This is a genomic window from Brevundimonas sp. (assembly GCF_036676055.1).
In the GTDB taxonomy this organism is placed as follows: Bacteria; Pseudomonadota; Alphaproteobacteria; order Caulobacterales; family Caulobacteraceae; genus Brevundimonas.
The window spans coordinates 1-45,504 of the sequence record NZ_JAKFDS010000031.1 but is presented as its reverse complement, the minus strand read 5'-3'; the positions used below and the strand labels follow the sequence as shown (position 1 = coordinate 45,504).

General features: G+C 69.3%; 47 protein-coding genes, 1 tRNA gene, 1 pseudogene and 1 riboswitch. Of the genes and pseudogenes, 22 read left to right on the top strand and 27 right to left on the bottom strand.

Going from position 1 to position 45,504, the window contains the following annotated elements:
- Positions 1-366, bottom strand: a pseudogene (locus V6M45_RS05860) (alpha-ketoacid dehydrogenase subunit beta); the annotation flags it as partial.
- 2 nt (positions 367-368) lie between these two features.
- A complete protein-coding gene (locus V6M45_RS05855; RefSeq protein ID WP_332654696.1) occupies positions 369-1,604 on the bottom strand; it encodes a 3-methyl-2-oxobutanoate dehydrogenase (2-methylpropanoyl-transferring) subunit alpha in 1,236 nt (411 codons plus the stop codon).
- Positions 1,605-1,748: 144 nt separating this feature from the next.
- Between V6M45_RS05855 and V6M45_RS05850 the strand changes: the two genes are divergently transcribed.
- The 4 genes from V6M45_RS05850 to V6M45_RS05835 all read left to right on the top strand — a co-directional run bounded on the left by V6M45_RS05850 (position 1,749) and on the right by V6M45_RS05835 (position 5,805).
- Positions 1,749-2,237 (top strand): Lrp/AsnC family transcriptional regulator, encoded by a 489-nt coding sequence (locus V6M45_RS05850; protein ID WP_332654695.1) that lies wholly within the window; start codon positions 1,749-1,751, stop codon positions 2,235-2,237.
- A 36-nt stretch (positions 2,238-2,273) separates the two neighbouring features.
- A complete protein-coding gene (locus V6M45_RS05845; protein ID WP_332654694.1) occupies positions 2,274-3,212 on the top strand; it encodes a pirin family protein in 939 nt (312 codons plus the stop codon).
- 48 nt (positions 3,213-3,260) lie between these two features.
- Positions 3,261-4,256 (top strand): LLM class flavin-dependent oxidoreductase, encoded by a 996-nt coding sequence (locus tag V6M45_RS05840; RefSeq protein WP_332654693.1) that lies wholly within the window; start codon positions 3,261-3,263, stop codon positions 4,254-4,256.
- 76 nt (positions 4,257-4,332) lie between these two features.
- The gene (locus V6M45_RS05835; RefSeq protein ID WP_332654692.1) at positions 4,333-5,805 is read left to right on the top strand and encodes a S41 family peptidase; all 1,473 of its coding nucleotides are present in this window, start codon (positions 4,333-4,335) and stop codon (positions 5,803-5,805) included.
- On the opposite strand, the gene V6M45_RS05830 is transcribed toward V6M45_RS05835, so the two are convergent.
- The 5 genes from V6M45_RS05830 to rpmH form a co-directional block, all read right to left on the bottom strand.
- A complete protein-coding gene (locus V6M45_RS05830; protein WP_332654691.1) occupies positions 5,802-6,761 on the bottom strand; it encodes an alpha/beta fold hydrolase in 960 nt (319 codons plus the stop codon). The genes V6M45_RS05835 and V6M45_RS05830 overlap by 4 nt on opposite strands.
- Before the next feature lie 155 nt (positions 6,762-6,916).
- Positions 6,917-7,558, bottom strand: coding sequence for a ribosome biogenesis GTP-binding protein YihA/YsxC (yihA, locus tag V6M45_RS05825; RefSeq protein WP_332654690.1), 642 nt, complete (start codon positions 7,556-7,558; stop codon positions 6,917-6,919).
- Position 7,559: 1 nt separating this feature from the next.
- Entirely contained in the window at positions 7,560-9,350 is a 1,791-nt protein-coding gene (yidC, locus tag V6M45_RS05820; protein WP_332654689.1) for a membrane protein insertase YidC, read from the bottom strand.
- A 5-nt stretch (positions 9,351-9,355) separates the two neighbouring features.
- The gene (rnpA, locus tag V6M45_RS05815) at positions 9,356-9,760 is read right to left on the bottom strand and encodes a ribonuclease P protein component (protein ID WP_332654688.1); all 405 of its coding nucleotides are present in this window, start codon (positions 9,758-9,760) and stop codon (positions 9,356-9,358) included.
- Between the two features lie 25 nt (positions 9,761-9,785).
- Positions 9,786-9,920: a 50S ribosomal protein L34 gene (gene rpmH / locus V6M45_RS05810; RefSeq protein WP_123288089.1), complete on the bottom strand. Its 135-nt coding sequence runs from the start codon at positions 9,918-9,920 to the stop codon at positions 9,786-9,788.
- 119 nt (positions 9,921-10,039) lie between these two features.
- Between rpmH and V6M45_RS05805 the strand changes: the two genes are divergently transcribed.
- The 5 genes from V6M45_RS05805 to V6M45_RS05785 all read left to right on the top strand — a co-directional run bounded on the left by V6M45_RS05805 (position 10,040) and on the right by V6M45_RS05785 (position 14,486).
- Positions 10,040-10,762 (top strand): TVP38/TMEM64 family protein, encoded by a 723-nt coding sequence (locus tag V6M45_RS05805; RefSeq protein ID WP_332654685.1) that lies wholly within the window; start codon positions 10,040-10,042, stop codon positions 10,760-10,762.
- Between the two features lie 40 nt (positions 10,763-10,802).
- Complete coding sequence (locus tag V6M45_RS05800) at positions 10,803-12,263, top strand: sensor histidine kinase (RefSeq protein WP_332654684.1); 1,461 nt, start codon at positions 10,803-10,805, stop codon at positions 12,261-12,263.
- A gap of 100 nt (positions 12,264-12,363) precedes the next feature.
- Positions 12,364-12,828 carry a cell wall hydrolase gene (locus V6M45_RS05795; RefSeq protein ID WP_332654683.1) on the top strand — a complete coding sequence of 155 codons (465 nt, stop codon included), beginning with the start codon at positions 12,364-12,366 and terminating at the stop codon, positions 12,826-12,828.
- Between the two features lie 84 nt (positions 12,829-12,912).
- Positions 12,913-13,731, top strand: a complete 819-nt coding sequence (locus tag V6M45_RS05790; protein ID WP_332654682.1) for a cytochrome b/b6 domain-containing protein — start codon at positions 12,913-12,915, stop codon at positions 13,729-13,731.
- Positions 13,728-14,486: a molybdopterin-dependent oxidoreductase gene (locus V6M45_RS05785; RefSeq protein WP_332654681.1), complete on the top strand. Its 759-nt coding sequence runs from the start codon at positions 13,728-13,730 to the stop codon at positions 14,484-14,486. Before V6M45_RS05790 ends, V6M45_RS05785 begins: the two co-directional genes overlap by 4 nt.
- A 29-nt stretch (positions 14,487-14,515) precedes the next feature.
- On the opposite strand, the gene V6M45_RS05780 is transcribed toward V6M45_RS05785, so the two are convergent.
- Positions 14,516-15,562, bottom strand: a complete 1,047-nt coding sequence (locus V6M45_RS05780) for a ribonucleotide-diphosphate reductase subunit beta (protein ID WP_332654680.1) — start codon at positions 15,560-15,562, stop codon at positions 14,516-14,518.
- 257 nt (positions 15,563-15,819) lie between these two features.
- Here V6M45_RS05780 and V6M45_RS05775 point away from each other — a divergent pair, with 257 nt between their 5' ends.
- Positions 15,820-16,470, top strand: coding sequence for a glutathione S-transferase family protein (locus tag V6M45_RS05775; protein ID WP_442880549.1), 651 nt, complete (start codon positions 15,820-15,822; stop codon positions 16,468-16,470).
- Here V6M45_RS05775 and V6M45_RS05770 read toward each other — a convergent pair.
- The gene (locus V6M45_RS05770) at positions 16,467-18,572 is read right to left on the bottom strand and encodes a response regulator (RefSeq protein WP_332654679.1); all 2,106 of its coding nucleotides are present in this window, start codon (positions 18,570-18,572) and stop codon (positions 16,467-16,469) included. The genes V6M45_RS05775 and V6M45_RS05770 overlap by 4 nt on opposite strands.
- A gap of 220 nt (positions 18,573-18,792) precedes the next feature.
- Between V6M45_RS05770 and V6M45_RS05765 the strand changes: the two genes are divergently transcribed.
- Both V6M45_RS05765 and V6M45_RS05760 read left to right on the top strand, forming a co-directional pair.
- The gene (locus V6M45_RS05765; protein WP_332654678.1) at positions 18,793-19,569 is read left to right on the top strand and encodes a hypothetical protein; all 777 of its coding nucleotides are present in this window, start codon (positions 18,793-18,795) and stop codon (positions 19,567-19,569) included.
- Positions 19,553-20,353, top strand: coding sequence for a metallophosphoesterase family protein (locus tag V6M45_RS05760; RefSeq protein WP_332654677.1), 801 nt, complete (start codon positions 19,553-19,555; stop codon positions 20,351-20,353). The genes V6M45_RS05765 and V6M45_RS05760 overlap by 17 nt, the downstream gene beginning before the upstream one ends.
- Here V6M45_RS05760 and V6M45_RS05755 read toward each other — a convergent pair.
- The 5 genes from V6M45_RS05755 to trhA all read right to left on the bottom strand — a co-directional run bounded on the left by V6M45_RS05755 (position 20,332) and on the right by trhA (position 23,362).
- Entirely contained in the window at positions 20,332-20,697 is a 366-nt protein-coding gene (locus tag V6M45_RS05755) for a hypothetical protein (RefSeq protein WP_332654676.1), read from the bottom strand. The two genes, V6M45_RS05760 and V6M45_RS05755, sit on opposite strands and share 22 nt — an antisense overlap.
- 36 nt (positions 20,698-20,733) lie before the next feature.
- Positions 20,734-21,297 (bottom strand): TMEM165/GDT1 family protein, encoded by a 564-nt coding sequence (locus V6M45_RS05750; protein WP_332654674.1) that lies wholly within the window; start codon positions 21,295-21,297, stop codon positions 20,734-20,736.
- A 31-nt stretch (positions 21,298-21,328) separates the two neighbouring features.
- Positions 21,329-21,496: riboswitch (yybP-ykoY riboswitch) on the bottom strand.
- Between the two features lie 160 nt (positions 21,497-21,656).
- Positions 21,657-22,007: a hypothetical protein gene (locus V6M45_RS05745; RefSeq protein ID WP_332654672.1), complete on the bottom strand. Its 351-nt coding sequence runs from the start codon at positions 22,005-22,007 to the stop codon at positions 21,657-21,659.
- Between the two features lie 2 nt (positions 22,008-22,009).
- The gene (gene phaR / locus V6M45_RS05740) at positions 22,010-22,603 is read right to left on the bottom strand and encodes a polyhydroxyalkanoate synthesis repressor PhaR (RefSeq protein WP_332654671.1); all 594 of its coding nucleotides are present in this window, start codon (positions 22,601-22,603) and stop codon (positions 22,010-22,012) included.
- A 57-nt stretch (positions 22,604-22,660) separates the two neighbouring features.
- Complete coding sequence (gene trhA / locus V6M45_RS05735) at positions 22,661-23,362, bottom strand: PAQR family membrane homeostasis protein TrhA (RefSeq protein ID WP_442880548.1); 702 nt, start codon at positions 23,360-23,362, stop codon at positions 22,661-22,663.
- Between the two features lie 195 nt (positions 23,363-23,557).
- On the opposite strand from trhA, the gene V6M45_RS05730 reads away from it, so the two are divergent.
- Positions 23,558-24,736: an acetyl-CoA C-acetyltransferase gene (locus tag V6M45_RS05730; protein WP_332654669.1), complete on the top strand. Its 1,179-nt coding sequence runs from the start codon at positions 23,558-23,560 to the stop codon at positions 24,734-24,736.
- A 21-nt stretch (positions 24,737-24,757) separates the two neighbouring features.
- On the opposite strand, the gene ppa is transcribed toward V6M45_RS05730, so the two are convergent.
- Entirely contained in the window at positions 24,758-25,315 is a 558-nt protein-coding gene (gene ppa / locus V6M45_RS05725) for an inorganic diphosphatase (RefSeq protein ID WP_332654668.1), read from the bottom strand.
- A gap of 136 nt (positions 25,316-25,451) precedes the next feature.
- Between ppa and V6M45_RS05720 the strand changes: the two genes are divergently transcribed.
- Complete coding sequence (locus V6M45_RS05720) at positions 25,452-26,150, top strand: DUF599 domain-containing protein (RefSeq protein ID WP_332654667.1); 699 nt, start codon at positions 25,452-25,454, stop codon at positions 26,148-26,150.
- Between the two features lie 233 nt (positions 26,151-26,383).
- Here the strand turns inward: V6M45_RS05720 and V6M45_RS05715 are convergent, their stop codons facing one another.
- Entirely contained in the window at positions 26,384-27,259 is an 876-nt protein-coding gene (locus V6M45_RS05715) for an N-formylglutamate amidohydrolase (protein WP_332654666.1), read from the bottom strand.
- Positions 27,260-27,396: 137 nt separating this feature from the next.
- On the opposite strand from V6M45_RS05715, the gene cpdR reads away from it, so the two are divergent.
- The 3 genes from cpdR (at position 27,397) to V6M45_RS05700 (ending at position 29,166) form a co-directional block, all read left to right on the top strand.
- The gene (gene cpdR, locus V6M45_RS05710; RefSeq protein WP_055826880.1) at positions 27,397-27,756 is read left to right on the top strand and encodes a cell cycle two-component system response regulator CpdR; all 360 of its coding nucleotides are present in this window, start codon (positions 27,397-27,399) and stop codon (positions 27,754-27,756) included.
- Between the two features lie 137 nt (positions 27,757-27,893).
- Positions 27,894-27,968, top strand: a tRNA-Val gene (locus V6M45_RS05705).
- A 55-nt stretch (positions 27,969-28,023) separates the two neighbouring features.
- Complete coding sequence (locus V6M45_RS05700) at positions 28,024-29,166, top strand: DNA cytosine methyltransferase (RefSeq protein ID WP_332654664.1); 1,143 nt, start codon at positions 28,024-28,026, stop codon at positions 29,164-29,166.
- Positions 29,167-29,170: 4 nt separating this feature from the next.
- On the opposite strand, the gene V6M45_RS05695 is transcribed toward V6M45_RS05700, so the two are convergent.
- Both V6M45_RS05695 and V6M45_RS05690 read right to left on the bottom strand, forming a co-directional pair.
- Positions 29,171-29,362, bottom strand: coding sequence for a hypothetical protein (locus V6M45_RS05695; RefSeq protein WP_332654663.1), 192 nt, complete (start codon positions 29,360-29,362; stop codon positions 29,171-29,173).
- Positions 29,363-29,425: 63 nt separating this feature from the next.
- Positions 29,426-30,127 carry a glutathione S-transferase N-terminal domain-containing protein gene (locus V6M45_RS05690; protein WP_332654662.1) on the bottom strand — a complete coding sequence of 234 codons (702 nt, stop codon included), beginning with the start codon at positions 30,125-30,127 and terminating at the stop codon, positions 29,426-29,428.
- A 150-nt stretch (positions 30,128-30,277) separates the two neighbouring features.
- Here V6M45_RS05690 and V6M45_RS05685 point away from each other — a divergent pair, with 150 nt between their 5' ends.
- Entirely contained in the window at positions 30,278-31,666 is a 1,389-nt protein-coding gene (locus V6M45_RS05685; protein WP_332654661.1) for a methylmalonyl-CoA mutase family protein, read from the top strand.
- Positions 31,663-33,804, top strand: coding sequence for a methylmalonyl-CoA mutase (gene scpA, locus V6M45_RS05680; RefSeq protein ID WP_332654659.1), 2,142 nt, complete (start codon positions 31,663-31,665; stop codon positions 33,802-33,804). Before V6M45_RS05685 ends, scpA begins: the two co-directional genes overlap by 4 nt.
- Before the next feature lie 3 nt (positions 33,805-33,807).
- Here the strand turns inward: scpA and V6M45_RS05675 are convergent, their stop codons facing one another.
- The 7 genes from V6M45_RS05675 to V6M45_RS05645 form a co-directional block, all read right to left on the bottom strand.
- On the bottom strand, positions 33,808-34,227 hold the full coding sequence (locus tag V6M45_RS05675) for a DUF6491 family protein (protein ID WP_332654658.1): 420 nt from the start codon (positions 34,225-34,227) through the stop codon (positions 33,808-33,810).
- A 41-nt stretch (positions 34,228-34,268) separates the two neighbouring features.
- Positions 34,269-36,077, bottom strand: a complete 1,809-nt coding sequence (gene mnmC, locus V6M45_RS05670) for an FAD-dependent 5-carboxymethylaminomethyl-2-thiouridine(34) oxidoreductase MnmC (protein WP_332654657.1) — start codon at positions 36,075-36,077, stop codon at positions 34,269-34,271.
- 89 nt (positions 36,078-36,166) lie between these two features.
- Entirely contained in the window at positions 36,167-36,424 is a 258-nt protein-coding gene (locus V6M45_RS05665; RefSeq protein ID WP_332654656.1) for a hypothetical protein, read from the bottom strand.
- Between the two features lie 180 nt (positions 36,425-36,604).
- Positions 36,605-36,838, bottom strand: coding sequence for a hypothetical protein (locus V6M45_RS05660; RefSeq protein ID WP_332654655.1), 234 nt, complete (start codon positions 36,836-36,838; stop codon positions 36,605-36,607).
- A gap of 175 nt (positions 36,839-37,013) precedes the next feature.
- Positions 37,014-37,307, bottom strand: a complete 294-nt coding sequence (locus tag V6M45_RS05655) for a hypothetical protein (protein WP_332654654.1) — start codon at positions 37,305-37,307, stop codon at positions 37,014-37,016.
- A 148-nt stretch (positions 37,308-37,455) separates the two neighbouring features.
- A complete protein-coding gene (motA, locus tag V6M45_RS05650) occupies positions 37,456-38,325 on the bottom strand; it encodes a flagellar motor stator protein MotA (protein ID WP_332654653.1) in 870 nt (289 codons plus the stop codon).
- A 74-nt stretch (positions 38,326-38,399) separates the two neighbouring features.
- Complete coding sequence (locus tag V6M45_RS05645; protein ID WP_332654652.1) at positions 38,400-40,199, bottom strand: long-chain-acyl-CoA synthetase; 1,800 nt, start codon at positions 40,197-40,199, stop codon at positions 38,400-38,402.
- A gap of 435 nt (positions 40,200-40,634) precedes the next feature.
- Here V6M45_RS05645 and V6M45_RS05640 point away from each other — a divergent pair, with 435 nt between their 5' ends.
- Positions 40,635-41,120: a hypothetical protein gene (locus tag V6M45_RS05640; protein ID WP_332654651.1), complete on the top strand. Its 486-nt coding sequence runs from the start codon at positions 40,635-40,637 to the stop codon at positions 41,118-41,120.
- A 53-nt stretch (positions 41,121-41,173) separates the two neighbouring features.
- Here the strand turns inward: V6M45_RS05640 and V6M45_RS05635 are convergent, their stop codons facing one another.
- On the bottom strand, positions 41,174-42,502 hold the full coding sequence (locus V6M45_RS05635; RefSeq protein WP_332654649.1) for a PQQ-dependent sugar dehydrogenase: 1,329 nt from the start codon (positions 42,500-42,502) through the stop codon (positions 41,174-41,176).
- 97 nt (positions 42,503-42,599) lie between these two features.
- Complete coding sequence (locus tag V6M45_RS05630) at positions 42,600-43,505, bottom strand: DUF1206 domain-containing protein (protein ID WP_332654648.1); 906 nt, start codon at positions 43,503-43,505, stop codon at positions 42,600-42,602.
- 103 nt (positions 43,506-43,608) lie between these two features.
- On the opposite strand from V6M45_RS05630, the gene V6M45_RS05625 reads away from it, so the two are divergent.
- Both V6M45_RS05625 and V6M45_RS05620 read left to right on the top strand, forming a co-directional pair.
- Entirely contained in the window at positions 43,609-44,547 is a 939-nt protein-coding gene (locus V6M45_RS05625) for an ABC transporter ATP-binding protein (protein WP_332654647.1), read from the top strand.
- Between the two features lie 2 nt (positions 44,548-44,549).
- Positions 44,550-45,317: an ABC transporter permease gene (locus tag V6M45_RS05620; protein WP_332654697.1), complete on the top strand. Its 768-nt coding sequence runs from the start codon at positions 44,550-44,552 to the stop codon at positions 45,315-45,317.
- Positions 45,318-45,504: the final 187 nt, after the last annotated feature.

Here is a 45,504-nt window from a genome sequence, read left to right as displayed (position 1 = left end):
GATGTAGTCGGCGAACTGGATCTCGACGACGGGGCGCAGGCCGTAGGCGCCCATGCCGATGGCGGCGGCGACGATGCCGCATTCGCTGATCGGGGCGTCGAAGCTGCGGGTCAGGCCGTGCTTTTGCTGCAGCTGGTCGGTGACGCGGAAGACGCCGCCGAAATAGCCGGCGTCCTCGCCGAAGCTGAGGACATTGGGGTCCTCGGCCATCTTGACGTGCAGGGCCGAGTTCAGCGCCTGGATCATATTCATCGGCATGACGCCGTTGGCCGGCGCCTCTGACTTCGGCGCGTGATTCTGGTCGACCATGTCGGGCTCGATCCCGTCGGTGCGATCGGATTCGGTGAAGGTGGTTTGCTCAGCCATGATCAGACCCCAACCTCGCGGCGCTGTTCGGTGATGCGCCAGTCCTCGGTCGCATAGACCTCCTCGAACATGGTCTTCACCGAGGGGCGCGACTGGCCCAGCGTGCCGATGGCCTCGGACTCCTTGCCGGCGGCGCGGACCTGTTCGACGGCGTCGGCCTCGGCGGCCGTCTGCTGCTCGTCGGACCATTCTCCGAGCGCGATCAGGTGCTGCTTGAGGCGCATGACCGGGTCGCCCAGCGGCCATTTCTCGTGCTCGTCGCCGGGCCGGTAGCGGCTGGGGTCGTCCGAGGTCGAGTGCGGGGCGCCGCGGTAGGTGAACAGCTCGATGACCGTCGCGCCCTGATTGGTGCGGGCGCGCTCCTCGGCCCACTGGGTCGCGGCCCAGACGGCGAGGAAGTCGTTGCCGTCGACACGCAGGGCTGGGAGGCCGTAGCCGATGGCCTTGGAGGCGAAGGTGGTCTCAAGCCCGCCGGCGATGCCCTGGAAGGAGCTGATGGCCCACTGGTTGTTGACGATGTTGAGGATCACCGGGGCGCGATAGACGGCGGCGAAGGTCAGGGCGTTGTGGAAGTCGCCCTCGGCGGTGGCGCCGTCGCCGATCCAGCTGATGGCGATCTTGTTGTCGCCCTTGTAGGCGCTGGCCATGGCCCAGCCGACAGCCTGCGGCACCTGGGTGCCCAGATTGCCGCTGATGGTGAAGAAGCCGAAGTCTTTGGCCGAATACATGATCGGCAGCTGGCGGCCTTTGATCGGATCCGAGGCGTTGGAATAGATCTGGTTCATCATGGTCGCGAGCGGATAGCCGCGCGCGATCAGCAGGCCCTGCTGGCGGTAGGTGGGGAAGCCCATGTCCTCGCGGCTGAGGATCATGCCCTGGGCGACGGCGATGGCCTCTTCCCCCGTGCACTTCATGTAGAAGCTGGTCTTGCCCTGGCGGTGGGCGCGATGCATCCGGTCGTCGAAGGCGCGGGTCAGGATCATGGCCTTGAGGCCCTTGCGCAGGGTCTCGGCGTCCAGCTTCGGATTCCACGGGCCGACGGCCTTGCCCTCGTCATCGAGCACGCGGATCAGCCGGAAGGCGTGGTCGCGCATGTCGAAGGGGGCGGTCGAGACCTCGGGGCGGTCGACGGCGCCGGGCGCGTCGAGCTTGAGGTGGCTGAAGTCCGGCTTGTCGCCCGGGCGGCCCGAAGGCTCGGGCACGCGCAGCGACAAGGGCTGTGTGTTGGGCTTGTTCATTCCGTCCTGCCGTCCGGTTGATCCGACCGCGTTTCCTGGGCGCCCTGTAGCATGGTCCGCAAGCCAAGGCTCGCTCGATTTTGACCTTGCATATGCCGGTTCGCGGGTATTTTATTGCGCCATAACAAGAACCGGAGAAACGCCTTGGCCGACGATCTGGATCCCGTGGACGCGAGAATTCTGGACATCCTGCAACAGGACGCCGGACTGTCCGTGGCCGAGGTGGCCGAACGGGTGGGTCTGTCGGCGTCGCCGTGCTGGCGCCGGATCAAGAGACTGGAGGATACGGGCTTCATCCGCAAGCGGGTGACCTTGCTGGACGCCACCAAGCTGGGTCTCGACTTCGAGGTCTACGCCATCGTCAAGCTGAACCTGCCCTCGACCGAGAACCTCGACATCTTCGAGGCCGCCGTGGCCGGCTGGCCGGAGGTGGTGCAGTGCGCCACCATCACCGGCCGCGAGGACTATGTGCTGCGCATCATCACCTCGGACATGCATGCCTTCGACCGTTTCCTGCGCGAGAAGCTGCTGAGCCTCGGCATCGTCTCCGACTGCGAAAGCCACATCGTCACGCGCGGGGTGAAGAATGTGACCGCCCTGCCTCTTGGCATCGTCACCCCGCACGTCGGATAATCCGGTTCGGCGCGGGCTGCGCCGGGAGGATCCGCAATGATCGAGATGGTGATCGAGGCCCGACGCAAGGATCTGGGCGGGTTCGAGGTTGGACGGGTGCTGCCGTTCCACGCCCGGCGTATGGTCGGGCCGTTCATCTTCCTGGACCAGATGGGGCCGGCCGAGTTCGCGCCCGGGGCCGAGGCGATCAATGTGCGGCCGCATCCGCATATCGGTCTGTCGACCCTGAGCTATCTGTTCGAGGGCGAGATCATGCACCGGGACAACACCGGCGCGACCCAGGCCATCCGCCCCGGCGAGGTCAACTGGATGACGGCCGGCAAGGGCATCGTCCATTCAGAGCGCACCGATCCGCTGAAGAAGAGCCAGGGCGGGCCGATGCACGGCATGCAGGCGTGGATCGCCCTGCCCGAGGAGTCCGAAGAGGTCGATCCGTCCTTCCATCACCACGGCGAGGAGGGCCAGCCGGCCTATGAGAACGGCGGCCTGTTCGCGCGGCTGGTGGCGGGCGAAGCCTATGGGGCGAAGGCGGCGGCGCCGGTGTCGTCGCCGCTGTTCTATGTGCACTGGGAGCTGGCCGAGGGCGTGCGCACCACGCCGCCCCCAGGCCGGGGTGTCGCCGGCGGCTATTCGGAGCGGGCGCTGTATGTGGCCAAGGGGGAGATCGAGGTCGGCGGCCGGACCTTCCACGAGGGCCAGATGATCGTGCTGGAGCCGACGGCCGCGCCGACGGTGCGGGCGGTCAGGCCGTCGACGGTTATGGTGCTGGGCGGCGAGCCGGTCGGGCCGCGGCTGATCTGGTGGAATTTCGTCCACTCGAAACAGGAGCGGATCGACCAGGCCAAGGCGGACTGGAAGGCGGGCCGCATGGCCCTGCCGACCGAGGACGATCTGGAATTCATTCCGCTGCCGGACGTGCCGTCGACGCCGGAGCCGGCGCCGCCTCCCAAACCGGAGCCGACGCATCCGGTCTGAGCCGTGAGCGGGTCTTGAATCGCAACGGCCTGACCCGATCTAGGGGCCATGACCGCATTCTCCGTTCTCGACCTGTCGCCGATCGTGGAGGGCGGGGACGCCCGGCGCGCCCTTCAGGAAACCACCGAACTGGCCCGGGCGGCGGAGCGGCTGGGCTACACCCGGTTCTGGCTGGCCGAACACCACAACATGCCGGGCATCGCCAGCGCCGCCACGGCGGTGGTTCTGGCTCATGTGGCCGCAGCGACCCGGACCATCCGCGTCGGCTCCGGCGGGGTCATGCTGCCCAACCACGCCCCCATGGTGGTCGCCGAGCAGTTCGGCACCCTTGAGGCGCTGCATCCCGGCCGGATCGACCTCGGTCTCGGCCGGGCCCCCGGTACGGACGGCGAGACGGCGCGGGCGCTGCGACGCTATTTCGAGGCCGCCGACCAGTTTCCGCGCGACGTGATGGAGCTGCAGGGCTTCCTCGACGATCCGGTGGAGGGTCAGCGGGTGACGGCCTGGCCGGGGGCGGGAGCGAAGGTTCCGATCTGGCTGCTGGGCTCCAGCCTGTTCAGCGCCGAACTGGCGGCGCAGCTGGGCCTGCCCTTCGCCTTCGCCAGCCATTTCGCGCCGGAGCTGCTGCTGCAGGCCCTGCATGTCTATCGCACGGGATTCCGGCCGTCGAACCAGCTGGAGCGCCCCTACGCCATGGCCGCCTTCAATGTGTTCGCAGCCGACACGGATGTGGAAGCGGCGCGACTGTCGACCTCGATGCAGCAGGCCTTCGCGGCGGTGGTGACGGGCAAGCCCGGCCGGCTGAAGCCGCCGGTGGACGACATCACCGCGGTGCTCGACGCGCGGCAGATCGCGGCGGTCGGGAGCCGTCTGACCTATGCGGCGATCGGCGGGCGCGAGACGGTGCGGGCGAAGCTTGAGGAGTTCATCGCCCTGACCGGGGTGGACGAGGTCATGACCACGGGCATGATCCACGACCTCGACGCGCGCATCCGCAGTCTCGAGATCACGGCCGAGGCGGTGGCTGGCCTTGCAGCGGCCTGAGGCGGCCCCATTACGATTCCTTAAATGGTGAAGCTCGCCGGGCCGCGGCATAGAACGCGGAATTCGGGAGCCCGCCATGCGCCTTGCCGCTGTCATCCTGGGGGCCGCGCTGCTCGCCGCGCCCCCCGCCTTCGCCCAGTCCGAGGCTCGGGAAACCCCGGCCTTCGACGCCGCCGGATGGGTCGCTGACCTTGAACAGGTGCGGCACGAAATGGCCTCGCACTACGCCAATCTGGAATGGGCCGCGACAGAGCGGGAGGCGCCGCTGGGCGCCCTGTTCGCCATGGGCGGCCAGCGGCTGGCGGCGGCCCGCAGCGAGGCCGAGGCGCGCGAGGTGTTCGAGCGGCTGGAGCGCTATCTGGGCGACGGCCATGTGAACTTTGTCTGGCCGCGCGCGGGCGGGCCGGGAACGTCGGCGGCGGCCGACCGGGCTGACGATCGGCCCCCGTGTGAACGGCTCGGCTTCAAGCCCGACGGTCGCGACGGCGGCGCGGTGGCGACCCGCCTTCCCGGATATCGCCCGCTGGACGGGGACAGCGGCTTTCCCGCCGGGATCGTCGAGGTCGAGGGTCAGACGGTCGGGGTGGTCCGCATCGCCCTGTTTTCGCCGCAGGCCCATCCGGCGGCTTGCGCAACCGCCCTGGCCGAGCTGAGGCCGACGGGCGAGCCGTGCGACGACGCCTGCATGGACCGGCTGTGGAGCCTGGCCGCCGATCGGGTGACGGGGGATTTTTCGGATCGCTTGCGCGCGCTGGAGGCGGCGGGGGCGGCGACCCTGCTGGTTGATATCGCCGGCAACGGCGGCGGCGCCGAATGGGTCGAGGCGGTGGCGCGGACGGTGACCCCTGTGCGGCTGCGCTCGGCGCGGGTCGGCTTCGTCCGTCACCCTCACTGGGTCGAGGCCCTGGCCGACGGCGAGCGGCGCATGCGCGAGGCGGCGGTCGGCCAGCCGGCTGAAGACCGTGCGCGGCTGGAGCAGTATGCGGCCGCCTACGCCGCGGCCCGGGCGCAGGCGGAGCAGCCGTGCGATCCGGCGCCGCTGTTCGAGGGGAGGACCCCCGACTGCGAGTGGCTGGGCGGCGGCGAGATCTACAGCACGGGGCCGGCGCCCGCGCTTGACCCGGAACTCATCGGCAAGCCGTGGGCGGCCGAGGTTTTCACCCCGCTGGCCTTCGCCTTCGAGCCGGGCGTCTGGAGCGGGCCGCTGGTCGTGCTGGTGGACGGCGCGACGGCCTCGGCCAGCGAGGAGTTCGCAGCGATGCTGCAGGACAATGATGCGGCGGTCATTCTAGGCGCGCCGACCCGGGGCGCGGGATGCGGCCATACCCGCGGCGGCATCGACGTGGTCCTGCGGCACAGCGGGGCTACCCTGCGCCTGCCCGACTGCGCCCGCTTCCGGGCCGACGGGAGCAATGAGGTGTCGGGGATCGATCCCGATGTGCTGATCGGTTTCCGCGAGAACGACGGCCCGACGCGGCGGGTCAAGCGATTGGCGGCGGCCCTTCCGGCGGCGATCGAGCGAGCGCAGCGGCAGGCGGCGGAACGCTAGAGGCCGCGGAGGAACTCCAGGAGCAGGCGGTTGACCTCCTCGGGCCGCTCCTGCTGGATCCAGTGGCCGGCCCCGGGGATGACGGCCTGCATCCGCAGGTCGGGGGCCCAGTCCTTCAGCCCGGCCTCATGGGCGCCGGCGTAGTGGCGCACCGGATCGCGCTCGCCGACCACGAAGGCGGCGGGGACGCGGATGCGGGCATCCTGCAGGAAGGCGGTCGCGGCCCAGTTGGCGTCGAGGCAGCGGTACCAGTCGAGCGGCCCCTTGAAGCCGCCCGCCGAGAAGGCGGCGACATATTCCCGGAAATGCGTCTCGCTCATCCACGGCGGCAGGCTCGCGTCGTCGTCGATGGTGGACAGGAAGCTCTCGCCCTCGGGGAGGAAGCCGGTCGACTGGCGGCCGTCAGGCGTGGCCCCGTCGTAGGCGTGGAAGGCCTTGCGCAAGGCCGTCGCCGGATCGGCGTCGAACGCCTCGTGGGCGTCGGGCGACTGGAACTGGCTGATGTAGAGCTGGCCGAGGCCGGCCCGTTTGGCCAGGGCGGCCATGGCGGCGGTGGGCGGCCCCTTGGGCCGGCGCGGCTGGAACGGCACCGACAGGCCGAAGACGGCGCGGAACAGGTCGGGGCGCAGCAGGGCGCAGTGCCAGGCCACCGGCGCGCCCCAGTCGTGGCCGACCGCGACGCACGAGGTCTCGCCCAGCGCCCGGACCAGATCGACCATGTCGCCGACGAGATCGAGGATGCCGTAGGCCGACGTGTCCGAGGGTTTGTCGGTCCCGCCATAGCCGCGCATGTCCGGGGCGACGGCGCGGAAGCCGGCGTCGGCGAGGGCCTGAACCTGGGCCCGCCAGCTGACGGACAGCTCCGGAAAGCCATGGATCAGCAGGACCAGCGGGCCGGAGCCGGCCTCCAGGATCTGCTGGGTCAGGCGATCAGTCTGGAGGCGGCGGGTGTGCATGAAGAGAGCGGACCAGCCTTTTCCTCCCCATGCAATGGGGAGGGGGACCCCGAAGGGGTGGAGGGGCTTGAGGAGGCGGAACAGGCGTTCGTGAGGCGGAACCGAGCCCCTCCACCGCTTCGCGGTCCCCCTCCCCGCTCTGCGGGGAGGAAAGGTTAGAGACTCACGCCCGTCGTGCGCATGATCTCGGCGCGGAGTTCGGGCATGCCGTCGCCCTTTTCGGCCGAGGTGACGATGACCGAGGGATAGGCGGCGCCGCGCTTGGAGACGCCTTTCAGGGTGGCGGCCTGGACCTTCTCCGCCTCGCCCTTCTTCAGCTTGTCGGCCTTGGTCAGGACGATCTGGTAGCTGACGGCGGCGAGATCGAGGGCGTCCAGCGCCTCGTCGTCGACCTTCTTCAGGCCATGGCGGGCGTCGATCAGCAGATAGACCCGCTTCAGGGTGACCCGCCCCCGCAGATAGTCGCGGCCGAGGTCCTGGAATTTCTTGACCGTCGACTTCGAGGCCTTGGCCCAACCGTAGCCGGGCAGGTCGACCAGCCGCATCTTGCCGTCGAGGTCGAAGAAATTGACCTCGCGCGTACGGCCCGGCTCGTTCGAGGCCCGGGCCAGCTTGTGCATGCCGACGAGGCCGTTGATCAGGCTGGACTTGCCGACGTTCGAGCGACCCGCGAAGGCGATCTCGGGCAGATCGGGATCGGGCAGCTGCTCGATCTTGGCGCACCCCATGACGAAGGTGGCGGGACGCGCGAACAGGATGCGCGCCTGCTCCAGTTCCTCGGGGGTGAAGTCGTCCAATTCAGGCCTTCTTCATGCGGGCGAGGAAGGCGTCGATCGGATTGTCGGCCTTCAGGCGGTGCATGATGATGTACTGCTGGAAGATGGTCAGGATGTTCGACCACGCCCAGTAGATCAGCAGGCCGGCCGGGAAGGTGGCCATGATGAAGGTGAAGATGATCGGCATGAACTGGAAGATGCGGCGCTGCATCGGATCGGGCGCCTGCGGGCTCATGGCCATCTGCAGCCACATGGTCAGGCCGTAGAAGATGGCCAGGACGCTGAGCGCGAAGGTGCCGCCCAGCATGCCGCCGATCAGCGGGGCCGAGGACGGATCCCACGGGATCAGGCCGAACAGGTTCCAGATGGTGGTCGGGTCCGGGGCCGAGAGGTCCTGGATCCAGCCGAAGAAGGGCTGGTGGCGCATCTCGATGGTCACGAACAGCATCTTGTAGACGGCGTAGAAGACCGGGATCTGGAGCAGCAGCGGCAGGCAGCCGGCCAGAGGGTTGATCTTCTCCTTCTGGTACAGGGCCATCAGCTCCTGCTGCTGCTTCTGCGGCTCGTCGGGGTGCTTCTTCTTGATCTCCTCCATCTTGGGCTGGAGGTTGCGCATCTTCGACATGCTCTCGTAGCTCTTGTTGGCGAGCGGGAACATGACGAGGCGGACGGTCAGGGTCAGGGCCAGGATGGCGAGGCCGAAATTGCCCAGGAAGCCGTAGAAGAATTCGACCAGCCAGAAGATCGGGCGGGTCAGGAAGAACAGGAAGCCCCAGTCGATGGCGTAGACGAAGCGCGGCAGGTCGAGGGACTTCTCGTAGTCCGAGAGGATTTCGTTGCGCTTGGCGCCGGCGAACAGGCGCTGGGTCTCGGTGATCTGGGTGTTGGGCTGGATGGTGCGGGCCTGGCCCAGCAAGCCGGCGGCGTGGACCTTGTAGGCGCCGGCGTCGGTGACGCGGAACTCGGCGTTGATCTTCTCGTCCTGCGGAGGAACGAGGGCGGCCAGCCAGTATTTGTCAGTGATGCCGAGCCAGCCGCCGGTCGACTCGTGCTCGACCGAGGGCTTCTTGGCCCAGCCGCTGTATTTGATCTGCTCGGTCGAATAGGCCTCGCCGTCGCCGAAGGTGCCGATGGCGCCCTCGTGCAGCACCTGGTTCTTGCCGAGATTGGCCGGGACGCCCTGGCGCTGGACGCTGGCGGCCGGGGTCAGGGTCACCGGCTGGGCGCTGAAGTTGGCGACGGTGTCGGCCACGGTGAACATATACTGGTTGTCGACGCTGATCCGGCGCGTGAAGCGCAGGCCGGCGCCGTTGTCCCAGGTGAGAACCACCGGGGTCGTCGGCGTCAGGGCCGAGCCTTGGGTCAGCCGCCACGGCGTGGTCGGGCCGGGGACGCCGCCGGGGATATTCGGACCGCTCCAGCCGAACTGGGCGAAGAAGGCGTGCTTCATGCCCTCGGGGCGGAACAGTTCGACGGCCGGCGCGTCGGCGTCGATGGTCTCGCGGTAGCGGGTCAGGAACAGGTCGTCGATGCGGCCGCCGGTCAGCGACAGCGAGCCGGTCAGGGTGCCGGTGCGGATCGGCACGCGGGCGCCGTTGCGGCCGAGGGCGGCGGTGCGGTCCTCGGTGAAGACGGCGGCGCTGGCGGGCGGGGCGGTCGACGGCCCGGTCGTCGATTCCGCCGTGGCGGCCTGCTGGGCGGCGCGACGCTTCTGCGTCTGCGGCTCCATCACGAAGACGCTGTAGGCCAGCAGCATGATCGACGCGATCACGATGAAGATGATCGTGTTGCGGCTGTTATTCTGGGGGGGCATGGAGATCAGCAGTCCTGGCCGGCGGGCGATGTCGGTGCGTGGCGCGCGACAGGAGGCGCCGACCGCGGGGTCGCGAGCCTTGTAAGCGCCGATTTCACATCGTCAAGCAAACGGTCCCACGGACGGTCTGCCGTGCCCATCCGGGCGATGAAGACATAGTCGCTGCCCGGAAGCGCCAGCTGCGGCGCCAGGGCCCGCGCCGCCTCGCGCAGCCGCCGCTTGGCGCGGTTGCGGATGACGGCGTTGCCGACCTTGCGGGTGGCGGTGAAACCCAGGCGGACTGTCGGGTCGCCGTCGCCGCGGTCCAGCCGCTGCACGACCACGGCGCCGCGGGCCTCTGAAACGCCTTTCGCGGCCGCCAGAAACTGGGGCCGCGACTTCAGGCGTTCGATTTTGAACGGTTCGGCCATGCGCCCAGCACAGGCGCCGGACGACTTAGGCCGTCAGGCGCTTGCGGCCCTTGGCGCGGCGGCGCTGAACAATCTTCTGTCCGTTCTTGGTGGCCATCCGCGAACGGAAGCCGTGACGGCGCTTGCGCACGAGTCGCGACGGCTGATAGGTCCGCTTCACGGTCGGCTCCTGGGACTGAAAACAAGGTGGGCGGCGGAAAGTGGTCCGTCGCGGGAAGGGCGGGCGTATAAGCGGGGAAGGCCGAGGTGTCAACGCCGCGGGCGGCCAGCGGAGAGACGATGGACCGGGTCAAACGCTTCCTGCCCCTGATCGCGCTGGGATGCGTGATCATCTTCATATTCGCCATGGGCTGGAATCGCTACCTGTCGCTGGACACCCTGCGCGACCACGGCCAGACCTTCCGGGATTTCACCGCCGACAACTATCTGCTCAGCCTGCTGGCCCTGATGCTGCTGTTCGCGGTGCTGACCGCCAGCGTCGTCCCGGGCGTCTTCTTCGTCACCATCACCGCCGGCTATCTGTTCGGACCGTGGGTCGGCGGGGTCTCGACCTCGATCGCGGCCACGGCGGGGGCGCTGGCGGTCTACGCCGTGACCCGCAGCGCCCTGGGCGAATCCCTGCGTCGCAAGGCCGAGCGCGACGCCGGCCTGATGCAGGCCGTGTGCACGGCGATCGACCGCGACACCTTCTGGTATGTGCTGGGGGCCCGTCTGGCCGTTGTGGTGCCGTTCCACATGATCAACATCGCCGCGGGAATGGTGGCGGTGCGGCTGGGGCCCTATTCGCTCGCCACCGTCATCGGTCTGCTGCCGGCCCACATCATCTATTGCTGGATCGGGGGGCGGCTGAACGCCCTTCTGGCCGCCGATCCGGATCCGGACTTCCAGGCCCTGTTCGGCCAGTTCTGGGCCCCGATGGCGGGCGTTTTCGTTCTCGCCGTGGTCCTGCCGTTCGCCATGAAGGCCGCCCAGGCGGCGCTGCACCGGCGGCGCCGTTCATGATGGACGCAGCGATTGGCCCAAGCTTTGCGTTAGGGGAGGCATGAGCGAGGCGCGGCCCCTGCTGAACGACGCCGGACGGCGCCTGCGCCTGCCCGCCGAGTGGCGGGAGCGGCTGCGTTTCCATGCGCCCGACGCCCTGGCCTGGCGACTGCTGCTGCTGACCTTCGTTTTCACCGCGGTCGTGGAGATTCTGATCGTCGCGCCCAGCGCCGCCAGCTTCCACGAGCGCTGGCTGCTGGACCGGCTGCAGTCGGCCGAGCTGGCTTCGGTCGGGGTCGAGGCCTTGCCCTATTCGGCGGTCGAGGACGACGTGGCCGAGCAGCTGCTGGCCATCGGCGGGGTCCAGGCGGTGGTGGTCGGCGACCAGGGCGTGCGCCGCCTGCTGCTGCAGGCCCCCAATCTGCCGCGCACGCCGGACCTGATCGACCTGCGCGAGGACCGGCCGGTCACCCGGCTTGTGGACCCGTGGCGGACGCTGTTCGGCCACCCGGACCGATCCATCCGGGTGCAGGCGCGGCCCCGCTACCGCTCCGGCGACTTCATCGAGATCCTCGCCCCGGCAGAGCCGCTGAAGGCGGAACTGCGGACCTTCCTGCTCAACAGCCTGCTGATGTCGGTGCTGCTGTCGCTGGTGGCGGGCGGGCTGCTGTATGGCGGCCTGGCCTTCCTGGTGCTGCAGCCCCTGCGGCGGGTGACCCGCTCGATCGAACGGTTCGCAGTCGATCCGGAGGCGGAAGGCGATCCGCCCAGCGACCGGCACGATGAGATCGGCCGGGTCGAGCGCGAACTGGCGCGGATGCAGGGCGAGGTGCGCCAGTCGCTGCGCTCGCGAGCGCGGCTGGTGGCGCTGGGGGAGGCCGTGGCCAAGATCAACCACGACCTGCGCAACATGCTGACCTCGGCCCAGATCGCCTCAGAGCGGCTGGCCGACTCGCCCGACCCGCTGGTGGCCAAGGCCCTGCCGCGGCTGGAACGGGCGCTGGGCCGGGCCGCGGCCCTGTCGCGCAATGTCCTTGAATACGGCCGCAGTGAAGAGCCGGAGCCGCAGAGATCCCGTTTCGCCCTCGGGCCGGCCATCGCCATGGCTGCGGAGGATGCGGGCCTGTCGGACGAGGGCGTGCGGCTGAACCGGGCCATTCCTGCGCGCTTCACCGTCCATGCCGATCCCGACCAGTTGCACCGCATCCTGGTCAATCTGATGCGCAACGCCCGCCAGGCCATCGAGGGCGACGCCGCCCGGGTCGGCCGCAAGGGCGTGGTCAAGGTCAGCGCCGCCCATGAGGGCGGCGCCACCGTCATCCGCATCGCCGACAACGGGCCGGGCATTCCGCCGCGCCTGTCGGACCAGTTGTTCGATCCGTTCGTCAGCGGACGGAGCTCGGACGGCACCGGTCTCGGCCTGACCATCTCGCGCGAGCTGGCGGTCAGCCACGGCGGCGAACTGCGCCTCGTCGACACCGGCCCTGACGGGACGACCTTTGAACTTAAGCTGCCGGACTGAGCCGCGGACGGCTCCAAATCGCCCGATCGGCGTTATTTGTCGCAGATCGCCGCGAAACGGCCCAGCTTGATCGCCAGGCCTGTGCACGAAGGAGCCCGAGATGATCCGACTGACCCTGACCGCCGCCGCCGCCCTGGCGCTCGTCGCCGTCCCCGTCTTCGCCCAGACCGCGCCGCCGTCGAAGCCGCAAACCGCCAACGTGCAACCGGGCTCGGAGGAATGGCTGCGCCAGCGCGGCGAGAGCTACGACCGCGCGCCGGATTCCGAGCAGGATCCCGCCGAGGTCGCCGCCACCATCCGGCTGAACGCAGAGATCGCCGCCCGCAACGCCGCGGCCGCGGAAGCCGAAGCCAACGCCACAGCCGCCTGGGAAGAGCAGAACTTCCGCTGGCGCGAGGAAACGGCCCGGCTGGAAACCGAGCGGGCCCAATGGGAAGCGAACGCCGCCGCCGCCAAGGCTGCTCAAGCCCGGTGGGAACGCGACAACGCCGCCTGGGAGGCCGAGATGGAAGCCTGTCGCCGGTCCGGCCGGGTCTGCCTGAGCTCGCCGCCGACGCGCGACTGACGACAGGCTCAGGCCGCGCCGGCGTTGCGGGCCGCCGGCGCTCGTGACACCGTCGGCAGACCGCCGCTCCGGGGGACCGCCGCCATGACCGACGCCGCCGCCGATCCGCCCGTGGAAACCCCGGCCGGGACCGCCCCGCGGCGCGGGGACCGGCCGTTGCCGGGCGGTCGCACCGACACCTGGCGGCATCCGCTGCCGGTGCGGATCACCCACTGGATCAACGTCGCCGCCGTCGTGGTTCTGCTGATGAGCGGGCTGAACATCCTCGCCGCCCATCCGCACCTTTACTGGGGTCTGCGCTCGACTTTCGCCGATCCCTGGCTGAGCACGCCGACGGTCCCGGACTGGCTGCTGATCCCGCAGGGCCGCAATCTGGCGGAGGCGCGCAACTGGCATTTCCTGTTCGCCTGGGTCTTCGTCATCAACGGCCTGATCTATCTGCTGTTCGGCCTCGTCACCCGCCGCTTCGGCCGCCGGCTGTGGCCGAGCCGCGCCGATCTCCGAGGCCTCGGCGCCTCGGTGGCCGAGCACGCCCGTTTCCGCTTCCCGACCGACGATCACGCCCGCGCCTACAATGTGATCCAGAAGCTGACCTATCTGGCCATGGTGCTGGGGGTCCTGCCGTTGATGCTGGTCACCGGCCTGTCGATGTCGCCCGGTTTCAACGCCGTCGGCGGGGTGCTGCTGGAGATCATGGGCGGGCGGCAGTCGGCCCGGACGCTGCATTTCATCGCGGCGGGGCTGATCGTCGGCTTCATCGTCGTCCATGTCGGGCTGGTGATCTGGACCGGCTTCTTCAACAACATGCGATCGATGGTCACCGGCTGGTTCGTGATCCAGCCGCCGGGCTCGACCGCCGGGCCGCGGCGGCGCCCGCCGAATGACGAGGGAGAGGCGCCATGAACCGCCGCCGCTGGCTGACCGGCGCATTGGCCACTGTCGCCGCGGCCTTCGTCTCTGCTTGCGGCGAGGCGAGCTGGCGGCTGTCGGAGCAGGCGCGGCGCATGGGCGAGGGGCTGACCCGGCGGGCGCAGCGGCTGCTGATCCCACGCGACGCCCTGGCGCCGACCTACAGCCGCGCCGAGATCTCGCCGGACTTCCGGGCCAACGGCTCGATCGATCCGGCGGCGGCGGACTACAAGGCGCTGAGCGCGGACGGCTTCGCCGGTTACCGGCTGGTCCTCGACGGCCTGGTGGAGCGGCCGCTGTCGCTGAGCCTCGCCGAGCTGCGGGCGCGACCGGCGCAGACCCAGATCACCAAGCACGACTGCGTCGAGGGCTGGACCTCGATCGGCGAGTGGACCGGGGTGCGGCTGGAGACCCTGCTGGATGAGGCCGGGCTGAAGCCCGGGGCCCGCTACATCGTCTTCCACTGTTTCGACGCCCTGGATCAGCGCGAGGACGGCGAGCGCTATTACGAGAGCATCGACCTGGTCGACGCCCGGCATCCCCAGACCATCCTGGCCTGGGCGATGAACGGAGAGGTCCTGCCGGTCCCGCACGGGGCGCCGCTGCGGCTCAGGGTGGAGCGTCAGCTGGGCTATAAACACGCCAAATACATCCGCCGCATCGAGGCGGTGGAGAGCTTCGCCGATATCGGCGGGGGCAAGGGCGGCTATTGGGAAGACCGGGGCTACGAATGGTACGCGGGCATCTGACCCGGCCCATTTGACGCCCCGGCGGGGGCTCAGGCCTCCGCCGTCTCTTCCTTGCGCTTCTGCATCATGGCGTCGAAGCTGTCCCAGACGCCGGCGGCGCCGTGCCACGAGCCCCGGGTGGCGGCCTTGGAGTATTCGGTGGCGCGGGCTTCGAAGAAATTGGCGTGCTCGACGCCCGACAGCATCGACTGCAGCCACGGCAGCGGGTTTTCCTTCGCCCCGTAAAGCTCGGGCAGGTGCAGCTGACGCAGGCGCCAGTCGGCGATGAAGCGGATATAGGCCTTGATGTCCGAGGGGGTCATGCCGTTGACCGGCCCCATCTCGAAGGCCAGGTCGATGAAGCGGTCCTCCATGTCGACCACGGTGCGGCAGCATTCGACGATGTCGTCGGCCACGGCCTTGGTCACCGCCCCCGTCTCCTTATTGAAGGCGTGGTACAGCTTGATGATGCCCTCGCAGTGCAGGCTCTCGTCACGCACCGACCAGCTGACGATCTGGCCCATGCCCTTCATCTTGTTCTGGCGGGGGAAATTCATCAGCATGGCGAAGCTGGCGAACAGCTGCAGCCCCTCCGAGAAGCCGCCGAACATGGCCAGGGTGCGGGCGATGTCGCCGTCGGTGTCGACGCCGAACTTGCCCATGAAGTCATGCTTGTCGCGCATGGCCTCGTATTCCATGAAGGCCCCGAACTCGCTCTCGGGCATGCCGATGGTCTCGAGCAGCAGGGCGTAGGCGGCGATGTGGATGGTCTCCATGTTGGCGAAGGACGCCAGCATCATCTTGACCTCGGTCGGTTTGAACACCCGACCGTAGCGCTCCATGTAGTTGTCCTGGACCTCGATGTCGGCCTGGGTGAAGAAGCGGAAGATCTGCGTCAGCAGGTTGCGCTCGCTGTCGGTCAGATTGGCCGCCCAGTCCTTGCAGTCCTCGCCCAGCGGCACCTCCTCGGGCATCCAGTGGACCTGCTGCTGCTTCTTCCACATGTCGAACGCCCACGGATAGCGGAACGGCTTGTAGGCGGCCGAGGCGGTCAGGAGACCGGGGGTCGAGGGCAGGATGGGGGCGTGCGCGTTCATCGAAGCAACTCTGTCGGCGAATCCGGAAGGTGGGGTTCACCATGCGACTCCGGGGTCCGGGCGCCAAGCCGAATTACGGCTATATTGCGATCACTTTTTCCGCGACCGCTAGATGTGGTAGGCTGGCCGAGGCTTCTGGGGAGGAAGCTGGGGACCGATCGGCGCCTTCGAACCGCAAGGGCCGCTTATGGCCGCGGCGGAAAATCTCGCGGGCGGTCGCGCGCGTTCCGCGTCACACAGGCGTGGAGGAGATCGACATGACCTACACAGTCTATGGCGCGGCCGGTTCGGGCTCGATCCCGGTCGAGGCGGCGCTGACCCTGATCGGGGCGCCGTTCGAGGTGGTCGAGGCGGTCACCTGGGAGGGCGAGGCCGAGCGCGACAAGGTCGCCGGGGTCAATCCCATGCGGCAGATTCCGGCGCTGGTGACGCCCGAGGGCGAGACCCTGACGGAGAGCGCGGCCATCCTGATCTGGCTGGCCGAACGACATCCCGAGGCGGCGCTGGGGCCGGAGCCGTGCGATCCCCGGCGGGGCCAGTTCCTGCGCTGGATGACCTTCATCCCCGCCTCGATCTATTCGATGTACTGGGTCCGGGACGACCCGTCCCGGCTGGGCGGCGACGATCAGGGCGCGCAGACGATGATCCGGGCGCGGACGGCGGAACGGATCGCCGAATGCTGGGAGCGGATGGAGCGCCAGATCACGCCGGATCGCTTCCTGCTGGGACCGGAGCTGACGGTGCTGGACCTGTATGTCGCCGTGGCCAGCCGCTGGACGCCGCACCGGGCGCGGTTCCACCAGGTCGCCCCGCGCATGGGCGAAGTCATGCGACGGGTCGACGCCCTGCCCGAGCTGCAGTCGTTCTGGGCGCGGCGGTTTCCGTTCGAGGGGAACTACGCCGGCTAGGCGGCCGCCGCTTCCGCGCGGGCGGCGGGTTTCGGCAGGTCGCCGGCGAGGGCGCGCGAGACGATGGCGAACAGGGCGGCCTGGCTGACCGGCTTGGCAAGGTGGGCGTTCATCCCGGCCGCGAGGCAACGGGCGACGTCCTCGGGCATGGCGTCGGCGGTCATGGCGACAATGGGGACGTGACCCCAGGCGTCGGGCAGGGCGCGGATGCGGCGGGTCGCCTCCAGCCCGTCCATGCGCGGCATACGCACGTCCATCAGCACCAGGTCGTGGAGATGGGCGGCGGCGGCCTGCACCGCCTCGTGGCCGTCGCAGGCCTCACGCACTTCGCAGCCGAAGGCCTGCAGCATGATGCGGGCGACCTCGCGGTTGACCGGATGATCGTCGACCACGAGCACCCGGGGAATGCGGACGACGGCGGCTTCCGCGGCCTCGCCCGTCGCCGCGTCCACGACGGGTTCCTCGACCGGAACGCGGGCAGGGGCCGGACTTTCCGCCGCGGCGTCGGGCACCCGGGTCAGCGGCAGGTGGAGGGTGAAGGTCGAGCCCTCGCCCGGGCGGCTGTCGACCTCGACGCGCCCGCCGAGCCGCCGGACGTGCCGCGCCACCAGGGCGAGACCCAGGCCCGCGCCCTCATGCAGGCGGCTGGTCGAGGCGTCGGCCTGGGAGAAGGCTTCGAACAGCTCGGCGTGATGGTCGGGCGCGATGCCGCAGCCGGTGTCGGAGACGCGGATGACGACGCCGTCGCCGGCGCGGTCGAGGCGCAGGGAGACGCCTCCCTCGCTGGTGAATTTGACGGCGTTGGCGATCAGCGGATGCAGCGCCTGGCGCAACGCCCGGCGGTCGCAGTTGAAGCGGGACCGAAGCGGCAGCCGGTCGTCGATCGTCAGGGTCAGTCCAAGGGCGTCCGCGGCCGCGCGGCTGGGCGTCATGGCCTCGCGGGCGACGGCGGCGAGATCGAGCGGCTCGGGCGAGACCGCGTCGTCGCCGCGGGCGAAATCGAGGATGTCTTCGACCAGCATCAGCAGGCCGTCGCTGGATTCACGAATCTGGCGCGCCTGACGCACCGCTTCGCGATCGAGATCCGAACGGCCCGCGAGCAGGTCGGCGAAACCGGCGACGCCGTTCAGGGGCGTGCGCATCTCGTGGCTCATCATGGCCAGGAAGCGTGAGCGGGCCGCGGCGGCGTTCTCGGCCACGCGGCGGGCCTCCTGGGCGGCGGTGGTGCGGGCGCGCAGACGGGCCTCGAGCCGGCGCCGCTCGGTCATCACCGTGCTGATCGGCAGGATGGTGACCACCATGGCCAGCAGGAACAGGTTGAAGATTCCGAGACGGCGGACCATCGGCGGCACCCCCTCCAGCCCCGCGACCTCGGGCAGGCGGTACAGGTGAACCGGACCGTGGCCGAGCAGGCTGGCGGCGCCGCTGACCACGGCGAGGGCGATCAGCGAGCCCGCGGTCCAGGTGGGCGACAGCCGCAGGCCGATCAGCACCATCGGCGGGAAGATCAGGAACAGCAGTGGCGCGTCGCCCTGCCAGAACACCAGAGTGGTCACGGCCAACATCAGGCCGACAAGGGCGAAGCTCACCTTTCGCTGCGCCGGACCGGACGAGGGGAACCGGTGGCGGCGCGCGAGGAGCAGAAGCACGGGCGTGACCAGCAGCAGGCCCAGCATCTCGATGGCGATATAGTTCCGGAGGTGGAAGGCCCAGCTCGTCCACGGCTGCGGCGCGATGAGCGCAAGCGCGCCCATGCCAAGCAGAACCGAAACCGCGGAAGCGGGAACGGCCGCCAGGAGGGCGAAGCGGGCCAGCCGGCCCGGCCGACGCAGATCGAGGGCCGCGCCGCAGACGCGCCGGGTCAGCACCGCCGCGCCCATGGCCATGCCGGTGTTGGTCGCGGCGTTGACGACCAGCGAGGTCCACGGGCTGCCGCGCAGGATGTTGAACAGCATGTCCAGCACCAGGGCGGCGATCAGCACCATCAGGGCGGGACGGCGTTTCAGCTGCAGCAGGGCCGCGACGACGACGCCGTTGGCCAGCCAGACGGTCGCGGTTCCGAACCGCGCCAGGGTCCAGTAGCCGATCGCGAGCGCAGCCACGTAAAGCAGCACATAGGCCCAGGGGGGCGGACCGGCGCTCCGACCCGCGTCGTGCCTGAACAGACGCCAACGACCTTGCAAGCAGACCCCTCCGGTCACCCCTGAACGTCCACAGGTAAAGCCAACCCGTAAACAAATCAGATGCATGGCGCGGAAGCCCCAAGGAACCGCGGCCCAACCGAGACCGTTTCCAATCCCTCGCCACCCAAGGGGCCGGACCATGTCAGACACCGTCGCCGACCCGTCATTCCATCCGCCGGAGGCGGCCGTCGCCTTCTATGAGGAGGCGCTGCGCCTGCTGAAGGAAAGCGGCATCCCCTTCCTGCTGTCCGGCACCTATGCGGTGACGGCCTATACGGGCATCCGCCGGCCGACCAAGGATCTGGACGTGTTCTGCAAGCCCGGGGACTATCCGCGCATCCTCGCCTTCTTCCAGGCCCGCGGCTATCGCACCGACGTCGAGGACGAGCGCTGGATCGCCAAGGTGTGGAAGGAGGAGCATTTCTTCGACGTCATCTTCGCCATGTCCAACGGCACGATCGCGGTGAGCGACAGCTGGTTCGGCGAGGATACGATCCATGTCTATGGCCACGAGGTCGGCATCACGCCGCCGACAGCCCTGATCCTGTCGAAGGTCTTCATCCAGGACCGCTATCGCTTCGACGGGGCCGATGTGAACCACGTGATCCTGAAGCAGTCCGACGCCATCGACTGGAAATTCCTGCTCGACCAGATGGACCTCTATTGGGAGGTGCTGATGGCCCATTTGCTCAATTTCCGCTTCGCCTATCCGACCGAGCGGGGGCGGGTGCCGAGCTGGCTGATGACCGAACTGACGGAGCGGCTGCACGCCCAGGTCGACCTGCCGGCCCCGCGGGTGAAGGTGTGCCGCGGGCGGCTGTTCAGCCCGCGCGACTACATCGCCGACATCACCGAATGGGGCTTTGGGGATGTCGTCGGCAAGGGACTGGAGGAGCGGCATGAATCCACCCACTGACGCCCCGAACGGCGCGGGGGGCCACCCCGATCCGCAGACGCCCCAGCCGGGGATGGAGCCAGGACCGCTGAAGAAGCTTCGGGTGGCCGCGGTCGGCGATCTGCATGTCGGCGAGACCCACGACCGGCCGCACCGCGAACTGTTCGACCGCGTGCACGAGGACGCCGACGTCCTGTGCCTGTGCGGCGACCTGACGAATTTCGGCAAGACCCGCGAGGTCGAGATTCTGCTGGAGGACCTGCGCGGCTGCCAGATTCCGATGGTCGGGGTGCTGGGCAATCACGAGCACGAATGCGGTCGGCCCGACGAGGTCACGGAAATGCTGTGCGAGGCCGGGGTGAAGATGCTGACCGGTCAGGCCTATGAGATCGACGGCGTCGGCTTCGCCGGCGGCAAGGGCTTCATCGGCGGCTTCGGACGCTACATGCTGAGCCCGTTCGGCGAGGCCTCGATCAAGGCCTTCGTCCAGGAGGCGGTCGACGACGCCAACCACATCGAGAACTCGATCCGCATGCTCAGGACCGAACGGTCGGTGGTGCTGCTGCACTATTCGCCGGTGGTCGATACCGTGATGGGCGAGCCGCCGGAAATCCACGCCTTCCTCGGGTCGTCGAGGCTGGGCGAGACCATCGACCGCTATGACAATATCAGTCTGGTGGTGCACGGCCATGCCCACCGCGGCGCGCCGGAGGGCCGGACCAACAAGGGGACGCCAGTCTACAACGTGGCCCTGCCGGTGCTGAAGACGCTCGGGGAAACGCCCTACCGGGTGTTCGAGGTCTGAAAGGCCGTCCGGGGTTCGAACCGGCGCCAGATCGCCCAGAGCAGCAGGGCGGCGGCGATCCCCAGGCCATCGGCCAGCAGGTCGCCCCAGCTGGCGTCGCGGCCCACCATGCCCTGAACGATCTCGACCGCGCCGCCCAGGGCGAGCGCGAGGGCGGCCGCAAGCAGCCGCGGGAGGCGCCGGAACAGCACGCCGAAGCTCCACAGGATCAGGCCGAAGACGATGAAGTGGGCGCCCTTGTCCCAGACCCCGCTCGCGGCCTCGGCCCCTCCGAAGGGGCCGATCATCAGGGTCAACGACACGGACAGGATGGCGACCGCCGTCAGGCGGAGAAACAGGGTCATGAGCGCCGCGTCTGGAGGGGGTAGGGGCGGTCTATATCAGCCCGCCAGCAGAACCCACAGACCTGTCGCCGCAAAACCGGCGGCGGCCGCGACCCGGATCCAATTCAGCGGCAGCTTCCGCGCCGCCGCCTCGCCCAGAATCACGGCCGGGCCGTTGACCAGCATCATGCCCAGGGTCGAGCCGGCCACGACCAGCGGCAGGGACTGGAACTGGGCCGCGAGGACGGCCGTGGCGACCTGGGTCTTGTCTCCCATCTCGATCACAAAGAAGGCGGCGGCGGTGGTCCAGAACACGCCGGAGAAGGTCTTCTCGGTGGTGTCGGGACGCTCGTCGAAGCGGTCGGGGATCAGGGCCCAGACGGCGAAACCGAGGAAGGCCGCGCCGACCGCCCAGCGCACCCAGTCGCCCTCCATGAAATGACCCAGCACCGTTCCGGCGAGGGCGGCGAAAGCGTGGTTGGCCAGGGTGGCGACCAGAATGCCGAGCAGGATCGGCAGGGGGCGGCGCCAGGCCGCAGCCAGCATGATGGCCAGCAGCATGGTCTTGTCCCCGATCTCCGCGATGGAGACGAGGCCGGCCGAAATCAGGAAGGCGTCCAATTCGTCATCGTGCGCGGGGGCGTCGGCGGACAGACCTGTGGCGTTCGCAGCCGGGCCCCCGCGTGGAAGCTACCCTGCGAAGCCAGCGGTCTTGCCAGAACCCAAAGGTCCGATCGCGCCATTCCCTCCGGGCGAGGGAAAGTATGTTGACGCGAACCCCGCTGAGAGATGCGGGCGGCTACTCCCCGATGACGGCGGCGTGCTTAGCGGGGCCGGGGCGGCCGTGCAAGGTCAGCTGAAGGCGACGAAGATCAGGGCGACGACGGTGACGTCGACGGTGCGGGCGAGGAAGGTGAGCATGGCGGTGGTCCCGGACGGAGGCGTTCAGGCCTGCCGTCAGCAAGGACCGTGCCGGACGCTCAGACGTCGGTGTCGGTGGCCTTGCCCGGTTTGGGACGGCGTTCGGCGGCGCCGGCGTAGGCCGTGCCGAGATAGGTGGAGCGGGCCGCGTCCAGCACCGGCGGACCGCCCTTGAGCCCGCGCCGCTGCCCGTTCTGGCCCATCACCTGGGCCGCGAAGGCCGCCGGCGAGGCGTCGGCGGGGGGCGTGGGGGCAGGTCTTGCCGGGGCCCCGGCAGGCTCGGCGGGGAAGTCGGTCGGGACAAGGGCGCGCGAGGCGGACGCGGCCCGGCGCTCGGCGGCCCGACGGTCCCTCTCGCGGCGCTCGTCGCGGGGTTGCACGGGGCCGACGCCACGGACCTCATCGGTCACGCTCAGCCGCCCTTGCTGGACAGCTTGTCCAGCTGGGCCCGCATCTCGTCCATCTGGCGGCGCATCTCATCCAGGGGATCGGGGGCGGGTTGTTCAGGCGGCGCGGCGGCGGCGGGACGCCCGGCGCCGGCGGCGTTGAAGCCGGGCCACAGCTTCATCGCCTCGGCGAACATGGCCATGTTGCGCTTGACCGCCTCGTCCAGCAGCCCCGCGCCGGGGGCGGCGCCGAAGGCCTTGGAGAACTGGCCGCGCATCTGCTCCTGCTGGCGGGCGAAGCTGTCGAGCGACATCTCGAGATAGCTGGGCAGCACGCCCTGCATCTGGCCGCCGTAGAAGCCGATCAGCTGACGCAGGAACTGGACCGGCAGCAGCGCCTCGCCGCGGCTCTCTTCCTCGAAGATGATCTGGGTCAGAATCTGGCGGGTCAGGTCGTCGTTGGTCTTGGCGTCATAGACGACGAACTCGACGCCCTCGCGCACCATCCGGGCCAGATCCTCGAGCGTGACATAGGCGGAGGTGGCGGTGTTGTAGAGCCGACGGTTGGCGTATTTCTTGATGACGACGGTCTCGCCGGCTCCAGACTTCTTGTCGGCCACGCGCGGTCCCCGTTCCTGTTGCAACGCCGCACTATGGTGCGCTGCGGACCGGAATGTCTAGCCGAGCGCGGCGGGTGCCAGGACGACGCCGACCAGCACCGCCGCCCAGTGGGTCATCGCGCCGGTGACGACGAAGCCATGCCAGATGGCGCGGCGGAACTTCACCTGCGGGCTGATGAAGACGAAGACGCCGGCGGTGTAGATCAGGCCGCCTATGACCAGCAGGGCCAGGGCGATGGGATGGACGGTCTCCATCATCGGCTTGAGCGCCAGCACCGCCAGCCAGCCGAAACCGATGTAGACCGCGCTCCAGAAGGCGTCCGAAATGCGGGGCGCGATCAGTTTGACGAACACCCCGCCCAGGGCCACCGTCCAGACCAGCAGGGTGAAGCCGATCGACCAGGCGCCCTCGAAGCGCTGGGTGGTGAAGGGGGTGTAGCTGCCGGCGATCATCAGAAAGATCGCGGCCTCGTCCATGCGGCGCAGGATGGGCCGGGCGGCGCAGGGTCGGGTCTGGTTGTAGATGGTCGAGACCGTCAGCATGACGATCAGGCACAGGGCGTAGGCGGCGGTGGCCAGCACCGCGCCGACGCCGGAATAGAGCGCCGCCAGAACCGCCAGAACGATCCCGCCGACCGCGGCCAGGGTCAGGCCGACGACGTGGACGACCAGGTCGGCCGTCTTCTCCGCCGGCGTGCGATAATGCTCGATCATGTCCAGCTCGTCGGGGACACAGACCTGGCCGAGTATCTTTTTCATCCGCATGAGCATGGCCCCATCAAGCCCTTCGCTCCGTTTTTCGTTCCCGCCACTCTGCGCCAGGGGCGATGACCATCCGCTGAACGGCGGCCTGTGAGGGTGACGAAAGCTTCGCGATGCGGCAGAAACGGCACGAATTCTTTCCCGCGGCCTAACCTCCCCCCTTCGTAGGGCCGCTTCCCCGAGGTCAGTCAAATGTCTGTCGAAGTGGTCATCGTCTCCGCGGCGCGCACGCCGGTCGGATCCTTTCTTGGCGCGCTGTCCGGCCTGCCGGCGTCGAAGCTGGGAGAGATCGCCATCCGGGCCGCGCTGGGCCGGGCCGATGTCGCCGCCCATGAGGTCGACGAGGTGATCCTGGGCCATGTTCTGCAGGCGGCCGCGGGGCAGGGACCGGCACGCCAGGCGGCCATGGGCGCGGGCATTCCGAAGGAGGTTCCGGCCTGGAGCCTGAACCAGATCTGCGGCTCGGGCCTGCGTGCGGTCGCCGTCGCGGCCCAGCAGATCGCCCTGGGCGACGCCCGCATCGTCGTCGCCGGCGGTCAGGAGAGCATGAGCCAGGCGCCGCACGCCCAGCAGCTGCGGAACGGCCAGAAGATGGGCGACCTCGCCTTCATCGACACGATGATCCGCGACGGCCTGTGGGACGCGTTCAACGGCTATCACATGGGCCAGACGGCCGAGAACGTCGCCGAACAGTTTCAGATCAGCCGGGCCGACCAGGACGCCTTCGCCCTCGCCAGCCAGCACAAGGCCGAGGCGGCCCAGAAGGCGGGCCGTTTCGACGCCGAGATCGCGCCGGTGACCATCGCCTCGAAGAAGGGCGACGTCGTCGTCGACAAGGATGAGTACATCCGCCACGGCGCGACCCTCGACGCCATGGAGAAGCTGCGCCCGGCCTTTTCGAAAGAGGGCTCGGTCACGGCGGCCAACGCCTCGGGCCTGAACGACGGCGCCGCGGCCCTGGTGCTGATGAGCGCCGATGAGGCGAAGGCCCGCGGGCTGGAGCCGCTGGCCCGGATCGTCTCTTCGGCCACGGCCGGGGTCGACCCGGCGCTGATGGGCACAGGCCCGATCCCGGCCTCGCGCAAGGCGCTGGAAAAGGCCGGGTGGACCGTCGCCGACCTCGATCTGGTGGAGTCGAACGAGGCCTTCGCGGCCCAGTCCCTGTGCGTGCTGAGAGAGCTCGGGCTCGATCCGGCCAAGGTCAACGTCAACGGCGGGGCCATCGCCATCGGTCACCCGATCGGGGCCTCGGGGGCCCGCATCCTGACCACCCTGCTGTACGAGATGAAGCGATCGGGCGCGAAGAAGGGCCTCGCCACCCTGTGCATCGGCGGCGGCATGGGCGTGGCCATGTGCGTGGAGCGGCCCTGACGCAGGCTGCCCCCGCCGGGGTCAGGCCGCGTTGGCGGCCTTGGCCTTCAGCTTCTCCTGATGCGCCCGCATGCCGGTCGCGATCAGTTCGGCCGCCTCGCCGGCGTCGCCCCAGCCCTTGACCGTGACCGACTTGCCCTTCTCCAGATCCTTGTAGCGGGTGAAGAAGTGCTCGATCTGCTCGACCAGGATGGCCGGCAGCTGCCGGTAGCTGGCGATGTCGGTGTAGTAGGGGTTCAGCTTGTCGACCGGCACGGCCAGGATCTTCTCGTCGCCGCCGGCCTCGTCTTCCATCTTAAGCACGCCGATCGGGCGCGAGCGGATGATGCCGCCCGGGACCACCGGCGTCGGGTTCAGCACGATGACGTCGCAGGGATCGCCGTCATCCGACAGGGTGTGCGGGATGAAGCCGTAATTGCCCGGATAGTACATGGCGGTGTGCAGGAAGCGGTCGACGAACAGGGCGCCGGAGGCCTTGTCCATCTCATACTTCACCGGCAGGCCGCCCTGCGGGATCTCGATGACCACGTTGACGTCCCAGGGCGGGTTGGGGCCGGCGGGAATGGCGTCGATGTTCATGACGGGTCTCGTCTATGGTGCACTGCGATAACGGGGAGGCGGGCGTGATAGGCGCGCAACTTGCCGGAAGCAAGGCGGACTTGCCCCGACGGGTTCCACGCGGCACGACGGGGCGGGCGGTTGAAATGGAGCGGTCATGACGATCCTGGACGGTCTGGCTCTGGCCCTCTTCTTCCTGTGCTGGCTGGGCTACGGGCCGCTGCTGGCCGTGCTGGCGCGGCGCAGCGGCTCGCTGAACGACGACATGAAGGTGGTCCGGCGGGCGTGGATGATGGCCATGACCCACCGCGAGGTGCGGATCGTCGACAGCCAGCTGATGGGCCACACCATCAACTCCGGCGGCTTTTTCGCCTCGACCAATCTGCTGCTGATCGCGGCCGTGGCCAGCGTGCTGTTCGGCGGCGAACAGGCGCTGGAGGGATTCGCCGCGGTCGGGGCCGAGCCGGCGCCGACCCGGCTGCTGGAGGCCAAGCTCGCTCTGGTGCTGATCTGCCTGGCGCGCGGCCTGCTCGATTTCATCTGGTCGATCCGCCAGCTGAACTACGCCCTGGCGCTGATCGGGGCGGCCCCCGAACTGCATACCGAGGCCGACCGGGTGGCGCTGGGCGAGGCCGCGGGAAGTCTGCTGAACCCGGCCCTGAGCGCCTTCAGCCAGGGCGTGCGGGGTTATTATTTCGCCCTCGCGGCGGCAGCCTGGCTGTTCGGTCCCTTGTGGCTGGGGCTCGGGGTGGCGGCGGTGTTCTGCCTGCTGGTGTGGCGCCAGGCCGGATCGCCGGCGGCCCGGGCGGTGCGCAGCGCGCGCCGGCTGCTGGAGCCGCACCTGCCCCCGCGCTGAGGCTTTTTCGCACGCGCCCACGCTCGACGGTGAATTTCACCGATGAAAGCGGTTACGAAGGCCATTTCAGGACGAAGCTTGCCGTTACACGCCGTGAACGCGGGTGCGAAATATCCAGTTGACGCTTTGTGCACTGCACACTAACTTGATCTTCGACGCCTCGCGGCGTCATGCCCTTCCTGGGCGTTTCCTCCCTAAAGACTTTAATGCCGCGCCTTCGGGCGCGGCTTTTTTTATGCCCGGCCCAAGGGAGTCGCGTCGGCCAGCAGCTCGGCGATGACGCGGGCCGTGCCGGCGGCGCAGCGCGACCAGCCCCGCCCCGGCTCCAGTGTCGCCTCGTCGAGATACAGGGCCCGGTTCAGCTCGATCTGGATGGCATGAAAACCGTCCGCCGGCCGGCCCCAGCGCTGCGTCGTCCAGCCGCCGGAATAGGGCTGGTTCAGCGCCACCCGCCAGCCCAGCGCCTCGAACGCCCGCCGCAGCCGCCGCGTCAGCGCCGCCGCGCACGAAGAGCCGTGCCGGTCGCCCAGCACCACATCGGGCCCGCGCGCACCGCCGACCCCCAAGGTCGCCCGCGACGGCATTGAATGCCAGTCCACCAGCACCGCCTCGCCGTGGCGCGTCCGCGCCGCCTGCATCAGGTCGTCGAGGGCGGCGTGATAGGGGGCGTGAACGCGGGCGATGCGCGCCTCGGCCTCGTCGCGCCCCAGCCGGCGGTCGTAAAGCGGCCGGCCGTCTCCGGTCAGGCGCGGGATGACGCCGTAGCCGGCCGCGGCGCGAGGCGACCCCATTCGGCCATCCAGCCCCTCGATCAGCACCGGATCGAGGTCGTCCGGGGCGCGGTTGAGATCGACATAGGCCCGCGCGGTCCGGCCGAGGATCAGGGTCGCGCCGCGCTCGAGCCCCGGGGCGATCAGGCGGTCGACGAGGGCGTCCCCGGCGCTGCGCAGGCTGGCCGGATCCAGCCCGGGCGCGGGCGCCATATCGGCCGGGTAGCCGTCCCCGGAGTGCGGCGAGGCGAATACGAACGGGCCCGGCGTTTCGGGCGCGAGGACGGCGAATCCCGCCCCTTCGGCCCCGTCCACGCCCTGATCCCCGCTGTCCGCCATGACCGCTCCCTTACCGTGTTTCGCGCATCGATCCACAGGTTCGTGCGGCGGGGAGGGTTCGCCGGACCGGGGATTTTCATGGCGGGTTTACCCATCGCGGCGTAGCGTCCGGTCAACAAGACGGGGCGAAAAACGACATGGCGCGCATTCTTCTGGCCGAGGACGATCACTCGCTGCGCGGCTTCCTGACGCGGGCGCTTGAGCGGGCCGGCCATTCGGTGGTCGACTGCGAGAACGGCGACGACGCGATCGACGCCCTCGACCAGGGGCCGTGGGACCTGCTGCTGACTGATATCGTCATGCCGGGCGCCGATGGCATTGAGGTGGCCCGGGTCGCGGCTGCCCGCCAGCCCGGCATCCGCATCATGTTCATCACCGGCTTCGCCGCCGTCGCCCTGTCGGCGGCCCAGGCCAGCCCGCAGGCCAAGGTCCTGTCCAAGCCCGTCCACCTGCGTGACCTCGTCGGCGAGGTCGAGCGGATGGTGGCGGCGGCATAAAAGCAGGGGCGCCATCGCTCGCGATGCGGTCGCTCGCTACTTGAGCGCCGGCGCAGTTTTGGCCCTTGCGGACAACAAACCGGCCGGGTTATAGACCGCGCCTTCCTGCCCCCGGGGTGACCCGGGGCCGTCTCGGCGGACGCGTAGCTCAGCGGGAGAGCACTTCGTTGACATCGAAGGGGTCACAGGTTCAATCCCTGTCGCGTCCACCATCTTCCTTCCCTACAGTCGGATGTCGCCTTCGGGCCGCTCCACACGCGGGATTCCATGCCCAGCTTCTATGAGTTCTTCGCCGGCGGTGGCATGGTCCGCGCCGGACTGGGCGGCGGCTGGACCTGCCTGTTCGCCAACGACTTCGACGCCCGCAAGGGTCTGTCCTACCAGGCCAACTGGGGTGCGGGCGGAGAACTGACCGTCGGAGACATCCGCGCGCTGGACCCCGCCGACCTTCCCGGCGAGCCGGACCTGGTCTGGGGCAGCTTTCCCTGCCAGGACCTGTCGCTCGCGGGCGCGGGCGCGGGACTCGGCGGCGAGCGCTCCGGAACCTTTCACGCCTTCTGGGACGTCGTTCGCGACCTGATCGAACAGGGACGCGGTCCCCGGCTGGTGGCGGTCGAGAACGTCTGCGGGACCCTGACCTCGCACGGCGGGCGCGACTTCGAGACCATCTGCCGGACCTTCGCGGAGGCGGGCTATCGCTACGGCGCGCTGGTGATCAACGCCGAACTGTTCGTGCCGCAAAGCCGGCCGCGACTGTTCGTGGTCGGGATCCGCGACGGGGTCGAGGTCGCGCCGCGGCTGCTGTCGCCAGAGCCGGTCGAGCCGTTCCACACCGCCGCCGTGCGGCGAGCGACGGCGGCGCTTCCTGACGCCGTGCGCGAGCGGCTGCTGTGGTGGAACCTGCCGACGCCGCCGCGCCGGGCCGCGACCTTCGCCGACCTGATCGAAGAGGCGCCGGACAGCGTCGACTGGCATAACCAGGCCGAGACGAAGCGGCTGCTGGACCTGATGTCGCCGGTCAACGCCGCCAAGGTCGAGGCCGCCCGGCGGGCGGGGCGGCGCATGGTCGGCGGGGTCTACCGCCGCACCCGGGTCGAGGCCGGATCGAAGGTCCAGCGGGCCGAGGTGCGGTTCGACGACGTCGCCGGCTGCCTGCGGACCCCCGCCGGGGGCTCCAGCCGCCAGATCCTGCTGATCGTTGACGGCCCCCGCGTCCGCTCGCGGCTGATCTCCGCGCGTGAAACGGCCCGGCTGATGGGCCTTCCGGACGACTACGTCCTGCCGCGCAATTACAGCGACGCCTATCACCTGACCGGCGACGGGGTTGCGGTCCCGGTGGTGCGCCATCTGGCCCGGCATCTGTTCGAGCCGCTGGCGACCGCGCCGACGGCGGCGCGCCGGGCCGCCTGACGGATCAGTCGCGCCGCTTGCGCTCGCCGGGCCCGCCCGTTTCGGCCTGATGCTCGATCTCGCCGCTCTCGACCTCGGTCCGCGAGAAGACTTCTTCCTGACCGGACTCGAGCAGCTCGTCCTCGGGACCGCCGAGACCGCCGACGACGAGGCCGGCGGATTTCGGTGCGGGCTTTCTGGCGGGCTTACTGTCCATCCACAGCCAACGGCGTGGCTTTGCGCGGGTTCCGTCGCCCCGGGGCCTCACCGCCGACCCGGCTCAAGGTCGCGCCGGGATCTCCAGCCCGCGTTGCACCGCCGGACGGGCCAGGCCCCGTTCCAGCCAGGTGGGAACGTTCTGCAGCGCGTCGAACCCGACAAGGTCGCGCGCCTCATAGAAGCCGATCAGATTGCGCACCCAGCCCAGCATGGCGATGTCGGCGATGGTGTAGTCGCCCATGACCCACTCGCGGCCGTCCAGCCGGGCGTCGAGCACGCCCAGCAGCCGCTTCGACTCGGCGACGTAGCGCTGCAGCGGACGTTTGTCCTCGAAGGCCTTGCCGGCGAATTTGTTGAAGAATCCGACCTGTCCGAACATCGGCCCGAGCCCGCCCATCTGCCACATGACCCACTGGATCGTCTGATAGCGGCCGGCGGCGTCAGCCGGGATCAGCTGCCCCGTCTTCTCGGCCAGATAGATCAGGATGGCGCCCGACTCGAACAGGGCCAGCGGCTGTCCGCCGGGACCGTCGGGATCGAGGATGGCGGGGATCTTGCCGTTCGGATTCAGCGACAGGAACTCCGGGCCCCAGGTCTCATCCTTCCCGATGTCCACGAAATGCGCCTCATAAGGCAGACCGGTCTCCTCCAGCATGATCGAGGCCTTCACCCCGTTCGGCGTGTTCAGCGAATACAGCTGCAGGCGGTCGGGATGCTGCGCCGGCCAGCGCTGCGTGATCGGAAAGGCGGAGAGGTCGGCCATCGTAAGCTCCTGCGGCGGTCCGGACGGATGTAGGCGGGCCTCGCTAAACCGCAACAAGCGCGGTGGCGCATCCTTGCAATCCAATTTTTTGGAGACGTCCATCGCGCCCCTCGTCTGGACCGCGCCCGTTCGTCCGGGCATTGGAGGCGCATGACCTTTCCGACCCCGTCTCCCGCCGACTGGAAGGCCCTCGCCGAGAAGGCGCTGAAGGACCGGCCTATCGAAAGCCTGATCCATCTCGACGCCGACCATCTGGCGGTGCGGCCGCTCTATGGCGCGGCGACCGGCGTCCAGCCCCTGTCCGCGCCCCGTCCGTCGGACGCCGACGGCCGGGCGTGGGACCTGCGCACCCTGGTCGAGGGCGACGAGGCCGCGGCGGTCAACGCCGCCGTGCTGGCGGATCTCGAGGGCGGCGCGGCCTCGGTGGTGCTTAAGGGCGCGGTGCTCGCGGATTCGGCCCCCCTGGCGGCCGCGCTGGACGGCGTGGCGCTTGAGCTGGCGGCGGTCGGGCTGGACGCCGGGCTGGACGGGCCGGAGGCGGCCAACGCCCTGGCCGTGGCGGGCAAGGGTTCGCCGCGCGCGAAGCTGATGTTCCACATGGATCCTGTCTCCGCCTTCGCCGAAACCGGCGCCGCGCCCCGCGCGCTGGAAGAGCATCTGATGCTGGCGGCCAATACGGCGGCGCGCCATGCGGGGGCCTACCCGGACGCCCGTTTCTTCATGGCCAGCGGTCGCGTCGTCCACGAGGCCGGCGGCTCGATCGGTCAGGAACTGGCCTTCGCCACGGCCAACGCCGTGGCTCTGATCCGGACCGCCCTTGAGGCCGGGATGACGGCGGAGCAGGCCCTGAAGGGAACCGTGCTCGGGGTCGCCGTCGACCAGGAATATTTCGACAGCCTCGCCAAGGTCCGCGCCCTGCGGCTGATGTGGCGCACGCTCAGCCGCACCTTCGGGGCGGAGACCCCCGCCCTCATCGAGGCGCGGTCGTCACGGCGCATGCTGTCCGCCCGCGACCCGTGGCCGAACCTGCTCAGGCTGACGGCGGCCGGGTTCGCCGGCGCGGTCGGCGGGGCCGACGCGGTGGTGCTGGACGGCTTCTCGCGGGCGACCGGCCGCCCCGACGCCTTCGCCCGGCGGCAGGCGCGCAACACCCAGCTGGTGTTGATGGAGGAAGCGCACATCGGCCGGGTCGACGATCCGGCGGCCGGCTCCTGGTTCCTCGACCAGCGCACCCGCGAACTGGCCGAGGCCGGCTGGGCCGAGTTCCAGAAAATCGAGGCAGAGGGCGGCGTCGTCGAGGCCCTGCGCGGCCATGTCATCCAGCCGCGCATCGCCCGCGCGCGCCAGACGCTGGAAGCCGCCCTCGCCGGCGGGGTCACGCAGATGGTGGGCGTGACAAAGTTCGTCGACGCCGACCCCCGCCCGGCCCCTGTCGGACCCGATCGCCCCGTCGCACCCAAGGCCGGCGGCGACACCTGCGAGCCCCTGACCCCGATGCGCCTCGCCGCGCCCTTCGAAGCGAAGGAGGCCGGCCAATGAGCGCCCCGAACTTCACCAAAATCGACCTGGACCTGGCCCCCACCGGGCCCGGTCCGGCGCGCGAGGCCTGGAGCACGCCCGAAGGCCTCACCGTCGCCCCGGCCTATGACGCCTCGGCCCTCGACGGCCTCGACTTCATCCACGGCCTGCCCGGCATCGCGCCCTACCATCGCGGCCCCTATCCGACGATGTATGCGTCCAACCCCTGGACCATTCGCCAGTACGCCGGCTTCTCGACGGCCGAGGCCTCCAACGCCTTCTACCGCCGCAACCTCGAGGCCGGTCAGAAGGGGCTGTCGATCGCCTTCGACCTCGCCACCCACCGCGGCTACGACAGCGATCATCCGCGCGTTCGCGGCGATGTCGGCATGGCCGGCGTGGCCATCGACAGCATCTACGACATGCGCACCCTGTTCGACGGCATCCCGCTGGACAGGATGAGCGTGTCGATGACGATGAACGGCGCCGTCCTGCCCGTGCTGGCGCTCTACATCGTCGCCGCGGAAGAGCAGGGGGTCGCCCACAGCGCTCTGACCGGGACCATCCAGAACGACATCCTCAAGGAGTTCATGGTCCGCAACACCTACATCTATCCGCCCGAGCCGAGCATGCGGATCATCTCGGACATCTTCGCCTGGACGGCCGAGCACGCGCCCAAGTTCAACTCCATCTCGATCAGCGGCTACCACATGCAGGAGGCCGGGGCCTCGGCCGATCTGGAGCTGGCCTACACCCTCGCCGATGGCGTCGAATACATGAAGGCCGGGGTCGCGGCGGGCATGCTGATCGACCGGTTCGCGCCGCGCCTGAGCTTCTTCTGGGCCATCGGCATGAACTATTTCATGGAGGTGGCCAAGCTGCGCGCCGGCCGCCTGCTGTGGGCCGAGGCGGTGTCGAAATTCGGCGCGAAAGACCCCCGCTCCCTGTCGCTGCGGGCCCACTGCCAGACTTCCGGCTGGTCGCTAGCGGCGCAGGACGTGTTCAACAACGTCAGTCGCACCATGGTCGAGGCCATGGCGGCGGCCGGCGGCCAGACCCAGAGCCTGCACACCAACAGCCTCGACGAGGCCCTCGCCCTGCCGACCGACTTCTCGGCCCGCATCGCCCGCAACACCCAGTTGCTGCTGCAGATGGAGACCGGCCTGACCCGGGTCATCGATCCGTGGGGCGGCAGCTTCTACGTCGAGCGCCTGACCCACGAACTGGCCGAAAAGGCCCGCGCCCACATGGCCGAGGTCGAGGCGCTGGGCGGCATGGCGAAAGCCATTGAGGCCGGGGTCCCCAAGCTGCGCATCGAGGAATCGGCGGCGAGGACCCAGGCCCGGATCGACACCGGCCAGCAGACTGTCGTGGGGGTGAACAAATACCTCGCCGATCACGTCGACGACATCCCGGTGCTCAAGGTCGACAACGCCGCCGTGCTGGCGTCGCAGCTCGACAAGCTGAAGCGGCTCCGGGCCGAACGCGACGAGGCGAAGACCCAGGCGGCGCTGGACGCCCTGACCGCCGGCGCGCGCGGGAACGCCAACCTGCTGCAGCTGTCGGTCGAGGCCGCCCGGGCCTACGCCACCGTCGGGGAAATCTCGGACGCGCTTGAGGCCGCCTTCGGCCGTCACGTGGCCACGGTGAAGACCGTGTCCGGCGTCTATGCGAAGGAGGCCGGCGACGATCCGAAGATCGCCCGCGCCCGCGGCATGGTCGCCGCCTTCGTCGAGAACGACGGCGGCCCGCCCCGCGTTCTGATCGCCAAGCTCGGCCAGGACGGCCACGACCGGGGCCAGAAGGTCATCGCCACCGCCTATGGCGACCTCGGCTTCGAGGCCACGGCCGGTTCGCTGTTCCAGACCCCGGCCGAGGCGGCGAAGGAGGCTGTCGAGCGGGGCGTCCACGCCGTCGGCGCCTCATCGCTGGCCGCCGGCCACCTGACGCTGGTGCCCGAGCTGAAGGCCGAGCTGGAGAAGCTGGGCCGGCCGGACATCATGATCGTGGTGGGCGGAGTGATCCCGCCGTCGGACGTCCAGACCCTGATCGACATGGGCGCGGCGGCGGTCTACCCGCCCGGCTCGGTCATCGCCGACACGGCCATCGACCTGATCGAGAAGCTGAACCAGCGCCTCGGCTACGCCCAGAAGGCCTGAGCCTCAGGGGCGATGGGCGCTGGGCAGGGCCGCGACCTCCGCCTCGGTCAGCATGCGGCTGACGCGGGCGCGGCAGGTCCTGATCGGGGCGGACGAGGCAGGCAGGGTGATGCGGGCCCACTCACCGGTGCAGATACGTCCGCCGGCCAGGGCCCCGACGTCGGGGGTGATGGCGAGCTGCTGGGCGAAGTCCAGATCGGTGCAGCCGCCGGAGGAGTTCAGTTCGAACACCTGGTCCCGCAGGGCCCGGACATAGAGCTGGCCGTGGTCGCCCGCCCGGAAATTGCGCACCTGGTCGGCGCTGAAACACTGACGTTCAGGCCGGGCTGCGGCGCTCTCTCCCGGCGCTCCGGTGTCGGTGGGGGCGCAGGCCGCGGTCAGCATGGCCAGGGCGACGGCGGCAGGCGAAATCATACGCGGCATGAGTGATCTCCGGGCTGGCGGGTTGTGACTCCGCTCCAGCCTCAACCGTCCGCTTCCGGTGAAGGTTGCGCAAGGGGGGCGGCCATCACGAATCGAGTCGGTTCGACCCGCGCCGCCAGCGCGGCAGGCAAGGGCGACGGCGCGCCGGTCGCCACGGCGGCCACATGCTCGGCCAGCAGGGGGGCGACGCAGAATCCGCGCGAGCCGAGGCCGGTCAGGGCGAACAGCCCCGGCGCCAGCGCCCCGGCCATCGGCAGGCGGTCCGGCGTCGTGGCGCGGACAGCAGCGCGACTGCGAAGGCCTTGGGCGGCGGCCACGGCCTGCGCCAGCTGCGGCAATCGGGCGCCCAAGGTCTGCAGGTTGCGGGCGGTCGAGGCGGCGTCCGTTCCGGTCTCGGTCTCGCCCCGGTCGTGGGTGGCGCCGAACAACAGACCTTCTGGGGTGGGCACGGCATAGCCGCCCCAGGCGGTCGCCGCGATGGAGGGGCCCTCCACCCAGTCCGCCTGACCCCGGACCGGGGACAGCGGCAGCTCCGGCCGCAGCGCCGCCGCGCCCCAGCCTGCGGCGATCACGACCACATCGGCCTCCAGCAACGGCTGGCCCTTCGCATCGATCAGCCGCCAACCCGCTTCCGTCGGGTCGATCCGCGCGACGCTTGCTGCGACCCGCCCGGCCGCGACCAGCCATGCGGCCAGCACCCGCGAGGGGTGCAGCGCGAGGGCGTCGCGCATCAACAGGCCGCCGCTCTCGACAGGTTCTCCCAACCGCGCGGCGCAGTCGGCCGCGTCCAGCGAGGTCATCGCCCCTTCCGGCCAAACGGCTTGCGCCGCCACCTTGGCGAACCGCGCTGCGTCGCGCGCCGCCTGCTCGAGCTGCAGCACGCTGTCGGCGAGGATCGCTCCGGGGACGGACGCGTAGAGAGCGCGCGCCCGGGCCAGGGTCTGGGCGTGGAGGGCCGCAATGCCTGCGTCGCCTGCGTCCAGCCGGGGGGTGACCAGGGCCGAAGGGAAGCCTGAGCCGCCCGCGCCGGGCGCCGCCTGTTCGACCACGGTGCAGCGATGTCCGAGGGCGGCGAAGGCGCGCGCCAGGGCGGCCCCCGCGATGCCTGCGCCGATGATCGCGACGGAGGCCGGGGCGCCCTGCGCTGGCGCGGCCGGCAGGCGCGCCTCCAGCCGCTCGCGCTTGCGGCCGTGGCCGGGCTTCTTTTCGGTCGTGAATCCGCGCTCCGACAGGCCGCGTCGCACGGAGCCGGCCACGGTGAAGGTCGCCACGCGGGCGCCCGGGGCCGATCGGGCCGCGACGCCGTCCAGCACCGCGTCCGACCACATGCCCGGGTTGGTCGAGGGCGCGAACCCGTCCAGAAACCAGGCGTCGGCCCGGCCCGACCACTGCGACAGGGTCCAGTCGGCCTCGCCCACAGCCAGGTCGAGCGTGGCGTTGAAACCGGGCAGATCGATCCGGTGGAAGCCGGGCGTGGCGGCCGGCCAGCCCTCCAGCAGGGCGGCGGCGGGGGCGGCGAGTTCGGGCCAGGTCCCGAGGGCCCGGGCTGCTTCCTCGCGGCTGAGCGGGAATCCCTCGACCGAGAAGATGTGCAACTGGCTGTCCGGTGGACCCTCGCGTCTCCACAGGTCCAGCAGGGCGGCGATGTTCAACCCTGTTCCGAAACCCAGCTCGGCGACGGTGAAGCGGCGGCGGCCGCGCCACGCGTCCGGCAGTCCGCAGCCGGCGAGGAAGACCGCCCGGCTTTCCGCCAGGCCGTCCTCCCGCGAGAAATAGATGTCGTCGAACCGGCCCGAGCGCGGCGCTCCGTCCTCGGTCCAGAGCAGTCGGGGCGAGCGGTCGTCGGTCATGGCTCAGGCCCCTGCGCCGCGAAAGGCAGGCAAAGAAAACGGGGCCGCCCCGCGGACGGCCCCGGCAATCGTCTCTTCGCTGGCGGGCGTCAGTGGGCCTCGGCGGGCGGCGTGGCCGGTTCGGCTTCGGCGGCCTGGGCGGCGACGGAGGCCTCGGCGCCTTCAGCGGCGGCCTTGGCGTCGGCGGCGGTCTGTTCGACGCTCTGGTCGACGGCGGCCGGGTCGGTGATGCCGGTCGCCTCGGCGGCTTCGGTCGAAGCTTCCGGGGCCTTTTCTTCGGCGTTGTTGTTGCAGGCGGCCAGCGCCAGGGCGGCGGCGGAGGCGGCGATCAGGGCGGCGATGCGCATGGGGCGATCCTTCGTTCGAGCGGACGGCAGTGTCCCGAAGCCCGAGATACCGACGCCGACGCCGGGCCCGCAAGTGAATTTGGCGCAAGCTGGCGGCTTCGGGATCCGCGCAACGAAAAAGGGCCGCCCGCGAGGGCGACCCTTTCCGAACGGACCCGAGGGTCCGCTACGTCCCAGATATTACTGAGCCGGGGCAGCCGGGGTCTCGGCGGCCGGAGCTTCGGCGGCCGGAGCTTCGACGGTGGCTTCAGCGGCCGGAGCGGTCGCGTCGGCGGCCGGGGCCATGGCGGCGTCAGCAGCCGGAGCTTCGACGGTGGCTTCGGCGGTCGGGGCTTCTTCGGTCTTCTCGGCGGGCTGGCAGGCGGCCAGGGCCAGAGCGGCGGCCGAAGCGGCGATCAGAGCGGTGATGCGCATAGTGTTTCTTCCTTCAGAAGGGTCATACGAGGTCATGAATCCTCGCAGGTCGGAGATAACGGCTTCGTGAGGAGATACGCAAGCGAAATTCTCACGCGTTCGTGAACTGCTGTCATCGAACGATGAAAGCGGACCGGAAAACGACCCCGTTGTCGGGCCTTCGAGGCCGCAACCGTCACATCGGCGGCGGCGAGCTGGTGGCGGGCGACGTCGTGCTGTCCGCCTCGGGCGGGAGGGTCGGCGGGGTTTGACCGGAAGGCGCGGTCGCGTCATCCGGGGACGCCGTCTCTACGCTGTCCGGCGCGATCCCGTCTGCCGGAGCGGCCGCGCCATCGGCGGGGCTCATCTTGGCCGAGGCCTCCGCGCTTACGGAGGAGGCGTCGTCCGCGGTCTGGTCTTCGGCGGGCGTGCAGGCTGCCAACGACAGGACTGCGAGGGCGGCGGTGGCGGTAAAGGGTATCAGCTTCATGCGCAGTCCTCCGGGCGATCACCCGGGCGAGACAGCCGCCGGTTCCAGGATCGCTCGTCGGGGTAACCCGCCCCGCCCCGCAGCCGTTCCCGTGTCCGTGATCTCTGGTGAAGGCGCGTGAGGCTTTCGTGAGCGGGAAGCCCGGTCGTCAGGCCTCGCTGGGCGCGCCCTGCAGCGATTCTTCCATTTCGAGGAACGAGGGCTGGGCCGAGGAGGGAATGTCGCCGCGGCCGATCTCGACCGAGATCTGGGCGGCGTTACCGTGCAGGTGGGCGACCAGAACGGACTGGATGATCTTGTAGAAGGCCGCGTCGCCGTCGATGATCTCCTTCAGCCGGACCGAGATCGGTCCCACCAGGCCATAGGCCAGGAAGACGCCGAGGAAGGTGCCGACCAGCGCCCCGCCGATCATCCCCCCGAGGATTTCCGGCGGCTCGGTGATCGAGCCCATGGTCTTGATGACCCCGAGCACGGCCGCGACGATGCCCAGGGCGGGCAGGCCGTCGGCCATGTTCTGGAGTGCGTGAGCGCCGGCAAGCCCCTCATGGTGATGCTTCTCCAGCTGCTTTTCCATGGCGTCCTCGATCTGGTGCGGATCCTCGAGGTTCATGGTCATCATGCGCAGGGTGTCGCAGATGAAGTCCGTGGCGAAATGGTCCTTCAGCACCTTGGGGTATTTCTGGAAGATGGCGCTCTCGGCCGGCTTTTCGATGTGGCTTTCGAGGGCGATGACGCCCTTGGACTTCATCGTCTTGGTCAGCTGGAACAGCAGCGACAGCAGGTCCTTGTAGTCCTGCTTCTTCCATTTCGGCCCGGCGAACGCCTTGGCGAAGCCGCCCAAGGTGGCCTTGATGGTGGTGACGCTGTTGCCGATCAGGAAGGCCGCGACCGCGGCGCCGAGGATGGCCATCAGCTCATAGGGCAGGGAGTGCAGGATGACCGCCATCTTGCCGCCCGCCAGGATGTAGCTGCCGAACACCATGGCGAACAGCAGGACGATGCCGATGATCTGGAACATGAAAGGCCGGGGATCCTGACGCGAGAGGCGTCAAACATCGCCATTAATCATTAAGGGCCGGTTGCGAGCCGCGACTACAGCCGGGTTTCGCCGTTCAGGATCGCCTGCAGGGCGGTTTCGCCCAGCTTTGTGTAGCCGCTCCGCCCGCCCCGGACATAGATGGGACCGTCCACCTTCTCCGGATCGAAGCCCGCGGCAACGAGGTCCATCTTGCGGTATTTGAACGTCCCGGTGGTGTCAGCCGACTTGATGATGCGCAGGAAGACCGGCCGGGCGTAGACCGGCAACTCCTGGTCGACCCAATCGGCGAAGGCGCGGGCGCTGAACTTGCCGTCGATCACCAGGGCGACCATGCCGGCCTTGCCGTCGTGCCCCCGGACGGGAACCCCGTAGGCGATGACCTCCCGGACGCCGGGCGCGTCGGCCAGCCGTTGCTCCACCTCGGCGGTCGAGACGTTCTCGCCCTTCCAGCGGAAGGTGTCCCCGATCCGGTCGATGAAATAGACGTAGCCTTCGCTGTCCTGCCGCATCAGGTCGCCGGTGCGGAACCACCGGTCGCCGCGCACGAAGACGTCGCGCAGAATCTTCTTCTCGGAGGCGGCCTTGTCGGCATAGCCCGAGAAGGCGTGGCGAGTGTCGTCGCCGATTCGGCCGATGGCCTCGCCGACCTCCCCCGCCTTCGCCAATTGGCACAGACCGTCGGGGCCCCGCACCGGCCCCTCGCTGTCGATGTCGAAGCGCACGAGGCGGAAATTGATCTGCTTCTTCAGAAAGCCCGGGGCGCGGCCGATGGCTCCCGGCTTGCCGTCGAAATTGAACAGCGAGACGTTGCCCTCGGTCGAGCCGTAGAATTCGAGGATGTCAGGAATGGCGAACCGCTTCTGAAAGTCGCTCCAGACATCGGGCCGCAGGCCATTGCCGAAGGCCAGCCGGAGCTTGTGGGCGCGCTCGTCAGGATTTTCGGGGCAGTTGACCAGATACCGGCACAGCTCGCCGATGTAGACGAACAGGGAGGCGCCGGTGGCCTTGACGTCCGGCCAGAAGTTCGAGGCCGAGAAGCGCCGCCGCAGCACCAGCCGGCCGCCGTTCAGAAGGGCCGGGCCGATCCCGACCAGTCCGCCGGTCGAATGGTAGAGGGGCAGAACGTTGAAGGTGACGTCCTTGTCCGTCGCGGCCGTGGCCCCGGCGAAGGCGCGCATATAGGTGCGGGCGCGCGCATGGGTCACCTTGGCCGCCTTGGGCAGGCCCGTGGTGCCCGAGGTGTAGATGTACAGGGCGGTGTCGCGATTGGTCAGGCCGGAGCGCACCGAACGGGCCGGACGCACGGATGACCCGCCACGGACCGGCTTGTCGAGCCCGCGCCGTTCGTCCGCCTCATCGCTCTCATCGAGGCCCAGGACCCAGAGCATCAGGTTGCGGCCGGCGAAGGGACGCGCTTCCTCTACCTTGCGCCAGCAATCGACGTCGGTGACGACCTGGGAGGCGTTGGAGATGGACAGGCAGTGCGCCAGGGCGTGGCCCGTCAGATTGGTGTTGATCAGCGCGGTGGCGACGCCGACCTTGGAGAATCCGATCCAGGCCGCGAGATATTCGGCCCGGTTCAGCATCACCAGGGCTATGGTGTCTCCGCGCTTCAGGCGGCGGCTCTGGGCCCAGTGGCCGAACCGGTTGGCCATGGCGTCGAGCTCGCGATAGGTCAGCGTCAGCCGGTCGTCCTCGATCGCGACATGGTCGGGGAACCGGTCGACGGCCTCCTCGAAGTCGTCACAGACCAGATCGACGCTGTCGAGGTCGATCGGCTTGATGCGCTTGAGCAGGCGGCGCAGTCCCTTCGCGAACCGCAAGTCGCGCCGGATATTCGCCACCAGACCCATAGTCCCATCCACTCCGTCAGCAGGCGCCGCTCCCCAAGGTGATGAACAAGCCGCCGGTCCGGGTCAACCGGCGGGGAATCCTGGGACGCAATGGAAGCTGTCGGACGCCGGTTTGCCCCGGGGCGTGGCGCCGAAGCGGCGGTTCCGTAAGGGAAGGGTCAATTCGGCCAGAGGTCAGCGTGGTGCGACTTGTGCCAGCATTCCGGGAACGCGACCAAAGTATCCGTCCGCCACAAAACTGCACCGGTACGGGCAGAACTGTGTCTGCAACAGTGTTTCTTCAAGGCGTGCCTGATCTGGCGGAACCGTGATCTCGCGGGAGGGTTTGATCACCACTGAATTTGGAGGAACGCAGATGTCTGTAACCTATCCGCATGACCACCCCATGTCCACACTGACCGGGTCGACGCGCCGCGCGAGGAACCTTTCATTCCCGTGTACGCCCGCACCGGCCGGACCGCCCGGGGTCGCAAGGGCGGCGTCAAGACCTGGATGATCCTGGCCCCGATCGGGGTTCTGGTGCTAGGCGGCGCCGCGGCCGCCCTGATGATGGGCGACGGGGGTGATGTCGCGCCCGCCCCGCTGGTCGAGCCGGCCGCCACCCCGCCCGTGCTTCCGGCTCAGCCGCTGGTGAGCGAGATCGTGCCCGCCGAAGCCGAAATCGCCCCGGTCGTTGAGGCCACCCCGGCGCCGGCGCCGGTGGTTCGGGCGGCACCCGCCCGCCGCTCGGCCCCCGCCCCCGTCCGTCGGGCAACCTCGGCCCCGGCGCCGACCGTGGCGACGCGCGAGGCGCCGGCCGAGCCGACCGGTCCCCAGCCCTATACGGCTAGCCTGAATACGACGCCGCCGACGGCGACCGTGGCCGCGCCCGCACCGACCCCGGCTCCTCCGCCGGTGATCGTGATCCAGCCCGGAACCTGATCCCGGACTTATCGATCGAAAGGCCCCGCGGAGCGATCCGCCGGGGCCTTTCCTTATGGTCTTGCAGGCGCCGCCACGGGCGAGACCCGCCAGATCACATTACCCACGTCGTCCGCCACCAGCAGGGCCCCGCGCGCGTCGAACTGGACGCCCACGGGCCGGCCCATGGCCTGGTCGCGCTCGTTGAGGAAGCCGGTCAGGATATCCTCGGGCCCGCCGGCCGGCGTCCCCCCTGCAAAGGGGACGAAGATGACCCGGTAGCCGTTGCGCGGCCTGCGATTCCACGACCCGTGCTGGCCCACGAAGGCCCCGCCACGATAGCGGGCCGGGAATAGGTCGCCCTCGCCAAAGGTCAGTCCAAGGGAGGCGGTGTGGGCCCCCAGGGCGTAGTCCGGCTTCAGCGCGGCGGCCACCCGCTCGGGATTTCGGGGCTCGACCCGCTCGTCGACGATCTGGCCGTAGTAGCTCCAGGGCCAGCCGTAGAAGCCTCCCGGCGTCAGCGAGGTCATGTAGTCGGGCACCAGATCGTTGCCGAGCTCGTCGCGTTCATTGACCGAGACCCAGAGCTTCCCACTGTCAGGTTGCCAGTCCATTCCGACGGGATTGCGCAGGCCGGAGGCGTAGAGGCGTCGTGCGCCCGTCGCCGGATCGATCTCAAGGACAGCGGCGCGATCGACCTCTTCCTCCAGCCCGTTCTCGCCGACGTTCGAATTGGAGCCGACCCCGACGTACAGGCGTGTTCCGTCGGCGCTGGCCACCAAGCTCTTGGTCCAGTGGTGGTTGCGTCCGGCCGGCAGGTCGGCGACCTTGCGCGGCGGGGCCGCGATCGCCGTCTGGCCCGTCTGGTAGGGAAAGGCGACCACGGCGTCGGCGTTGGCCACGTAGAGGGTGTCCGCCACCAGAACCATGCCGAACGGCGAGGTCAGGTTCTCCAGAAAGGCGGTCCTGGTTTCGGCGGCCCCGTCCCCGTCGGCGTCGCGCAGCAGGGTGATCCGGTTGGCGCTCGGAGCCTTTGCCCCCGCCTTCTTCATGAACAGACTCTGGAAGAATCCGCGTAAGCCGCCCTTCTTGCCTTCCGGTTTGGGCGGGGCGTTGGTCTCGGCCACGAGGATGTCGCCGTTCGGCAGGCGATAGAGCCAGCGGGGGTGATCCAGCCCGGTTGCGAAGGCCTGGACCCGGAAGCCGGGCGCGGGCGTCGGCATGCGACCCTCGGGCCAGCCGACGGCCTCGGCGACGTTGACCGTCGGGATCGGCGACTGCTGCGGCGCGGGCAGCACCGGAGTGGGGCCGAACCCGGCCATGGGGTCCAGCGCCTCGCCGCCCTCGCAGCCGACGAGGCCGAGAGAGATGACGGACGCGGCGAGCAATTTAAGTCGGGCCATCGCGGCCTCCGGGACAGCTCAAACCGGAACGCGAAATGCGACCGATGATCGATACTACGTCCGATCGACGTCGCTGGACGATCCTGCCTGCGAAAATTTAGTCCAGCTTGAGGTCGCGCGGCGGGCGGATGCGCCGGAATCGGGCCTCGATGAAGGAAAAGGCGCCGAAGGCGACGAAGCCCAGGGCGGTCGCCATCAGGATCCACGGCCCCCCCGGCTGGCGCTCCACCGCCTCCAGCGCCGAGCCGAAACTGGTCACGTCCCGCGCGCTGGAGCGCAGCCCGGCGAGGATCACCAGGATGGCGAGGGGCAGATAGGCCAGGCCGCGCGCGATATGGCCGGCGCGCGCCAGGGGGGCCACCCGCCGGCAGGTCCGGGGCGAACAGGCGAGGTATTCGGTGAAGTCCTCGCGCCACGCCTTGACGACATTGCTCACCCCGATGCCGAGGATCATCAGCCCGACGCCGGCCAGCAGCCAGTTGCCGAACGGCAGGGACAGCACCGTGGCGGCCTGTTCCTGGCTGCGGACGACGCCCTCCTGGGCGGGATCGCCGTCCGGCGCGCGAACCAGCAGGCTGAAGGCGGCGAACGCCAGGCCGGCGTAGCTCAAGCCGCTGAAGCCCTGACTCATCCGGGTGCGCAGGCCGTGTCCGCTCACGCCCTCATGGTCGGCGTCGAAGACCGACTGGAGAACGCGCCACAGGACAAAGGCGGCGAGGCCCAGGCCGATCAGAAACACCCAGAGGCGACCGAGGGGGCGCAGAACCAGCCAGTCGAGCGCCCCCTTGGTTCCGACCGCGTCGCCCACGACGTCGACCGCCGACAGCAGGATCAGGCAGCCGACCGACAGATAGACAAAGCCGCGCGCGCCATAGCCGACCCGCGCCGCCAGTTCGAGCAGGTCATGCAGCGGCGGAACCCGCCGCAGGAGGGAGGAGTGTCGCCGCCCGCGGTCGCCCAGATCGGCGAGTCGGACGCGAAGGGAGGAGAGGGGGCTTGGCACGGCCTCGGTAACTCGCGGCCGCCGATATGGCTCCGCTGGTCACGGCGCGGCCTTGAGGTGCGACGTCCGGACGCATATCTGGCAGCGTCTCGGGAGGGCGCGCATGCAGCCGGTGATTTCAATCCAGGGTCTGACCAAGACCTACAAGTCGGGGCTTCAGGCCCTCAAGCCGATCGATCTGACGATCCGGAAAGGCGAGATATTCGCCCTGCTCGGCCCCAACGGCGCGGGAAAGACGACGCTGATTTCGGTCGTGTGCGGCATCGTCACGCCCTCCACCGGGACGGTCATCGCCGACGGTCATGACATCCAGAAGGACTACCGCCGGGCCCGCGAGAAGATCGGACTGGTGCCGCAGGAGCTGACTACCGACGCGTTCGAGACCGTGCTGGCCACGGTGACCTTCAGCCGCGGCCTGTTCGGCAAGGCGCCGAACCCGAAGCATATCGAAAGCGTGCTGCGCGAACTGTCGCTGTGGGACAAGCGCAACGACAAGATTATGACCCTGTCGGGCGGCATGAAGCGCCGGGTGATGATCGCCAAGGCCCTGAGCCATGAGCCCGACATCCTGTTCCTCGACGAGCCGACGGCCGGGGTCGATGTCGAACTGCGCCGCGACATGTGGACCCTGGTCCGCCGCCTGCGCGACCAGGGCGTCACCATCATCCTGACCACCCACTACATCGAGGAGGCCGAGGAGATGGCCGACCGGGTCGGCGTCATCCTCAAGGGCGAGCTGATCCTCGTCGAGGAGAAGACGGCCCTGATGAAGAAGCTTGGCAAGAAGACGCTGACCCTGAACCTCCAGGACCCGCTGCAGTCCGTGCCGCCGGAACTGGCGGAGTGGAACGTCTCCCTGAACGCCGACGGCCACGAACTCGAATACGTCTTCGACTCCAATCTGGAGAAGACCGGGGTGCCGTCGCTGCTGCGCACGCTCAGCGATCTGGGCATCACCTTCAAGGACCTGAACACCAGCCAGAGTTCGCTTGAGGACATCTTCGTCAGCCTGGTCCACCGGGATACGGGAGCCGCCGCATGAGCATGACCTTCAACGGCTATGGCGTCTGGGCCATCTACCGCTTTGAGATGGCCCGCGCCCTGCGCACCATCTGGCAGTCGCTGGTCACCCCGGTGATCACCACCGCCCTGTATTTCGTGGTCTTCGGCTCAGCCATCGGCAGCCGCATGACCGAGATCGACGGCGTGCCCTACGGCGCCTTCATCGTTCCGGGTCTGATCATGCTCAGCCTGTTCACCCAGTCGATCTTCAACGCCTCGTTCGGCATCTACTTTCCGAAATTCACCGGCACGATCTACGAACTGCTGTCGGCGCCGGTGTCGCCGCTGGAGATCGTGATCGCCTATGTCGGGGCGGCGGCGACCAAGTCGGCGGTGCTGGGCCTCATCATCCTCGCCACGGCGGCCTTCTTCGTGCCCCTGCAGGTGCTGCACCCGGTCGAGATGCTGGCGTTCCTGATCCTGATCTCGACCACCTTCAGCCTGTTCGGCTTCATCATCGGCATCTGGGCCAACGGTTTCGAGCAGCTGCAGATGATCCCGATGCTGGTCGTGACCCCCCTGACCTTCCTCGGCGGGTCCTTCTATTCGATCGACATGCTGCCGCCCGCCTGGCGGACGGTGACCCTGTTCAATCCGGTGGTCTATCTGATCTCCGGCTTCCGCTGGACCTTCTACGGCAGCGGCGACGTGGGCATCGGGGTCAGCCTGGCGGCGACCTTCGGCTTCCTGCTGGTCTGTCTGGCGATCGTCGGCTGGATCTTCAGGACAGGCTACCGGCTGAAGAACTAGGATCGCCGCGCACCGTCACGAAACGGGCCAGATCGGTCCGCAATCTGACCCCGCCTTCGCGTTTTCTGAGGCGCGCCCCGCGGGCGCGGGAGAGTTCATGTCCACCGACGACGATCAACCCCTCAACGGATCGCCTGCCCCCTTCGCCCGCCGCCCCGTGACCTGGGGCCGTCCGCCGGCGACCGTG

Bases quoted from the DNA above. Each gene is read 5' to 3' on its own strand.
- V6M45_RS05800 (WP_332654684.1), top strand. From the start codon at position 10,803: ATGAGCGAGGCGCGGCCCCTGCTGAACGACGCCGGACGGCGCCTGCGC.
- V6M45_RS05835 (WP_332654692.1), top strand. From the start codon at position 4,333: ATGCGCCTTGCCGCTGTCATCCTGGGGGCCGCGCTGCTCGCCGCGCCC.
- ppa (WP_332654668.1), bottom strand. From the start codon at position 25,315: ATGAACATCGACGCCATTCCCGCCGGCCCCAACCCGCCCTGGGACGTC.
- V6M45_RS05760 (WP_332654677.1), top strand. From the start codon at position 19,553: ATGAATCCACCCACTGACGCCCCGAACGGCGCGGGGGGCCACCCCGAT.
- V6M45_RS05655 (WP_332654654.1), bottom strand. From the start codon at position 37,307: ATGAAGCTGATACCCTTTACCGCCACCGCCGCCCTCGCAGTCCTGTCG.
- V6M45_RS05660 (WP_332654655.1), bottom strand. From the start codon at position 36,838: ATGCGCATCACCGCTCTGATCGCCGCTTCGGCCGCCGCTCTGGCCCTG.
- cpdR (WP_055826880.1), top strand. From the start codon at position 27,397: ATGGCGCGCATTCTTCTGGCCGAGGACGATCACTCGCTGCGCGGCTTC.
- V6M45_RS05805 (WP_332654685.1), top strand. From the start codon at position 10,040: ATGGACCGGGTCAAACGCTTCCTGCCCCTGATCGCGCTGGGATGCGTG.
- mnmC (WP_332654657.1), bottom strand. From the start codon at position 36,077: ATGACCGACGACCGCTCGCCCCGACTGCTCTGGACCGAGGACGGAGCG.
- rnpA (WP_332654688.1), bottom strand. From the start codon at position 9,760: ATGGCCGAACCGTTCAAAATCGAACGCCTGAAGTCGCGGCCCCAGTTT.
- V6M45_RS05700 (WP_332654664.1), top strand. From the start codon at position 28,024: ATGCCCAGCTTCTATGAGTTCTTCGCCGGCGGTGGCATGGTCCGCGCC.
- V6M45_RS05685 (WP_332654661.1), top strand. From the start codon at position 30,278: ATGACCTTTCCGACCCCGTCTCCCGCCGACTGGAAGGCCCTCGCCGAG.
- V6M45_RS05695 (WP_332654663.1), bottom strand. From the start codon at position 29,362: ATGGACAGTAAGCCCGCCAGAAAGCCCGCACCGAAATCCGCCGGCCTC.
- V6M45_RS05780 (WP_332654680.1), bottom strand. From the start codon at position 15,562: ATGAACGCGCACGCCCCCATCCTGCCCTCGACCCCCGGTCTCCTGACC.
- V6M45_RS05790 (WP_332654682.1), top strand. From the start codon at position 12,913: ATGACCGACGCCGCCGCCGATCCGCCCGTGGAAACCCCGGCCGGGACC.
- scpA (WP_332654659.1), top strand. From the start codon at position 31,663: ATGAGCGCCCCGAACTTCACCAAAATCGACCTGGACCTGGCCCCCACC.
- V6M45_RS05730 (WP_332654669.1), top strand. From the start codon at position 23,558: ATGTCTGTCGAAGTGGTCATCGTCTCCGCGGCGCGCACGCCGGTCGGA.
- V6M45_RS05830 (WP_332654691.1), bottom strand. From the start codon at position 6,761: ATGCACACCCGCCGCCTCCAGACTGATCGCCTGACCCAGCAGATCCTG.
- V6M45_RS05625 (WP_332654647.1), top strand. From the start codon at position 43,609: ATGCAGCCGGTGATTTCAATCCAGGGTCTGACCAAGACCTACAAGTCG.
- V6M45_RS05690 (WP_332654662.1), bottom strand. From the start codon at position 30,127: ATGGCCGACCTCTCCGCCTTTCCGATCACGCAGCGCTGGCCGGCGCAG.
- V6M45_RS05840 (WP_332654693.1), top strand. From the start codon at position 3,261: ATGACCGCATTCTCCGTTCTCGACCTGTCGCCGATCGTGGAGGGCGGG.
- V6M45_RS05620 (WP_332654697.1), top strand. From the start codon at position 44,550: ATGACCTTCAACGGCTATGGCGTCTGGGCCATCTACCGCTTTGAGATG.
- V6M45_RS05715 (WP_332654666.1), bottom strand. From the start codon at position 27,259: ATGGCGGACAGCGGGGATCAGGGCGTGGACGGGGCCGAAGGGGCGGGA.
- V6M45_RS05855 (WP_332654696.1), bottom strand. From the start codon at position 1,604: ATGAACAAGCCCAACACACAGCCCTTGTCGCTGCGCGTGCCCGAGCCT.
- V6M45_RS05755 (WP_332654676.1), bottom strand. From the start codon at position 20,697: ATGACCCTGTTTCTCCGCCTGACGGCGGTCGCCATCCTGTCCGTGTCG.
- trhA (WP_442880548.1), bottom strand. From the start codon at position 23,362: ATGAAAAAGATACTCGGCCAGGTCTGTGTCCCCGACGAGCTGGACATG.
- V6M45_RS05765 (WP_332654678.1), top strand. From the start codon at position 18,793: ATGTCAGACACCGTCGCCGACCCGTCATTCCATCCGCCGGAGGCGGCC.
- V6M45_RS05845 (WP_332654694.1), top strand. From the start codon at position 2,274: ATGATCGAGATGGTGATCGAGGCCCGACGCAAGGATCTGGGCGGGTTC.
- motA (WP_332654653.1), bottom strand. From the start codon at position 38,325: ATGTTCCAGATCATCGGCATCGTCCTGCTGTTCGCCATGGTGTTCGGC.
- yidC (WP_332654689.1), bottom strand. From the start codon at position 9,350: ATGCCCCCCCAGAATAACAGCCGCAACACGATCATCTTCATCGTGATC.
- V6M45_RS05785 (WP_332654681.1), top strand. From the start codon at position 13,728: ATGAACCGCCGCCGCTGGCTGACCGGCGCATTGGCCACTGTCGCCGCG.
- V6M45_RS05795 (WP_332654683.1), top strand. From the start codon at position 12,364: ATGATCCGACTGACCCTGACCGCCGCCGCCGCCCTGGCGCTCGTCGCC.
- V6M45_RS05775 (WP_442880549.1), top strand. From the start codon at position 15,820: ATGACCTACACAGTCTATGGCGCGGCCGGTTCGGGCTCGATCCCGGTC.
- V6M45_RS05635 (WP_332654649.1), bottom strand. From the start codon at position 42,502: ATGGCCCGACTTAAATTGCTCGCCGCGTCCGTCATCTCTCTCGGCCTC.
- V6M45_RS05645 (WP_332654652.1), bottom strand. From the start codon at position 40,199: ATGGGTCTGGTGGCGAATATCCGGCGCGACTTGCGGTTCGCGAAGGGA.
- V6M45_RS05665 (WP_332654656.1), bottom strand. From the start codon at position 36,424: ATGCGCATCGCCGCCCTGATCGCCGCCTCCGCCGCCGCCCTGGCGCTG.
- V6M45_RS05675 (WP_332654658.1), bottom strand. From the start codon at position 34,227: ATGCCGCGTATGATTTCGCCTGCCGCCGTCGCCCTGGCCATGCTGACC.
- V6M45_RS05720 (WP_332654667.1), top strand. From the start codon at position 25,452: ATGACGATCCTGGACGGTCTGGCTCTGGCCCTCTTCTTCCTGTGCTGG.